The organism is Comamonas odontotermitis (assembly GCF_040396735.1).
Taxonomy (GTDB): Bacteria; Pseudomonadota; Gammaproteobacteria; order Burkholderiales; family Burkholderiaceae_C; genus Comamonas; species Comamonas odontotermitis_C.
Genome location: NZ_JBEBNZ010000028.1, coordinates 1 through 47178 on the forward strand (window position 1 = coordinate 1; position 47178 = coordinate 47178).

Annotated in this window: 39 protein-coding genes, 2 tRNA genes and 3 pseudogenes; 25 read left to right on the forward strand and 19 right to left on the reverse strand. The window is 56.3% G+C overall.

The window, feature by feature from the left end; genetic code table 11:
- Positions 1–1140: IPTL-CTERM sorting domain-containing protein (locus tag ACH2DG_RS17930; RefSeq protein WP_395027777.1), on the forward strand; the 1140-nt coding region annotated here is incomplete at its 5' end.
- Positions 1141–1416: 276 nt separating this feature from the next.
- Here the strand turns inward: ACH2DG_RS17930 and ACH2DG_RS17935 are convergent.
- Positions 1417–1650: a hypothetical protein gene (locus tag ACH2DG_RS17935; protein ID WP_395027779.1), complete on the reverse strand. Its 234-nt coding sequence runs from the start codon at positions 1648–1650 to the stop codon at positions 1417–1419.
- 176 nt (positions 1651–1826) lie between these two features.
- Here ACH2DG_RS17935 and ACH2DG_RS17940 point away from each other — a divergent pair, with 176 nt between their 5' ends.
- Positions 1827–3209, forward strand: coding sequence for a PLP-dependent aminotransferase family protein (locus ACH2DG_RS17940; protein WP_395027829.1), 1383 nt, complete (start codon positions 1827–1829; stop codon positions 3207–3209).
- Positions 3210–4390: 1181 nt separating this feature from the next.
- Here the strand turns inward: ACH2DG_RS17940 and infA are convergent.
- Both infA and ACH2DG_RS17950 read right to left on the reverse strand, forming a co-directional pair.
- Positions 4391–4657 carry a translation initiation factor IF-1 gene (gene infA, locus ACH2DG_RS17945; protein WP_395027781.1) on the reverse strand — a complete coding sequence of 89 codons (267 nt, stop codon included), beginning with the start codon at positions 4655–4657 and terminating at the stop codon, positions 4391–4393.
- 28 nt (positions 4658–4685) lie between these two features.
- Entirely contained in the window at positions 4686–4910 is a 225-nt protein-coding gene (locus ACH2DG_RS17950) for a hypothetical protein (RefSeq protein WP_395027782.1), read from the reverse strand.
- A gap of 348 nt (positions 4911–5258) precedes the next feature.
- On the opposite strand from ACH2DG_RS17950, the gene ACH2DG_RS17955 reads away from it, so the two are divergent.
- From ACH2DG_RS17955 to ACH2DG_RS17980, 6 genes are all read left to right on the forward strand, one after another.
- Positions 5259–5582: an ArsR/SmtB family transcription factor gene (locus tag ACH2DG_RS17955; RefSeq protein WP_395027783.1), complete on the forward strand. Its 324-nt coding sequence runs from the start codon at positions 5259–5261 to the stop codon at positions 5580–5582.
- A gap of 11 nt (positions 5583–5593) precedes the next feature.
- Positions 5594–6094, forward strand: coding sequence for an ArsI/CadI family heavy metal resistance metalloenzyme (locus ACH2DG_RS17960; RefSeq protein ID WP_395027784.1), 501 nt, complete (start codon positions 5594–5596; stop codon positions 6092–6094).
- Positions 6095–6100: 6 nt separating this feature from the next.
- The gene (locus tag ACH2DG_RS17965) at positions 6101–6607 is read left to right on the forward strand and encodes an arsenate reductase ArsC (protein WP_395027785.1); all 507 of its coding nucleotides are present in this window, start codon (positions 6101–6103) and stop codon (positions 6605–6607) included.
- A gap of 5 nt (positions 6608–6612) precedes the next feature.
- Complete coding sequence (gene arsB, locus ACH2DG_RS17970; protein WP_395027787.1) at positions 6613–7677, forward strand: ACR3 family arsenite efflux transporter; 1065 nt, start codon at positions 6613–6615, stop codon at positions 7675–7677.
- 540 nt (positions 7678–8217) lie between these two features.
- A tRNA-Ser gene (locus ACH2DG_RS17975) sits at positions 8218–8307 on the forward strand.
- 159 nt (positions 8308–8466) lie between these two features.
- A tRNA-Arg gene (locus ACH2DG_RS17980) sits at positions 8467–8543 on the forward strand.
- A gap of 383 nt (positions 8544–8926) precedes the next feature.
- Here ACH2DG_RS17980 and ACH2DG_RS17985 read toward each other — a convergent pair.
- Complete coding sequence (locus tag ACH2DG_RS17985; RefSeq protein WP_395027830.1) at positions 8927–9427, reverse strand: Ig domain-containing protein; 501 nt, start codon at positions 9425–9427, stop codon at positions 8927–8929.
- A 264-nt stretch (positions 9428–9691) separates the two neighbouring features.
- Positions 9692–11146: pseudogene (locus ACH2DG_RS17990) on the reverse strand (putative Ig domain-containing protein); the annotation flags it as partial.
- A gap of 435 nt (positions 11147–11581) precedes the next feature.
- On the opposite strand from ACH2DG_RS17990, the gene ACH2DG_RS17995 reads away from it, so the two are divergent.
- On the forward strand, positions 11582–12004 hold the full coding sequence (locus ACH2DG_RS17995) for an SgcJ/EcaC family oxidoreductase (RefSeq protein ID WP_395027789.1): 423 nt from the start codon (positions 11582–11584) through the stop codon (positions 12002–12004).
- A 278-nt stretch (positions 12005–12282) separates the two neighbouring features.
- On the opposite strand, the gene ACH2DG_RS18000 is transcribed toward ACH2DG_RS17995, so the two are convergent.
- Positions 12283–12825, reverse strand: a complete 543-nt coding sequence (locus ACH2DG_RS18000; RefSeq protein WP_395027791.1) for a GNAT family N-acetyltransferase — start codon at positions 12823–12825, stop codon at positions 12283–12285.
- A gap of 304 nt (positions 12826–13129) precedes the next feature.
- On the opposite strand from ACH2DG_RS18000, the pseudogene ACH2DG_RS18005 reads away from it, so the two are divergent.
- Both ACH2DG_RS18005 and ACH2DG_RS18010 read left to right on the forward strand, forming a co-directional pair.
- Positions 13130–13336, forward strand: a pseudogene (locus tag ACH2DG_RS18005) (hypothetical protein); the annotation flags it as partial.
- Positions 13337–13480: 144 nt separating this feature from the next.
- Positions 13481–16291 (forward strand): beta strand repeat-containing protein, encoded by a 2811-nt coding sequence (locus ACH2DG_RS18010; protein ID WP_395027793.1) that lies wholly within the window; start codon positions 13481–13483, stop codon positions 16289–16291.
- Between the two features lie 134 nt (positions 16292–16425).
- Here the strand turns inward: ACH2DG_RS18010 and ACH2DG_RS18015 are convergent.
- Together ACH2DG_RS18015 and ACH2DG_RS18020 are read right to left on the reverse strand one after the other, a co-directional pair.
- Positions 16426–16668, reverse strand: a pseudogene (locus ACH2DG_RS18015) (IS5/IS1182 family transposase); the annotation flags it as partial.
- A gap of 235 nt (positions 16669–16903) precedes the next feature.
- Positions 16904–17317, reverse strand: a complete 414-nt coding sequence (locus ACH2DG_RS18020) for a VOC family protein (RefSeq protein ID WP_395027794.1) — start codon at positions 17315–17317, stop codon at positions 16904–16906.
- A gap of 209 nt (positions 17318–17526) precedes the next feature.
- Between ACH2DG_RS18020 and ACH2DG_RS18025 the strand changes: the two genes are divergently transcribed.
- The gene (locus ACH2DG_RS18025) at positions 17527–18318 is read left to right on the forward strand and encodes a class I SAM-dependent methyltransferase (RefSeq protein ID WP_395027796.1); all 792 of its coding nucleotides are present in this window, start codon (positions 17527–17529) and stop codon (positions 18316–18318) included.
- A gap of 2129 nt (positions 18319–20447) precedes the next feature.
- Here ACH2DG_RS18025 and ACH2DG_RS18030 read toward each other — a convergent pair.
- From ACH2DG_RS18030 to ACH2DG_RS18065, 8 genes are all read right to left on the reverse strand, one after another.
- Entirely contained in the window at positions 20448–21590 is a 1143-nt protein-coding gene (locus tag ACH2DG_RS18030) for an acyl-CoA dehydrogenase family protein (protein WP_395027797.1), read from the reverse strand.
- A 41-nt stretch (positions 21591–21631) separates the two neighbouring features.
- Positions 21632–23134, reverse strand: a complete 1503-nt coding sequence (locus tag ACH2DG_RS18035) for a class I adenylate-forming enzyme family protein (RefSeq protein ID WP_395027798.1) — start codon at positions 23132–23134, stop codon at positions 21632–21634.
- A 358-nt stretch (positions 23135–23492) separates the two neighbouring features.
- Positions 23493–24089, reverse strand: coding sequence for a TetR/AcrR family transcriptional regulator C-terminal domain-containing protein (locus ACH2DG_RS18040; RefSeq protein WP_395027799.1), 597 nt, complete (start codon positions 24087–24089; stop codon positions 23493–23495).
- A gap of 122 nt (positions 24090–24211) precedes the next feature.
- On the reverse strand, positions 24212–25009 hold the full coding sequence (locus tag ACH2DG_RS18045; protein ID WP_395027801.1) for an enoyl-CoA hydratase-related protein: 798 nt from the start codon (positions 25007–25009) through the stop codon (positions 24212–24214).
- Positions 25010–25230: 221 nt separating this feature from the next.
- Positions 25231–26184, reverse strand: coding sequence for a hydroxymethylglutaryl-CoA lyase (locus ACH2DG_RS18050; RefSeq protein ID WP_395027802.1), 954 nt, complete (start codon positions 26182–26184; stop codon positions 25231–25233).
- A gap of 10 nt (positions 26185–26194) precedes the next feature.
- Complete coding sequence (locus ACH2DG_RS18055; protein ID WP_395027804.1) at positions 26195–28222, reverse strand: biotin carboxylase N-terminal domain-containing protein; 2028 nt, start codon at positions 28220–28222, stop codon at positions 26195–26197.
- On the reverse strand, positions 28203–29783 hold the full coding sequence (locus tag ACH2DG_RS18060) for an acyl-CoA carboxylase subunit beta (protein WP_395027805.1): 1581 nt from the start codon (positions 29781–29783) through the stop codon (positions 28203–28205). Before ACH2DG_RS18060 ends, ACH2DG_RS18055 begins: the two co-directional genes overlap by 20 nt.
- A complete protein-coding gene (locus tag ACH2DG_RS18065) occupies positions 29783–31165 on the reverse strand; it encodes a phenylacetate--CoA ligase family protein (RefSeq protein WP_395027806.1) in 1383 nt (460 codons plus the stop codon). The genes ACH2DG_RS18060 and ACH2DG_RS18065 overlap by 1 nt, the downstream gene beginning before the upstream one ends.
- Positions 31166–31264: 99 nt before the next feature.
- Here ACH2DG_RS18065 and ACH2DG_RS18070 point away from each other — a divergent pair, with 99 nt between their 5' ends.
- From ACH2DG_RS18070 to ACH2DG_RS18080, 3 genes are all read left to right on the forward strand, one after another.
- Entirely contained in the window at positions 31265–32050 is a 786-nt protein-coding gene (locus ACH2DG_RS18070) for an enoyl-CoA hydratase/isomerase family protein (protein ID WP_395027807.1), read from the forward strand.
- Between the two features lie 82 nt (positions 32051–32132).
- On the forward strand, positions 32133–33350 hold the full coding sequence (locus ACH2DG_RS18075; RefSeq protein WP_395027808.1) for an ABC transporter substrate-binding protein: 1218 nt from the start codon (positions 32133–32135) through the stop codon (positions 33348–33350).
- 25 nt (positions 33351–33375) lie between these two features.
- The gene (locus ACH2DG_RS18080; protein ID WP_395027810.1) at positions 33376–33855 is read left to right on the forward strand and encodes a hypothetical protein; all 480 of its coding nucleotides are present in this window, start codon (positions 33376–33378) and stop codon (positions 33853–33855) included.
- A 49-nt stretch (positions 33856–33904) separates the two neighbouring features.
- Here the strand turns inward: ACH2DG_RS18080 and ACH2DG_RS18085 are convergent, their stop codons facing one another.
- Positions 33905–34432: a hypothetical protein gene (locus ACH2DG_RS18085; RefSeq protein WP_395027811.1), complete on the reverse strand. Its 528-nt coding sequence runs from the start codon at positions 34430–34432 to the stop codon at positions 33905–33907.
- Positions 34433–34692: 260 nt separating this feature from the next.
- Between ACH2DG_RS18085 and ACH2DG_RS18090 the strand changes: the two genes are divergently transcribed.
- Positions 34693–36132, forward strand: a complete 1440-nt coding sequence (locus tag ACH2DG_RS18090; protein ID WP_395027813.1) for a hypothetical protein — start codon at positions 34693–34695, stop codon at positions 36130–36132.
- A gap of 296 nt (positions 36133–36428) precedes the next feature.
- Here ACH2DG_RS18090 and ACH2DG_RS18095 read toward each other — a convergent pair whose 3' ends face one another.
- Both ACH2DG_RS18095 and ACH2DG_RS18100 read right to left on the reverse strand, forming a co-directional pair.
- Positions 36429–37118, reverse strand: coding sequence for an IPTL-CTERM sorting domain-containing protein (locus ACH2DG_RS18095; protein WP_395027814.1), 690 nt, complete (start codon positions 37116–37118; stop codon positions 36429–36431).
- Between the two features lie 955 nt (positions 37119–38073).
- On the reverse strand, positions 38074–38499 hold the full coding sequence (locus ACH2DG_RS18100) for a type II toxin-antitoxin system HicB family antitoxin (RefSeq protein WP_395027816.1): 426 nt from the start codon (positions 38497–38499) through the stop codon (positions 38074–38076).
- 218 nt (positions 38500–38717) lie between these two features.
- Here ACH2DG_RS18100 and ACH2DG_RS18105 point away from each other — a divergent pair, with 218 nt between their 5' ends.
- The 9 genes from ACH2DG_RS18105 to ACH2DG_RS18145 form a co-directional block, all read left to right on the forward strand.
- Positions 38718–41282 (forward strand): IPTL-CTERM sorting domain-containing protein, encoded by a 2565-nt coding sequence (locus tag ACH2DG_RS18105; RefSeq protein WP_395027818.1) that lies wholly within the window; start codon positions 38718–38720, stop codon positions 41280–41282.
- Between the two features lie 118 nt (positions 41283–41400).
- Positions 41401–41751: a hypothetical protein gene (locus tag ACH2DG_RS18110; RefSeq protein ID WP_395027819.1), complete on the forward strand. Its 351-nt coding sequence runs from the start codon at positions 41401–41403 to the stop codon at positions 41749–41751.
- Between the two features lie 339 nt (positions 41752–42090).
- Complete coding sequence (locus tag ACH2DG_RS18115; RefSeq protein ID WP_395027820.1) at positions 42091–42366, forward strand: hypothetical protein; 276 nt, start codon at positions 42091–42093, stop codon at positions 42364–42366.
- A gap of 225 nt (positions 42367–42591) precedes the next feature.
- Complete coding sequence (locus ACH2DG_RS18120) at positions 42592–43104, forward strand: hypothetical protein (protein WP_395027822.1); 513 nt, start codon at positions 42592–42594, stop codon at positions 43102–43104.
- Between the two features lie 36 nt (positions 43105–43140).
- The gene (locus tag ACH2DG_RS18125; protein ID WP_395027823.1) at positions 43141–43698 is read left to right on the forward strand and encodes a hypothetical protein; all 558 of its coding nucleotides are present in this window, start codon (positions 43141–43143) and stop codon (positions 43696–43698) included.
- 85 nt (positions 43699–43783) lie between these two features.
- Complete coding sequence (locus ACH2DG_RS18130; protein WP_395027824.1) at positions 43784–44335, forward strand: hypothetical protein; 552 nt, start codon at positions 43784–43786, stop codon at positions 44333–44335.
- A 140-nt stretch (positions 44336–44475) separates the two neighbouring features.
- The gene (locus ACH2DG_RS18135; RefSeq protein ID WP_395027825.1) at positions 44476–44913 is read left to right on the forward strand and encodes a hypothetical protein; all 438 of its coding nucleotides are present in this window, start codon (positions 44476–44478) and stop codon (positions 44911–44913) included.
- A 336-nt stretch (positions 44914–45249) separates the two neighbouring features.
- Positions 45250–45381, forward strand: a complete 132-nt coding sequence (locus ACH2DG_RS18140) for an integrase core domain-containing protein (protein WP_395027826.1) — start codon at positions 45250–45252, stop codon at positions 45379–45381.
- A gap of 905 nt (positions 45382–46286) precedes the next feature.
- A partial coding sequence (locus tag ACH2DG_RS18145; protein WP_395027827.1) for a hypothetical protein occupies positions 46287–47178 on the forward strand: 892 nt, incomplete at its 3' end.

The window sequence follows — 47178 nt, forward strand, 5'->3', positions numbered from 1 at the left end:
ATCAATGTGACCAATACACTGCAAGCCACTACGAGTACGCTGACTGTGGTGAAGAAAGTCAGCGGTGGGCCAGCGGCTGGCTTGCCAGCAGCGATGACCTTCACCGGCGTAATCACCTGCGGTGCGCAGGCGCCGCAGAACTGGTCCGTCACCGTGGCCGCAGGAGCTACCACCGGAACCGCCCCTGCACTGCGGTTCATCGATGGTGATACCTGCAGCATCACCGAAAATACGCCGCCCACTGCGCCGGCCGGGTATACATGGTCTGGTGCGCCAAGCATCAGTCCCAACCCGACCACGGCCATCGGTCCTTCGGCGGCGCTCACCATCAATGTGACCAACACACTGCAAGCCACTACGAGTACGCTGACTGTGGTGAAGAAAGTCAGCGGTGGGCCAGCGGCTGGCTTGCCAGCAGCAATGACCTTCACCGGCGTGATCACCTGCGGTGCGCAGGCGCCGCAGAACTGGTCCGTCACCGTGGCCGCAGGAGCTACCACCGGAACCGCCCCTGCACTGCGGTTCATCGATGGTGATACCTGCAGCATCACCGAAAATACGCCGCCCACTGCGCCGGCCGGGTATACATGGTCTGGTGCGCCAAGCATCAGTCCCAACCCGACCACGGCCATCGGTCCTTCGGCGGCGCTCACCATCAATGTGACCAATACACTGCAAGCCACTACGAGTACGCTGACTGTGGTGAAGACAGTCAGCGGCGGGCCAGCGGCTGGCTTGCCAGCAGCGATGACCTTCACCGGCGTAATCACCTGCGGTGCGCAGGCGCCGCAGAACTGGTCCGTCACCGTGGCCGCAGGAGCTACCACCGGAACCGCCCCTGCACTGCGGTTCATCGATGGTGATACCTGCAGCATCACCGAAAATACGCCGCCCACTGCGCCGGCCGGGTATACATGGTCTGGTGCGCCAAGCATCAGTCCCAACCCGACCACGGCCATCGGTCCTTCGGCGGCGCTCACCATCAATGTGACCAACACACTGGTACAGCAGGATACTGGGGGGAATCCAGGTGCGCCTGCACCCGTTCCAACATTGAATCAGTGGGCGTTGATACTGTTGTCCATTGTCCTGGTGGGATTCGCGGGAGCTGATTTCCGCCGAGCCCATAAGGCCCGCTAAGCTGGAATGGGTTGGCTCGCTGCGAACAGCCAAGGAGCTGTTTGCAGATTTGAGCTCGACTCTGGATGCGATTGGGCCAATGTTGCTGCGGGACCTGGGCCAGTTGTAATGAGCCGTCAGCCGTGCAAAGCTGGCGGCTTGCCGGTGGACAGCCCCACCGTAATGCCCGATGTTGATTGCCAATGGCGATCTCGGCCTTGTCTGCTGATGCAGTTCAACAGCCGTATCGGGGAATGGCGGGCCCGTCACTGGATATCGGGCAGCCATTCTGAGCCATCATGGGAAGCTCAAGTCCAAACCGAGCATCCTCATCAGGGTGAACGTGACGAGCCCCAGGCCGAGGAGTGATAACGCGAAGACTGCTACCACCATGCTGCCTGCGCGCAGCACGGCGCGCTTGTCCTTTCCTTTTGTACCTTGGTCGTAGTGCCACTTGATGGCAAAGAACATGCATGTGCCGAACATGAGGACCTTGAAGGTGACGAAGACTATAGGGATCCAATCGATCATTTTGAGTATTTCCGGCCTGTGATCTGACACTATCTATCGTGAAGAGCACTGCTTCCCAGGTGAAAGCGGTGAAACGCCAACGACCGCCATGCAAGGATGGGGCTGCCGCACGTTCTGAGGCATATTACTTAAAAGCAATTTCCATACATGGAGACAAATTGTCCCAGCCGAAAACCATGCGAGATGAAAATTTGCCAGTCTGGTTGCCGCGATTGACCGTGCACGGCGGGCCACGTTTTTTGCAGATTGCGGATGCGCTGCAGGCGGCGCTGGTAGAGGGAACGCTGAAGCCGGGTGACCGGCTGCCTCCGCAGCGCCAGTTGGCGGCACTTCTGGAAGTGGATTTGACGACGGTCACACGCGCATACGACGAAGCCAGGCGCCGCAACCTGTTGGAGGGCCGCGGCGCTCGGGGGACCTATGTCGCGGCGCCGAAAGTCGAATTGACCTCAATCGTCGACTTGAGCATGAATACTCCACCTCCGCCAGATGGCGTAGATTTCGACGACATGTTGAAGCAAGGGTTGTCGCAAGTATTGATGCGGGCAGATACTGACTTGCTGATGACTTACCACTTGGGCGGGGGAAGCGACTCCGACCGCAAGGCTGGAGCCAAATGGCTTGAACCAATGTTGGGGCCTCTGGATTTTGGGCAGCTTGTCGTCAGCCCGGGTGCGCAAGCGGCGATCGCTGCATTGATCCTTGCCCTGACAGAACCTGGCGATGCGATCCTGGCAGAAGCTGTGAGTTATCCGGGCTTGCGGGCCGCAGTGGCTCAATTCGGCCGGCGAATCATTGCAGTGGAGGCGGATGAGCGCGGGATGATTCCCGAAATGTTGGAGCAAGCGTGCCGCCTGCACAAGCCTGGGCTGATCTACCTCAATCCGACATTGCAGAACCCGACAGCCGTTACTATTCCTGAACACCGGCGCAGGGAAATCGCCAGCATCGCAAAGCGCTGCCAGGTGCGCATCGTCGAGGACGATCCCTACTGGCTCCTTGCCGATGTTCCGCCGCCGCCCATTGCCGCCTTTGCCCCGGAGCAGGTGTACTACATCTCGACCCTGTCGAAATGCCTGACGCCCGGCTTGCGTGTGGCCTTCGTGCTGATACCTGACCTGCTCGAGCGTGAACGCTTCCTGGTCGCACTGAGGTCATTTGCGCTGATGGACGCTCCTCTGATGGCCGCACTGGCCACTCAGTGGATTCTTGATGGTTCGGCTGACAGCTTGATGGAGGGCGTGCGCAAAGAAGCGCGCCTGCGCCACCGGATGGCGCGGGATATTCTGGCAGGTCGGTACGATGGTGCCGGAGACGGCCTGCATGTATGGCTGGAGTTGCCGGGCTATTGGAGCTCAGCTCAGCTTGCACGCGTGGCTGGCAGCGAAGGTATCGCAGTCACGCCGGCGGAGGCATTCGCAATGGGGAGCGGATCCGTGAATGCAATTCGGATCTCCTTGGGTTGCATCAAGGACCGGGGACGCTTGCAGGCGGGCCTTCAACGGCTGTCTCATCTGCTTGCACGGCGGCCCGAGTCGTTCGATGCTGCCATGGTTTGACGGCGATGTTGCATTGCTCCTGCGTGCCCGTGCGGAATGCTCGGTGCATGCGCAAATCGGACAGGCGCAGGCGGGGCACTGCCGCACCACGAACCCATACGTATACAGCACTGCATTGACGGCGATCTGGCATCGGTGCAGCGCAATCAGGTGGTTAAGACGCGGAGGCGATTAGGTTGTGCCAACTGGAACGGTTGGATCGGTTACCTCCGAAGATCACTGGTGCGGATCCTCTGCATTGCTTCCAACGATCGGGTGAGACACGGGCTTGGCCGAACGCAGCTTGGTGCGTGGTCTCAACCGAATATTCGCAATTTGCTGGATTGCGTCAGTGGCTCTTGGCTAACAGTTCATAACGGATCATGAGGCTCTCGATAGCGTCAAGATGCTCTTGCTCACCTTTCCTCGGTAAGCAAGCTCACTACCTTCATATTCAGGTCGCTCTTTCCAGGTTTGGCGAGTGGGGGGCGTTTCGTTGGAGTAAGAGATTCGCTCACTGTCCAATCGTGATTTCTGGGTAACGGTTCCGGGCAGTCCCGAAGACTTAGGTTTGAGATTGGGTCTCATTTTTTGCACTCCCCAATTTGGTATTTAGCGTATTTAGATTTCTGCTCATTGCCTCTTGTGGGTTAGCAAGCAATTTGCTGCAATCTGGGCTCAATTTCAAAAAACCTGACCAATATATCTGCAGGGGTCGGAAATGCCACTGAATTTTCCTGGCGGCAGGCGAAAAGGTGCGTCGATATGGGATGGAGATGAACTGGGCCGGTGCTGAACGATTTTGGCTGTCACCGAGAGATGGGCCCCTGGCCTTGCTCCTGATCCTGCTTCTCCTTGTCTGCGAGTCGCTTTTTGTCTTGCTCTTGGGAGAAAGGGGGCGCCGACATCTTGAGCATCATTTTGGTCTTGTCCCGAAAGGAAGCAGGAGGATAGGCTGAGAATTTGAACATGTAGACCTCCGGTCTATTGCGGCGAATCAGGATGGATTGCCTGCCCCCACGGTACTCTTTTTAATAGCCTTAAACCGGATTGCACAAAGACTTACGCTTTGGGCGATTGCTGGGGGCCCGGCGCGGCGTTTTTAGTTGGGCAAGGCCATCAAGCGACAACCTATCAGGGGTATGTCCGATGCACTTGGGAATATGCAAAAAAACGCCCTCCAAGGGAGGGCGCTTGCATGTTTACCGTTTACGGAAATTCTTCGACCCGGTGGCAGGGCCTGATCGAGGTGCCAGGTGCCGGAAGGTGATCCGCCCTTTGGTTAAATCATAGGGGGACATTTCAACGGTTACATTGTCTCCGGCAATGATCTTGATGCGGTGTTTTCTCATCTTGCCGCCCGTGTAGGCAACCAGCGAATGGCCGTTGTCAAGGTTCACTCGATACCTTGCATCAGGAAGGATTTCTTCGATCTTCCCCTGCATTTCAATTAGGTCTTCTTTGCTCAATGGATATCCTTAATGATGGCCTGGGGCCTTATTTCATGAGGGCAAGATGAATGCCTTCATGCCTGGCGTGGTCGACCGCCTCCTGAGCTGTCTCAAATAGCATGGAGAAGGTGTACACGGTGTCTTGAGCGAGTGAGCCTTGGCCGGATTTCAGTGATACGGCAGACTTGAATTTGCCATCGGCTTGCTTGCAAACTCCCGGCGAGACGAAATAGCGAGATATTTTTTTGGTGTCTTTGATAAATTTAAACATGGATGCGCGCTCCACATACATCTCAGTGGAGTTCTGTGCGCCAGAAATAAAAACAGAAATACGGAAAAGCCGAACCTAGGAATTTATTATGGCTTGTAGCTTGCCTAGGACAGTGCGCGAGGAGGGTGTGAGAAACCCAGCACCGAAGGGGATCGAATCAGGGGGCAAGCATGCCCGGATCCGGAATGCAGTCTATCACAGATGTCAAATTTATGCTTTTGGAGTGCCGTTGGTCAGCGGCAGACCAATACGACTGGGTGCTCGCACACCAACCACAGGGAGTCTTGAAAGGGCTTGCAATACTTCAAGCCTTGCTCAATAATTCAATAAAAGTTGAAATATTGAACCATGAAAGAAACTGCGGTCATCCGTTCTCTTGCAGCCCTGGCCCAGGAGGCCCGCTTGCGCACCTTTCGTGCGTTGGTCGTCGCGGGTCCTGAAGGCTTGACACCCAGCGTACTGGCTGAGCAACTGGGCATTGCCGCCAACACCTTGTCGTTCCATCTCAAGGAGTTGACCAATGCCGAGCTGATTTCCCAGGAGCGCCAGGGGCGCAATCTGGTGTATCGCGCCTCGTTCGAGGCCATGAATTCCCTGCTCGGCTACCTCACAGAAAACTGCTGCCAGGGCACTGTCTGCAGCCCAGCCTCTGCCGCTTCGTGCCATTGCTGACGGACAACACGATGAAGCGCTTTCACGTTCACATGCACGTCGATGATCTGCTCCAGAATATTGCTTTCTATTCCCGACTCTTTGGTGCCGGGCCTACCCGCGTGGAAAGCGACTATGGAAGGTGGATGCTGGAAGACCCACGCGTCAATTTCGCCATCTCCACCTGTGGCCATGCCGGGGCTGGGCTCGATCACCTGGGCTTCCAGGTCGATGATGCAGCCGAACGGGATGCACTCAAGGCCCGGGCAGAAGCGGCCGACATGGCAATGCTCGAGGAAGGCGTAACCACCTGCTGTTATGCCCGCAGTGAAAAGCACTGGATCACTGATCCACAAGGCGTGGCATGGGCGCACTTCCACTCGCTGGGTAACATCCCTTTGTTCAATGAATCGGCTGCCCCCGCAGCTCCTGCAGCGGCCGCCTGCTGTTCACCTGCAATTGCCACCCCAGCCGCAGCATCCAGTTGCTGCGGGCCTCGCGCCACGGCCCACACCGCCAAGACTTGCAGCTGAACCAACATGACAAATACCGTCACTCCCCTGAATGTGCTGTTCCTCTGCACCCACAATTCGGCGCGCAGCATCCTGGCCGAGGCTTTGCTCAATGACCTGGGGCAAGGTCGCTTCAAGGCCTATTCGGCGGGCAGCAGCCCTCGCGAGAACCAGCAGCCCAACCCCCTGGCCCTGGAAGTGCTGCGGCGCGCAGGTATTGCCGTGGAGGGCCTGCGCAGCAAGAGCTGGGATGAATTCACCGGACCCGATGCGCCTCAGATGGACTTGGTGATTACCGTGTGCGACAACGCCAAGGGCGAGATGTGTCCCGTATGGCCTGGCCATCCGGCCACGGCCCATTGGGGATACGCCGATCCATCCGAAGTCGATGCGCCGCCTGAGGTAAAGAGAGAGTCCTTCCGGCAAACCATGCTCCTGATGCGAAAGCGTCTGGGGTTATTGGTGAACCTACCCGCTGAAAAGCTCCACCAGGCTGCCTTGCAGAACACGGCACGCGAACTCTCCGCACAATGAACGCCATGAACCGAACCTGTGACGCTGCCTCCCTGCAAGCGGGCAGCTCTTCGATGGGCATCTTCGAACGCTACCTCACGCTCTGGGTGTTCCTGTGCATCGTTGCCGGCGTTGCCTTGGGTCATCTGTTTCCTGGCCTGTTCCGGGGCATCGGCGCCATGGAAGTGGCGCAGGTCAATTTGCCGGTGGGTCTGCTGATCTGGGTGATGATCATCCCCATGTTGGTCAAGGTGGATTTTGGCGCACTGGACGAGGTGCGCCACCACATGAAGGGCATCGGCGTCACCCTGTTCGTGAACTGGCTGGTCAAACCATTCTCCATGGCCGTGCTGGGCTGGGTATTCATTCGCCATGTGTTTGCGCCGTGGCTTCCTCCGGAGCAGATCGACAGTTACATCGCCGGGCTGATCCTGCTGGCTGCTGCCCCATGCACGGCCATGGTATTTGTCTGGAGCCGCCTCACCGGGGGCGATCCGCTTTTCACGCTGTCACAGGTAGCCCTTAACGACGCGATCATGATCGTCGCGTTCGCGCCTCTGGTGGGTTTGCTGTTGGGCCTGTCGGCCATCATGGTGCCCTGGGCAACACTGCTGGTATCGGTGCTGCTCTACATCGTGGTGCCTGTGGTGCTTGCGCAGTGGCTGCGTTGCAGGCTGTTGGTCAAAGGTCAGGCGGCCTTTGACCGTGCGCTGGCGGCCATCAGCCCCTGGTCGATGGTGGCGCTGCTGGCCACCCTGGTGCTGCTGTTCGCCTTCCAGGGCAATGCCATCCTGCAGCAGCCGCTGGTCATTGCGCTGCTGGCCGTGCCGATCCTGATTCAGGTGTTCTTCAATTCGGCCTTGGCCTACTGGCTCAATCGCGCGGTGGGCGAAAAGCACAGCATTGCCTGCCCATCGGCCTTGATCGGTGCATCCAATTTCTTTGAGCTTGCGGTGGCCGCAGCCATCAGCCTGTTCGGTTTGCAATCGGGTGCAGCTTTGGCCACCGTTGTAGGCGTGCTCATTGAAGTTCCGGTCATGCTGCTGGTCGTGCGCGTAGTGAATCAAACACGCGGCTGGTACGAAGCATAGGTAGTGCTGGGCTCATTCTCGGGGCTTTCCGTGCCAGCCATTGCGACGGAGCATGACGCTCGGCTTGAGGCGCCGGTCTACCCTTTCTGGGCTTCAGCGGTGTGACCCCGCAAGAGCTGGCACGGGTGCCGACGGGTATCAAACCCGCGGCGGTTTGGAATTGTGTGCCCAGGCAGGAGACAACGGTGCTGACCCATACCAATGCGCCGCTACGGTTTGTATTGGCAAGAGCGATGCGATGATTGATTGCGGTCTAGCGCTACGAAATTGTGCTCAGCCAACTCGCCTGCTGCCTCTTTATACGACTCCAGCGATCACCTTCATCCCAGTGGCGAAGGGTATGCAGCCATGGCCAGTGCAGTCGATTTGGCATCTTTGCGTTGAACCGGGCTAAGCTTTCTCTCTATCCATGACTGCAGCTCGCACAGCCATGGTCTCCAGGGCAGGGTGGTTGGACCATCAAGGACGCCATTTTTCAGAAATCTGCGTTTCTTCCTGAGAGGTGCAAATTGCCTGCTATAATTTCAGCTTCGGCGCTGCGGAGAGGTGGCAGAGTGGTCGAATGTACCTGACTCGAAATCAGGCGTACGTGCAAGCGTACCGAGGGTTCGAATCCCTCCCTCTCCGCCAAGTTCTGATTGAAATCAACGACTTGCAAAAGAATTTGATTTCTGTACCACTTAAAGTACCACAAAAAACAATCCTTGATTGTTGGATGTGGATAAGAGTGAAACAGTTTCAGATGTTGATAGTGAAGTCATCTGTTTGATAGATGATGGAGCAAGAATTGCGGCTGTAGCTCAGCTGGATAGAGTACTTGGCTACGAACCAAGGGGTCGTGGGTTCGATTCCTGCCAGCCGCACCAAACGTCAAGCCTCAGGGTAGAAATGCTCTGGGGCTTTTTCGTTTTGTCTTGCAAGAAAGCTCTTTGATGATGTTTTGTGAATTTCTTCATATAAATGTCGACTATGCAGCGGTTGCTGGCGATCGCTGCCACAAGCTGAACTCACAGTCCGGGCAGCATTGCAGTCATTGAGTAACCGAGACCGAAGCGGCAGGAATGACTGATGTGGAAGGTACTGCCGACATCGTCACTTTCGGTGCTCAGTTCACTCCGTTTCGGCCGGTCTAATGACGGCTCCTCAAGACTTCGAGCTCACGCAAACGACCCAAAGCGGAAGTTCGCGTTTTGGCAAAGCAGTCATTCGCCAACTCGCGCCGTAAGCAAACAAGCCGCCCGAAGGTGGCCTAGTGATGTTTTGGTGTGCTATCCGTTAAGCCTGCAGACCTTCTTCTCCAACGCAGACCCAGTGCACCCAGCGCTGCAGCCATGAGATTCAGAAGCACCACAGCCCAAGCGCCCAGTGACGGCACCGGAGTTGCTGTGGGAGTTGCAACTGCCGCAGCCACCGTGCCAGAGAACACTTGGCTGACCGCATTTGCAGCCTTAGTGGTCATGAGCATTTGCTGGGATGTTCCGCCGCTGTCTGTCACAGTCACCGAGCTGGTGTAGGCGCCTGCTGTGGTGGGCGTTCCCGTGAGCAAGCCAGATGCAGACAGACTCAAGCCCGCAGGCAATGGTTGGGTCGCATCAGCCGCAGACCAGGTGTAGCTACCGCTTCCACCAGCGGCACTCAACTGCACGCCCGACAGGTCATGCCCCACTTGTAAATTGCCGAAACCTGCCGTCGAGATGGACAAGCCCGAAACACAACTCACAGCCACGTCGCTCACGTTGCTGGCTCCCATGGTTCCACTACCTTGGGTTACGGTGCAGGTCTGGTCTGCAGGCTGGGTCAGCACGGTCACTGCATAGCCACTCCCATTCGCAACTGGTGCAGAGAAAGCAAACGAACCGCTAGCCGACACAGACAGGTTGTCCCCGCCATTATTTTGCAAGACCACCGATTTGCCAGCTGCCAGGCCAGACACATTGCCGCCCACGCTATGGACGCTTGGGGCAATGACAAGGCTATAGGCAGTGGGAGGGCTGCTGTAGGGGCCGGTGCCTGTCGAGGCATCAGTTACAGTCACCTCAATTGGGAACGTGCCATAAGCGGTAGGCGTGCCAGATAGCACGCCGGCAGGTGACAGCGTTATGCCATTGGGCAAAGCCCCGTTAGTCACAGCAAAACTATACGGTGCAGTACCCCCTAAGGTCGTGAGCGTTTGCGAATAGCTAGCACCTTCTGTACCCGCAGGTAGTGCAGCGGGGCTCGGCGCTGCAATAGTCGCCGGGTCAACTACTAAGGCGTATTGATAACTACCCTTGAATGGGCCCGGTGATGCAGCAGAGTCAGTTGCAGTGACTGTAAAGTTAAAGCTGCCGCCAGCCGTTGGTGTGCCAGAGAGCTCACCAGCAGAAGATAGTGTCAGCCCTGTAGGTAGGCTGCCCGAAGTGATGGCATAGGCAATGTTGCCAGTTCCTCCGGTGGCTGTAATAGTCTGGGCATAGGCGAAGCCTACGGAGCCGCTATTCAAGGACGAAAAAGCCCAAGACGTGAAATTCAGCCAGATGGAGCCATTTTGGCCTGCAGTACTCCAGCCGCCTCCAGCCCCCGGTCCCGAACTGACCGTAACGAATGCGATGCCAGGCCCATAGCTGCTTCCCGAGCCGCCGCCGGTAGTGGAAAAAGCAGATGGGCTACCTTCACTACCAGCCCCACCTCCACCACCGTAACCACCGCCACCACCACCACCACCAGGCCCAAAATTACTACTGGCGGCGCCGCCACCACCGAAGGCACCCACACTAGAGATGGATATACCATTGAATCCTGTGCCCCCATTCCCCGGGCCTTGAATACTTACGCCGCCACCACCTCCACCTCCTGTCGCAATGCCTGTAGCATTTCCTCCCTGAGCAGCAGCGAGACTGCGTCCACCTGTTCCCCCATTCCCCCCCGAGCCTCCCGTACCCATGCCACCAAGTCCACCGGTGCCATCGTTGTAACCCCCGATTCCGCCTAACGGTCCACTAGAGCCGCCCCCTGCACCTGCGCCTGCGCCTGCAGAGCCGCCTGCCCAGCCACCGCCACCGCCGCCGGATACAACCAAAATGGTGCTGGTAGTACGGTTGATAATGCTGCTGCTTCCACCACCACCGTTTGAATGCCCCCCAGCTCCTGTACTGAGCAGAAGCGCATCATTAGGAGACACTGTGATGTAGCCTGTGCCCGCGGCTGCATGACTGGCCCAAGCAAAGTTATCTGTCTTGCCGTTACCACCACCACCACCACCAATCACGGTGACGGCCATCGACGTAACCCCTTGCGGCACGGTACAGTCCACCGACTGGCCGGTATAGGCATAAGCAACTCCGCTCACACAATCTACGGCTTGGGCTCCTTGACTACCAAGTAGAGCAAGCGCCAAAGCGCTGAGTGTGGGGGAAAGCCTCAAATGCCTATTTGCACGTCCCTCAGACGCCGAATGCAGGCACCGGGCAACTAATTTGTTCAATTTCATCAATAGCCCTCTTGCATCAGCGATGAAGAAGTGGCCCGATGAAGTAAAGAAACGCAGGCCACCGTTGCAGTGACCTAATTACACGCAGAAACATTTGTACTATGCAATAGTACAAATGTACTAAGGATGTTTATACAGTGGTTTGGCTAGAAAGGTCTGCTTTGAGGAAGGGGGGAATGGCTGGTTGTGGCCGATAGTGACTGTACCAGTTCGATCCTAAGGAGACATTCTCTTATCAACCGCAAAGCGGTCTGACACGCATCGAATCCAAGGTGTCAAGCAAGAAACCATTCAGTCCGTAGCTAACGGATTAAGCCTCCCTGTCAATCAGCCACGATGGCAAAGGCGTTCATTGCGAGATCGAGTAACTTCGGCCTCAGATCGATCCCTTACACTCGCAGTCTTGCGCCAATACACGGGGCAATACGGAGTCCCATGATCAGTATGAAGACACCTGAAGACGTGGTCGCTGCGTTTCAAGCAGCCTGGAATGATCACGACATGGACGCTTTCGGCCGCTTGTTTTGTCAAGATGCCACGTTTGTCAATCGCTTTGGCCACTATGTCCGAGGCATTGAACAGATAGTGGCGCTTCATGCCCCCATCCATGAGACGATCTATCGCGATTCGACGTTGCGGAACGAGCTAATAGATATTGCCTGCGTTGCGGAGGGCGTTGCTGTTATACATTTCTGGAGCCGTCTAACTGCAGGCGCAAGCCATCCGGTCGGGCCACACGTAATAGATACGGTGATCCAAGCAGTGCTCACAAGACAGGATGCGGCATGGCGCATACAAGCGCTGGAGAATACAACTCTTACCAACCCTCGGACGGGTGAGATGGTCCTGCGCGACTAAAAGACGGGGCCCTTATCTGTTTTCCAGCACCAAAGGTCATCTGAACCATATAGGTCAAGCCTTGAAGGTCTGTTCTCGACAGAGAGATGTGGCAACTTCTGGCCGACTGACAACGGCCCGTACCCGTTGGCGGCCTGTCCTCAACCGGACTCTCAAGGTGCAGCCCCGAAAGTCAGCTTTGCGGTGTTGCGCCCACTGGTAGCTAGGCCCGGCTTCGGCCAGGAGCGGTCCCAGGAGAGCTGCCTTCAGACAGATGCCTCCCTGTGCCGGGCCTGTGACTAGAGGATCTTTTTCATCGACGGTGCAGGATGAAGCACGAAATCTCGACGCTCATAGAACGCGACGGCTTCTGGTCTCGCGTCGAGAAATACGGCACTCATTTCGCGCGCGCACGCGTCCGCTTCGGCAAACTCCATCAGGGCATGCCCTGCACCGCTTCCCCGTGCCTCCGCCGCGACCACCAAATCATCGACATGCAGATACGCCCCGCGTGCCAAGGTGTGGACTGGTCGCATTCCCAAGACGCCGATAAGTTCGCTGCCCCTGAAGGCTCCGACCAATTCATACCCGGAATGGGATTGTCTGAGGGTTCGTCGGAGAAACTCGGCTTCGTCAAGCTGGCGCAATTCCGAGATAACAGGGAAGGCCTGAGGCCATTCAGTTGAGGAAAGCGTCGAATGACGATAGCGGCGCTGGCGCTCGTATTCATGGATCAGTCGAGTTTGAATAGAGACGTAATTCTTACATACACATAGTTGAATATTTTCTCTCCTGTCAGATGTTCGGCTTTGAGTGACGTCAGGTGGCCCATGAGTCGACATAAACCTGTTGCTGCGCGCGGAAGCAGTTGACTTATGCAGCCCAACCCGTCTGGCGCGAAATGCAAGCCTTTCTTCCCCAGAAGTTCCATATCGAACCGGGTCATGAGCCCGTGGAGGAATGGTGGCAGTGGCGAGGTCATCACGTCCACCTTGACACTTACCGAAACCCTCACGCGAGCGTCAAAGTGATTCTGTTCCATGGGGTAGGAACCAACGGACGCCAGATGTCCATGGTGCTTGGCGCGCCTCTGGCGAAACGTGGATACTCTGCAGTGCCTGTGGCCAGCGCTTGCGACACTCCTTTGGCAAACACCGCTGGGTTGTCGAGCGCATCCACGCGTGGCTTGCTGGATTCGGAAAGCTGCGGATCCGATTCGAAAGGAGGCTCAACATTCATCAAACCTTGCTCACGTTGAGCCGCTGCAATCATCTATCCGTTCTCGGTTCATGGATCGGTCGTTTTAGCCAGTCTTACCAACGCGGCCGAACTCCACGGCCTCTGCGCCAGTGAACTCTGCCCCTGTGATCACTACCGATGTACCGTCCGCCACCGGGCCACGGCTCCACGGGTTCGCCCTGTCGCCCAAAATGTGGATATGACAGATTGCAAACAAATGTATAAACTTATCGGCATCTGTATCCAGCAAATTTCAAAATGAGAGCTGCCACCGCAAGATCTGCCTGGGGTCATGGTCAAAAATACCTGCTCCGCCTGTGGTGGCTGGGCTGCGCCTTTGCCTGGCTGCTGACCAGCCCTGGCGTATTTGCGGCCGGGCCTGCCGCGGGGACTTTGCCTGCTGGCAACTCCATCATTACAGGAACCGCCACGGTCAATACAGTGGGAACCACGCTGACCATCAATCAAAGCAGCGCGCAAGTCGCAATCAATTTCACCTCATTCGACATTGCCTCGAATGCAACCGTCAACATCGTCCAGCCTGGCGCCAACTCCATTGCCTTGATCCGTATTGGTATCGGTTCAAGTTCGCCAACAGCCAGCCAGATTTTTGGCGCTCTCTCCTCTAACGGCCATGTGTTCCTGGTTAATCCCGCAGGCATTGTGTTTGGCCAAGGAGGTCAGGTGATTGCTGGCGGCCTGCTGGCCAGTACGCTCGATATGGATCCCACCACGCTGGGCGGCGGTGCGCAGAGTTTTCACTTTGATAATCTGTCTGCAACGGCTAGCTCCGTCATCAATCAGGGCACCATCCAAGCCGCCGCCGGTGGGACAGTGGGCTTGCTCGGGGGGAGCATCAGTAATTCCGGCACCATCGGTGCTGGCACGGGGCGCATGTTTCTGAAAGGCGCAGGGCACGCAATAGTCGACTTTGACGGCAGCAATGTGACCAATGTCTCGATCACCGGCGGCATCACCTCGGGCAGTGGCACTGCCGTGACCAATACGGGCACTCTGCTGGCAGATGCTGGCACTGTGGTGCTGGAGGCCAGTGCAACGTCGGGCCTGTTTACGCAGATGGTCAACAACAGCGGTGTCATTCAAGCCGATAAAATAAATGGAACGAGCGGTGTGGTAAGGCTTGCCGGGATGGGTGGCGACGTTGTTACTACCAATTCTGTTTCTGCCAGCAGCGGCACCGTGCAAATGGCCAGCGACCAGCGCCTCAGCTTGGCGGGCATCGTGGCCGCAGCCGGGTCTGGTGGACAGGTGGTGCTGGACTCGGGCGCAGATATTGTTGTGGGCAGCGGCAATCCGCTGTCGCTGCTGCCTGCGGGCGACGCTTCGTCGCTGATTCAAACTGGCTCTTTGCAGCTGAACGGCGTGCTGGCCACGGGCACGCAGAACCAGATCAATGTGCCCAGTGGCGGGCTGTTGTCTGGCACGGGTAAGGCCATCGATGTTGCACTGGCCAGCGGCGGCGCGATTGCTCCTGGTGCCCCTGGCGGCAGCGTGGGCACACTGCGCGCTAGCTCGCTTGCCTGGGCGGCAGGTGGCGCGATCAACATGCAGCTAGGCGCCACACCCGCTGCATCAGACTTGCTGGCGCTGACGGGCGCGTTAACGAAGTCTGGCAGCGGCAGCTTCACGTTTCACCTGAGCGATGGGGCCACGCCAGCCTCCACGTGCGGCGTGTCGTATCCGTTGATTTCTGCTGGCAGCATTGCCGGGTTCCAAGCGGCTGATTTCAGTTTTGACTACACGGGCGCGAACCCTGGGCTGATGGGCACCATTGCGATCAACGGCAATAGCGTGGTGTTTTCTACACCATCGTGCCCGCAGACGATCACCGGTTTTGCGGCAACGCCTGCCAGTCCGGTATTTGCACCGGGTGGCCAGTTCACCGTATCGGCCACGGGCGGTGCATCGTCCAATCCGGTCACGTTCTCGGTGGCACTAGCGAGCGCAAGCATCTGCAGCGCAGGTGGCGCCAATGGCTCAGCGATCAGCATGCAGGGTGCGGGTATCTGCATCGTGCTGGCCGACCAGGCGGCAGGCGGTATCTACGCGGCGGCACAGCAGCAATCGCTGGCTGTCACCATCAGCAAAGCAGCCAGCAGCACAGCGGTGTCCATCAGCCCAGCCGCCCCAGCCTATGGCCAGACGGTAACGTTGACGGCGGCGCTGACTGCGGGTGCGGGCGGCACGGTGACTTTCTATGATGGCGCCGCGCCGCTGGCAGGCTGCACGGCACTGCCCGTGGCCGCACAGCAAGCGCAGTGCACGCTGCCCAGCTTGGGCGTAGGCCCGCATTCGATCATGGCGACCTATTCGGGCGACAACAATACCAGTGGTTCCGCCAGCGGCATGCAGACGGTCACGGTGGGCAAGGCTGCGGCAGCCGTCACTCTTACGGCACCTGCTGCGCCCGTGCACGGCCAGCCGGTGGTGCTGACGGCAATGTTGACGGCGGGTACCGCAGGCACGGTCACGTTCAACGATGGCACCGCACCTCTGGCAGGCTGCACCGCGCTGCCCGTGGCCGCGCAGCAAGCGCAGTGCACGGTGCCCGGCCTGGGCGTGGGAACGCATTCGATCACAGCGGTCTATACCGGCGATACTAATACCAACGGCGCGACCAGCAACGCACAGACGGTGACAGTAGGCAAGGCCTCGACGACGGTCAGCATTACGGCACCCACATCGGTAGCGCTGGGCGGCACGGCCTCTGTCCAGGTCAAGGTGGCGGTGGTGGCGCCCGGCACGGGCACACCCGCAGGCACGGTGACGATGACCGTGGCTGGCGGGGCCAAGGCTGCGCTGGTGGCCAATCTGGATGCCACTGGCAGTGCAACCTTGACCACCGATGTACTGCCCCCGGGCGCGCAGACGCTGACGGTGAACTACAGCGGCAGCGGCGACTATGCGGCCGCCAGCGCGCAGGTAACGCTGAATGCGCCCGACGCGGCGGCGGTGCCTGCGCTCAATGCCTGGGCGCTGGCACTGCTGGGCTTGCTGGTGGCGGGGATAGGTATGCGGCGGCCACGCTTGGCACAGCGTCGCGGTTAATCAGTCCGCCCTGAATAATTCCGCTCTCAGACGCAATCGTGTCGGCTATCACCGGAAGCGACGACTAGTGCTTCCGGTGATAGCCTGCATCAACAACCTGAAGCGGGTGCATAGAAGCCGCAGCACGGCAAAGACTATACGCAGGTCGTGCCCGCACCGCACGTCACCGTGCGCAGGGCATCGCCCATCGCACCCTTGAGCGGATATTGCGGCCCAGCCGCCCATCCATCTTCATGTGCCCGATGGCAGGCTCGATGGCCCTCGCCGCTGGAACATTGCTTAGGCGTCCCGGTGATGCCCCGCCACTGGCCTGACATCAAGATGCGTACGCCCTCAATCTCCATATCGCGATAGCCCCTCACGATGGCCGTGGCGGGCATTCCGAGTATAGGCTTAGACCCGAAAGTGTAGGCCAGTTCGCCCATCTCGCGCGATCCGTATACATATCCACGAAGTGCTGCTGAAACTGGCAGCAGCAACCATCTGCGCACGCTTTGTGAACTGGTGGTGCTAGTCACTCTAAGGAGTAGCCGTCACTTCGGGAGCGGGGAAATTTTGCGGTTCTGAGCGGTTAGCGAGGCGCCGGGCTGAGCGCTCCCCAGCTTCTTGTCGTCACGCATCGGTCCATGCGTTGTAGGAGCCAAAAACCCAGACATAGCCCTCGAGATCCTTACAGGAGTAGCCGCGGCCACCGTACGGCTTGTCTTCAATGGGTATCACTACCTCCACTCCGGCATCCACCGCGTGCCGGTAGTGCGTGTCGGGATCGGGAACGTAGACGATGATTTCGACACTGCCTGCTCCACCCAGTTCGCGCGGAGACTTACACAGGTTGGGAAACGGGTAGTCCTCCGCAGAGCTAAGCATGACGCCGCCGTTGCCCAGAGTGAGATGCGCGTGCAAGATAGTGTCACCATCCCCCGGAATCACAGTGCGCTTTTGGAATCCGAACGTGTGACAAAGCCATTCAATTGCTGCAGGCGCATCGTGGTAGAGAAGCCCCGGTGTAACGGTGGGAGTTGACATATAGGCCTTTGCAATCTGGCGTCGAGGCACCAGTTCCAGCCAATAGGCTGGATCATTGTGGATAAATCAATGCGAGTTACTGTGTAAATGACAAATCGGAGCAGTCAGCGGTGCATACCGCACCATGCGCTTGTTAGAGCTGCTCAATGGCATGAGATTCCTTGCGTATCCGTAGAATGAATTTTTAAAGCAAGTGAGAGCTCAATGCAATGCCTACATCCTCAAAGCCAACTCACGATGTCCATCAAGCAGCTTCTGATGGCTACGCGATCGCCTCGAAAGCCTATGCGCGCGGCAGGCCCGACTACCCCCAGGAAATTTCCGCTTGGCTAGCCAGCTCGCTTGGTCTCAGGGACGGTAAAACGGTCATTGACCTGGGGGCCGGTACCGGCAAATTCACTCGGCGACTCATTGCTACCGGTGCAACCGTCATCGCCGTTGAGCCGGTGGCCCAAATGTTAGAAAAGCTTCGTACTGAGCTCCCTTCCGCACAGGCCCTGGAGGGCAGCGCAACGCGCATTCCTGTACCTGATAACTCTGTGGACGCCGTTGTCTGCGCCCAGTCATTTCACTGGTTCGCTACCACTCAAGCGCTTGATGAGATCCACCGTGTGCTCAAACCTGGTGGCCAACTGGGACTGGTGTGGAATCTGCGGGATGACAGGGAGGCATGGGTTCGACAACTCAATGCCATCGTAGACCAGGTGGAGGGAGATGCTCCGCGATACGCCACAGGCGCATGGCGCCGGGTCTTTCCCGCCCAAGGCTTCGGCCCGCTTCAGGAGCAGTATTTTTCGAACATGCACCGAGGGTCGGCGGAGGACGTCATACTGAACAGAGTGCGCTCAACGAGCTTTATTGCGGCTCTTCCCGAACCGATACGCAAACACATTGAAAGCCAAGTCAAGGCCTTGATCGCCACTGAACCAGCGCTGCGGGAAAAAGAAATAGTAGCGATGCCATATACAACAGCTGCCTACAACACCATGAAATCCACGTAAAAGTGCTGTGTAGCCTCGGAGTATGGGGAAGGCTCACACAGGATCGCCTGCCGGAACCTGCATCCATCAATCAGCCAAATCCATACCGCATTTGCACGCGGATCAGGAATAGTTTTTCACTCACCAATAACAAAACAATGTTTCGTTACAACGATGACTATGCGCCGGCAGGCCTGTGTCACGACTACGCCCTAACACGGAGTTGAGTCCCCAAATTGGGCAACACACAGCCGACAGGAGCATAGAAAAAGAGGCTGAAAGATGCATGTATCAACCTGGTTGATGTTCTTGGGCGTGTCACTGTTCATGGCGTTTTCGCCCGGGCCAGCCGTGCTTCTCGCAATCTCCAACTCGCTCACACTGGGGCCGCGTCGTGTTCAGCTCGCTGGGCAATGCGACAGGTATCTTCATGGTCTCCGGCGTCACCATGATGGAGCTGGGTGTGCTGCTGGTGGCTTCGGAAACGGCCTTTATGCTGCTCAAAATTGCATCGGCCCTAACACTGCGTCCTCCAAATGGGCGAGTGGCCACCAAATGCCAGGATCACCGTTTTCGTAGGAACTCAGCGTAATCTTCACGCCGCGGTAGATTTTTGTTGCCATACAGGCTCCTTAAAAAGCCTCATCGTGTGCGTCACGACGACCGCGCGACAACAAAAACGGGTGAAAAATATTCCAAAAATTATTCCGACTGGAAGGGGGTGTCAGTTTGGCGATCCCCCTGCAACTTGCGAAATTTCGCATTTTGGAAATTTCCCACTGTCGAGCCCCACTCGACGCCTCCATGATGATTTTCCCGCCTGCACTGGTGGTCAAGTAAAGCAACATCGGGCAGCTTCCGGCCAGAAGCAGACTGTCATCTTCTAGGACTCAGTTCATCAAAACCCATTGCTTAAATGGCGTAGCCTACAGCTAGCCGACTCCAGGAGTAAGTCTTTGTGTAATCAGGATTTAGGGGATTAAAGAGAGTACTGTGGGTCTAGGCAATCCATCTCGATTCGCCGCAATAGACCGGAGGTCTACATGTTCAAATTCTCAGCCTACCCTCCTGCATCCTTTTGGGACAACACCAAGATGATGCTCAAGATGACTGGCATCCCATCCCCTCAGGAGCAGGACAAAAAACCGCCCTCAGACAAGGACAAGCAGGATCAGGAGCAAGGCCAACAAGCCTCACCCTCCTTGGCATTCAAGCTTGCTTAGAGAAAGCTATCCGTTTTTAAAGCAGCCAAGTCTCAACTTGTCGAAGAGTGGATCAAGAGAGGTGGCCAGAATGAAAAATTCCCTCAGCCATCTGTCCCCACGCATCGTCAAACTCCTAGCAGCGCACGGCGCCACGACCATTGAGCAAGTGGCAGAACTGTATCCCCATAAGCTTCTAGGAATGCGGAGATTTGGCTTCAAGTCACTACGGAAAGTGGAGGCGCTGTTGCCAGACAACCCTTACTTCCCTCAGAGGGCGCCAAAAGGGCCCTCTGTATGCCAATGTCCTTACTGCCAGGATTCAAAATAGCTTCCCAACACAACCGCCTCCAGGCGGTTTTTTGTTGCCACGGTCACCAGGCAAAAGAAAACCTGCTGAGATAGACAAAGTTTGAACGGCAGCAACGGGTCGTTCTGCGACAGTCGCAGAACGCTGCACAGCGGGCATCAGCTGACGAGGCACGGATGACAACAATGGGTCGATAGCTCCAGTTCGGCAAACGCCAAAGCAGTAACTGGGTGGTTGTCACACGCCCTTGACAGCTCTGAGATGCAGAGCAGACCTTCTCGATAGTCTTGGTGTAATGACTGCGCTGAGCAATAGCAGTCATTCGAATTTCTGGGATGAACGACAGCAACCAGCCCGAAGCCGATTTCACGGTGACTGCCCCAGCCATTCGAACACTGTAGTAGATTTGTTGCATATGTTCACAAACATATATGCTGCTGTAGCAATTGAACCTTTAATCAATCTTGATAAAGCTGGTCGATTCAGCAACTGTTAACAACAAGCTATCCCAGGTCTCTTAACAGGTGCCGGTGAAGGTTGAGCATTAGCAAAGCATAAAAGCAGAGCTTGATGCTCTGCTTTTCAAGAGTTTGCAGGGTATATGGGGCCTGAAGAATCGAAATGGTCTGGGAAAGGGATTAGGCGCGAAGCAATTCGCGCCCGATAAGCATTCTGCGAATCTCGGAAGTGCCCGCGCCGATCTCATACAGCTTGGCGTCGCGCAGCAGGCGGCCGGCGTCGTAATCGTTCATGTAGCCGTTGCCGCCAAGGCACTGGATTGCGTCCAGCGCGGATTGGGTTGCCGATTCTGCCGCGATGAGGATAACGCTGGCGGCCTCTTTGCGCAGGGGAATGCCGCGGTCGGCCTTTTCCGCCATGGTGTGCAGGTAGGCGCGGCAACTGTTCAGACGCGTGAACATGTCGGCCAGCTTGGCCTGCACAAGTTGGAACTCCCCGATGGGTTGGCCGAACTGCTGCCGCTGGGCCACATACGGCAATACCAGATCCATCGCCGCCTGCATGAGGCCGACGCACGCGGATGCCGCGATCAGGCGCTCATAGTCCAGCCCCCGCATCAGCACCCTAACGCCTTCATTGGGCGCATCGAGAATATTTTCTGCCGGCACGGGCGTGTCTTCGAACACCAGCTCGCAGGTGCCAGATCCGCGCATACCTAGCTTGTCCATATGCTGGCGCACACTGAAACCGGGACTGTTGCGCTCCACTATAAAAGCCGTGATGCCATTTTTGCCTGCCGTGGGTTCGGTCTTGGCATACACAACATAGGTGTCTGCGTGCCAGCCGTTGGTGGTCCATAGCTTGCTGCCGCGCAGTTTGTAGACGCCGTCTTCCAGGCGGGCTTGCAGCTTCATTGAAACTACGTCGGAGCCAGCTCCGGCTTCGCTCATCGCGAGCGCCCCGACATGCTTGCCGCTGAGCAAGTCTGGCAGATACTTGCGCTTTTGCGCCGCATTGCCGTGGAGCTGGATCTGGTTGACACACAGATTGGAATGCGCAATGTAGGAAATGCCGACGGAGCCGGAAGCGCGAGAGATCTCTTCAGAAATGATGGTGTGGGCCAGATAGCCCAGGCCCAGCCCCCCATCCTCTTGCGAGACTGTGGGCCCGAGTATGCCCAGGGCGCCCAGCTTGGGCCACAGATCGCTGGCGAACGTGTCTTCACGATCAATCCGCTGCGCGAGTGGGACGATTTCCTTGCTCGCAAAGCGGTATACGGAGTCCTTCAAATCTTCGAACATGGAGTCATTGTCAATACGCATATCTGCATTCCTGTCTTAACTAACGGCTGCCGTATGGTGGGCTATCCAACGACCATGGCGTTGAGCTTGGCGCGCAGTTCGCGCTTGAGTGTTTTTCCCAGATAGTTTTTGGGAACTTCAGCCACCGGCATAAAGATAACTTCCTTAGGCACTTGGTAGCCGGCCAAGCGTTGGCGACAGTGGTCAAGAATGGTTTCTTCGGAAACATCGCCGTTAGTCTTGAGGCTGACAACCGCGACGACACGCTCGCCCCACTTGGGGTCTGTGACGCCGACAACGCTGACCTCGGAGACCTCGGGGTGCGCGCCGATCGCAGTTTCGATTTCCTGGCTGAACACGTTCAGGCCGCCGCTTTTGATCATGTCCTTGCCGCGGTCATGGAAGGTCAGGCAGCCATGCTCGTCCATGGCAACCAAGTCGCCCGTTTTGAGCCAACCGTCTTGGAGAACCAGGGCGGTTGCTTCTGGCTGGCCCATATAGCCGGGCATCACGTTGGGCCCTTGCACGAGCAGTTCGCCAATTTCACCCGAGGGCAGTTCACGGCCATCGTCTGCCAAGATCTTCACCTTGACATGGCGCACCGGGCGTCCCATCGACGATGGGCTCAGTTCAAACTCTTCCTGGCTTTGGCAGGTCACAATCGGCCCCGCTTCGGTCAGTCCATACTGGTAGTAGATGTTGAGCCCTGGCCGGAGGGCCTGCATTTCCTTGCGATCGCTGCTGGAAAGCAATCCCGCACCGGAAAACCATTTGTCAAAGCTGCTCCAGTCATCGCCGGGGCGCGCTGCATCCAGAATTTGGCGAATCATGGTGGGTGGGGTAAAGGTGTTGGTTACCTTGAATTTCTGCATCAGCTCGATCCAGCGGCGAGGCTCAAAATCACCCATGAAAGTGGCCGACGCACCCAGGTACAGATGCGGTAAAAGCCATGTATTCAGGGCGGCCGAGTGGTGCAGCGCCGTCGCGACCAGTGTGTTGTCGTTGGGACCTAGATGACCTGCGGCGATCTCATTGAAAATATTCCACATCAAATTTTCATGCGTCAGCACGACTGCTTTGGATGCGCCCGTTGTGCCGCCGGTGAAAAGAATGACGCCAATGGACGAGGCATCATGGGGGCGCTGCACGAGTGCCGCGAAGTCGGGCGATGTGTGCAGCACCTCTTCCAAGGGCATGAGCGGCAATTGCGTGGAGGTGGCATGGGTCTGACGTGCCTTGTCATGCAATACCAGGCGCGCATTGGCCGACTGGCATTGGTCCGAGATGCACTGCGGTGTCTCCCGATAGTTCAGCCCCGCGGGGGCAGCGCCGAGCCGTGCGATGGCCAAAAATGCCACGGCCCACTCTAGCGTTGGAGCCCCCAGCAAGCCGACAGAATCTCCCGGTTTGACACCTTGCGCCGCCAGCTTGGATGCCAGGCGGCCAATCAAGCTGTTGACCTGCTCGTAGCTCAACGTGACCCGGTTATCTTGCAATGCGACTTTGTGCGGTTGGCGGCGTGCATGCAATGCGATCCACTCGTCACTCGCAATATTGGGGGTCATAGGGGTCTCCTGGAGCAATGGGTATTGAGGTGGGCGAAAGAGTCGGCCGTTGGCCCGCGATTTCAATAAATTATGCGTACGACCGTACGATTATTAAGACAGAGTGAGGTCCAATTGTCAATGGGGTGATTCTGGGCTGCTTGCTAGTGATGGCTGTAGCGGTTGAAGGCTTTCTCAGGCCATGCACTTTATGCAAACGAGGGGAAGGTGCGCAGCCACCGGTCAGGGCGAAACCATGCCTGCTTGACCCGAACCATGGACTTTTGAAGGTGAAAGGCAGCGGGTGGCGGAACGCGCCAGATGCCAGGTGCGTGAAGGCGCAATTACCGGTGGCAGGTATGGATGTCTCTGACTATTCCTACTTTTCGGCCAGGAGCATTCGGTTGACCATGGCTTGGTACATTTTGGTGAGTCGCTCGCGCGACAATTTTCCGTCAGCGTGGTACCAGTTACTGACCCCGGTCAGCAGTGCAAGCAAGGCTTTGGTGGTCACATCGGCGTTTTCCACACTCCAGCCGTCCTGCACTTTTCCTTGCTCCAGAATGTCCTTCAGGTGCTGTTCATAGCGTTTGCGTTTGGCCGATACGCGCTGGTGCTGCTCCGGGGAGAGGCTGCGCAGCTCCATGTTGCCGATGAATACTTCCTCCTTGCGTTCGGTATGCCATTCGATGTGAAAACCTACAAACCGCTGGAGCGCCTCGCTCGGCGTGGTCACGCCTTGCATATGCTCCTCGAAATCCAGCAGCAACTCCGCCATGATCTCATCGAGCAAATTAGCCAGAAACTCCTGTTTCTGCGGGATGTAGTTGTGCAGAGATCCGCCGCGCAGGCCGACATCGGCTGCCAACACTCTGAGGCTCATGGCCTCGTAACCATGTTGATAGATGCGTTTGATTGCGGCGGAGCGAATAGCGCGCATGGTCTCTGCGCCGTTGGAGCCGATGGGCCTTGCCATATCTACCTATCCCTCATTGCTGGTCAGCCCCCGGCAGCTCGGTATTGCTCGCACCGGGGTGGTCATCAGAAGGCCTTGAATATATCCAATTCCTGAAACGCGCCAACTATTGCGGGTAGGGGCTACTCCATGCCGACGGCAGGTGTCCAGGAGGGCTGGCGTTTGGACAGAAACGCATTCAGACCCTCCGTGGCCTGCGGCTGGCTCCACGCTTGCACCAGTGCGTCTACTGATTGTTGTATGCATGTGGATGAAGGAGCGCCAGCGCTCAGGGCGCGAAACAGCGCCTTCGTCTGGTATTGTGCGTCTGGTGCACATTGCAGCAGCTCTTGCAACACTACGGCGACGGCTTCGTTCAACTTCCCGGTTTGGACAATGTGGGTCACCACCCCCCATTCTTGCGCCTGCCGGGCGTCTACTGCGGCGCCGACGAGGGCAATTCGGTTGGCGACGCGGGCGCCAGTTGCTGCGACGACATAGGGTGAGATGGCTGCAGGCACAATTCCGAGCCGAGGCTCCGTCATGCCTAGTTTTGCGGTGTTTTCCGCGACCACAAAATCAGCGCAGCACGCGAGCCCAAAGCCTCCACCGATTGCAGCGCCTTGCACCGCGACGACCAACGGTTGAGGAAGGGCATAGACGGTTGTGTACATGTTGGCAATGGCCTGGGCCTGTATCCTTTTTTCCGCAGGGGTGGTGGCGAGGATGTTGCGCATCCATTCCATATCGCCGCCTGCGCAAAAGTGAGAGCCTGTGCCCTCAAGCAGTACAACACGGGTGTAGGGGTCGTGGGCGGCAGCGTGCATTTCATGCATGATCGCCTGCGTCAGCTCCGCATTGAATGCGTTGCGCATGTGGGGCCTGTTTAGTGTCAGGCGGCGGACGCCATTGGACAAGCGCTGAACTTCAAGACTGGGCATAGATCACTTTCAGTTTGAATGAAATACGTAAAAGCAGTTTTGGCCCTGCATTCTTGGTCATGGTGCCTGGAGGTGGGTGTGTTCAGAAAACGGTACATCGGTACCGACGAGCCCCGTGAAGGGGCGGGCCGCTGCAGGAGAAGCACAAACCGGATTGCCGCAAGTTGACGTGACGTGAGTAGTCAGTGGTGCCTTCGGCACCACTGGCATGGAGCAATGCCTTACGCTTGGACGCAGAGTAAGCCGCTGTGCATGCTGTGCCCCTCCAGGCGCCGGCCGATGATTTGCTCTGCCAGCCGAGCGGCATCAATCAACAATTTCAGGTCGATTCCGGTTTCTATGCCCAGTTCGTGGCAGAGAAATACCAGGTCCTCACTGCAGATATTGCCCGCTGCACCGCCGGCTGAGTGGCCACTGAAGGGGCAGCCTCCCAGCCCGGCAACCGAGGCGTCAAACAGGTCAACGCCGGCTTGCAAGCCCGCCAGTGCATTGGCCATGCCGATGCCTCGGGTGTCATGCAAATGCAAGCCTACGCGGATGCCTGGAAACAGCTCGCGCACCAAGTCCACACGCTCGGTAACGGAGCGGGGGTTGGCCCAGCCTACCGTGTCAGCCAGGTACAGCTCTTGCAGGTGTATGCCAGCTTCCGCCTGTAAATCCACAATGCCCTGCAGCACGACGCGCAACTGCTGCAGAGAGATCGCCCCCTCGAAATTGCAGCCAAATGCAGTCATTACATAGCACTTGTGGACCGCGATGTCATGCGCGGCGTAGCGTTGCACCCAGTTCTTTTGGGCTGCGGTGTAGCTGGTGGATGAAACGCCGTTATTGCGCTGGCAGAATGTATCCGATGCGTAGAAATACAGCACGCCTTCCAGGTCGACCTCGGCGACGCTGCAGGCACGCTCAAACCCTTTTTCATTCAGCCACAGGCCGGTATAGCGCACGCCCTTGCGTTTGCGGATGGCGCGAAACAACTCCGGCGCATCGGCCATCTGCGGTACGCGTGTCGGGTTGACGAAGGACGCCACCTGGATCTGCGGCATGCCAGCCTGGGCCAGCGCCTCGACCAATGAAGCACGCTGCGAAATGCTGAACCCCGGTCGCTCGATCTGAAAGCCCTCGCGTGGTCCTTCCTCGTGGATTTCGACGCGTTGGGGTAGTGTGGTGCGCATGTCTACCTCCTTATGCAGCGGCTTCGGCGATGTGGAAAAGTTCCTGGTTGCGCTCCACTTTTTCTCCGGGGTTGCAACCCACCCACTTCACCGTGCCCGCTACCGCACTGGTAATGGCCATCTCCATCTTCATGGACTCCAGGGTGGCGAGACGGTCTCCCACCGCGACGGTTTGCCCGTTCGCCACATTCACAGCGACGATGAGGCCCATCATGGGTGCAACTGCCCTTCCTGACTGGTCTGCGCCACCGGCTCCTGAGCGGGCATACAGAGGTTGGATATCGATGGCGATCTGGGTGTCGCCAATTTCGCTCCATGCACGATCACCCGTGCAGGCTGCGGACACGTGCAAGGAGACTGAATCCAGTTGTACCAGCCAGTCCTGGCCGCTCGGCGCGAGCCGAACTAGGTAGAGCCGATCGTCCACCAATACCGGCCAGCGTCCATCGGCGCTTGTCTGGCCAAAACCCACACGCCATTTGCCATGGGCAGATGCCACCTGATAACGATACAAAATGGCATCGGTTTGCGGCTTGGCGCTGCGTTGGATGCGCCAACCATCTAGCGCAGCATCGCCCCAGGCGGCTACGCTGGGATTGCTCGGACGCTGGCTGCGCCGCCATACCGCCATGATGGCGGCAATATGGCGCGGGTTATCGACCGCATCGCCGTGGCTTTTGAGCCAATGGTCAATCGTTTCCGTATTGACCTGATTGTCGACGACTTGAGGCACAGCCAAAAGGCCCATCAAAAAGCTGCGATTGCTGACAACGCCGAGTACCGATGTGTGGAGCAGGGCATTACGCAGTGCGGCAATCGCTTGCATGCGCGTTGAGCGATGTGCAATGAGCTTGGCCAACATGGGGTCGTAGTGCGGGCTGATGTCACTACCGGCCTCAACGCCGCTGTCCACCCGTACGCCATTGCCCACATGAAATGCGCGGATCGTGCCAGTAGAGGGCATAAAGCCCTGCGCCGCATCTTCTGCGTACAGCCGGACTTGCATTGCTTGCCCACTGGGCAAAGGAATGTCCTGCTGCTGAATGGCCAGGGCCTTGTCGGCAACGGTGCTTACCTGCAGTTGAACCAGATCGAGTCCCAGAATGCCTTCAGTCACTGGGTGCTCTACCTGTAGGCGAGGGTTCACTTCTAGAAAAATCACCGCGTCGTCAGTGACTGCAAATTCCACCGTGCCCAAGCCTAGGTAATTGACCGCTGCGCCTAATGCGACAGCATGCTGCCAGAGCTGCTCGCGCAGTGAAAGGCTGATGCTGGAGACCGGGGCTTCTTCCACGACCTTCTGGTGCCTGCGCTGCAGGGAGCATTCGCGGTCGTACAAATGGACCATGTTGCCTGTGCCGTCTCCCAGAATTTGAACCTCGATATGCCGAGGCGCGCTCAGGTATTGCTCGACAATGACACGACCGTCGCCAAAAGACGAACGCCCTTCGCGAATGGCTGCTTCGATTTCCTCGCGGGCGCTTTCCTGCTTGCGGATCACACGCATCCCCTTGCCGCCGCCGCCGGCCACTGCCTTGACGATGCAGGGAAGCGGAATGGTTTGCAATGCGTCGAGCACGGCCTGTACATTGTCCGTTCCCTCCAGCATGCCGCGAGCGATAGGTATGCCCAGTTGATGGGCCATGGCCTTGGCGGCTGCCTTGTTGCCGAACAGCTCCAGGGTTTGTGCAGAGGGGCCGATGAAGGAAATGCCTTCTTGCGTACAGCGCCGCGCAAACTCCGGGTTTTCTGAGAGAAAGCCAAATCCGGGGTGGATGGCGTCGGCGCCCACCTGGCGGGCCGCAGCCAATACTGCATCGATATGGAGATAACTTTCGCGCGCCGGGCCCTCTCCAATGCAGATGGACTCCCCGATCTCCCGCACGTGAAGGGCGTTGGCGTCGGCGCTGGAATGCACGGTAGCCACGGCGATATTCATGGCCTGGAGGGTGCGAGCGATGCGGCACGCAATCTCTCCACGATTTGCAATCAGTACTTTTTTAAACATAGATAGAGTCCTACATCCGGAAAACGCCAAATTGCGTGGGCTCCGTGGGAACACGGGCTGCGAGATCGAGCAGAAGCGTCATGGTTTCGCGCGTTTCAGCGGGATCCAGAATGCCGTCTACCCATAGATGGCTTGCAAAATTGCGGGCCGCTGCAAAGCGCTCGTATTGCTGGCGTATCGGCGTTTTGAATGCTTCTTCCTCTTCAGGGCTCCATGTGATGGACTTGGCTTCTAGGTTCTGCCGTTTGACCATGGCCAGCGTGGTGGCGGCCTGCTCGGGCCCCATGATGGCTGCGCGCCCGTTAGGCCACATAAACATGGCGTTAGGCTTGAATGCACGCCCACACATGGCCAGATACCCCGCGCCATAAGACCCGCCGGTAATGATGGTGAACTTGGGAACCTTGGCCGAACTCATGGCCGTGATAAAGCGGGCGCCCGCCTTGGCAATGCCCGCTTGTTCGGCCTCCAGACCGACCATGAACCCCGCTACATCTGCCAGAAAGAGCAAAGGCACATTGCGCTTGCAGCACATGTCGATGAAGTGGCTGGCCTTGTTGGCGCTTTCGGCAAAAAGCACGCCTTCATTGGCCAGAATGCCTACCTGCCAACCACCGATACGCGCGAAGCCGGTGATGAGGGTGTGACCGAACTCACATTTGAATTCTGCGAGCTGTCCATCGTCCAACAAGCATCGGAGGACTTCGCGCGTAGGCGTAGGGATCCTGGGGTTGGCGCTGATGAGTCCGTAGATATCGTGTTCCGGCCTGGCAGGTGCACGGACCTGCATGCGGTCGCGCAGTGGTGCAGGCATTGGAGGAAGCTCTCCCACCAGTTGACGTGCGAGCACGAGTGCGTGGCCGTCGTTGTCGGCAACGTGGTCCGTCACGCCGCTGACACGGCTATGCATTTCGGCTCCGCCCAGCAGCTCCGCTTCCACCACTTCGCCGGTGGCCGCCTGCACCAACTGCGGGCCACCGAGGAACATGAAGCCCTTGCCTCGTACGATGATGATCTCGTCGCAAAGTGCAGGGATATAGGCACCGCCAGCAGTGCAGGCACCTAGTACGACTGCAATCTGCGCGATGCCTTGGGAGGACATCTCCACCTGATTTTTGAAGATACTCCCGAAGAGACCCTCATCGGGGAAAATGTTGGCTTGGTCCGGCAAAAACGCCCCGCCACTGTCCACCAAGGTAACGCAGGGGAGGCGGTGTTGGATGGCAAATTGCTGGGCACGCACATGCTTTTTGCATGTCATGCCAAAGTAGGTACCGCCTTTGACAGTCGGGTCGTTGGCAATGACCATGCAGGCGCGTTCATTGATCAACCCCACGCCCGTCACAATGCCTGCGCCGGGCGCAACGCCTTCGTACATCCCTTCGCCTGCCAACTCGCCAATCTCCAGGAAAGGTGAGCCCTCGTCCAGCAGCAGTTCAATGCGTTCTCTGACCAGCAGTCGCTGCCGGTTTTTGTGCTTTTGACGGGCGGCGTCATTGCCGCCTTGCCATGCCAGTTTGCGGGCGGCAAGCAGGCTCTCCAGCAACTCGTTGTAGGCCAGTACGTTCAATTCAGTTTGGTTGGTTTCCATTATCGATCTCCAGTTGCAGAGGCCGCTGTCAGGTCGGGCATCTTTCTGAGTGTCAGCGCCACCTTCTGCGCGCCAGGTGCCGCAAAAAATCCGTAGCTGACCATCCGCACATCCACCTTGACGGCCAGCGCATTGCGCACACGCGTTTCTACTTGTCGAGCCATTTGCGTATCCAGTTCCTCGCTTTGGCCGTTGGCGCGCTCTACCAAAAGCTTGAGATTGCTTTGTGTGGTGTGGCCTTCAAAATCGGCCACCACCCGAACCGCTCCGCCCACGGTGGGTACCATGGCGGAAACCACGTCCTGAATGGCCGAGGGGAAGATGTTCACGCCACGCACAATGAGCATGTCGTCGGTGCGTCCAAAGCAGCGGATGGCGGGTGTTGTGCGTCCCCCGGTGCCCCCCATGGCGGTGACTTGTACGTGATCGCCCGAGCGGAAGCGCAGCACCGGTGATGCCTGGCGCTGCAAGGATGTGTAGACAAGTTCGCCAGTCGCGCCCTCGCACCACGCAATTGGCTCCCCCGTCTCGGGGTCGATCAACTCCGCGATGATGTAGTCGGGCCCTACAAAGTACATGCCGCTCTGGTCGTCAGATTCGGCCCAATAGACACAGCCCAGGTCAGTGCCCCCCATGAACTCGCAGCACTTGGCGCCCCATGCGGTCTCCATGGCTTGGCGAATGGCCGGGTTGCCCCCACCGGGCTCGCCGCCAACGATGAGACGCTCGACACCGAGATCGGTCGCTGGCATGCCAATGATGTTTGGCGCGATCGAGGCCAGGTACAGCAGAAAGTTGGGTGTTCCAACGATGCAGCGAGGCCGGGCATCGCGTGCTGCAATGAGCAGTCGATCAGCGCCGCCGTCAGCGCCGATGGGGATGTCGATGGCCCCAAGATGCGCAACCCCTTGAAACATGGGAATGCCGCCTACAAACCCTTTGCTCATCGAAAACGCATGCAACACCAGATCGTGCGCGCGCACCCCACAGGCGTAGAGGCCCCGGGCAGTCATCTCGGACCAGGCCTGCCGGTCGGATCGGGTCAAACCGACATAAGCGGGACTGCCTGTTGTGCCAGAGGAGGCCTGAATTTGCACGATATCGCTTTGGCTGGCGGCCTGATGCAAACCCAGCAATGGGGCGGCGGCCAAGCTGGAGCGCAGTTCGTGCTTGTACGTGAAGGGGATTTGTGCCAAATCGCGAATGCGCTTGATGGCGGAGAGATCCACCTTGGCGTCCGCCAGCTTGGTCTTGTAGAACGCTGAATGGGCATTGAGGTACTGAAGCTGCTGTGCAAGCAAAGCTTCCTGTTTGCCCACGATGTCGTTCCAGGGTGCAATTTCTATGTCACTGAAAGAGGGTCTGCTGGGGTAAGCACTCATGGTATTTCTTTGTTCTCCTGTAAAATACGTACGACCGTACTGTTAATTGAAGCATAACGGCAAAACAGCCGTCATGGCAACAAAAGAAAGTGCCTCTTTATGGAAAACCCCATCAAGCTCAGCTATCCCGCCGCAGGCGTAGGTGTCCTGACCATTGCGCGTGCAGACAAGCTCAATGCCATTGACCCAGAAACAGATGCAGCCATGGCGAGGGCGCTGGGTGAGCTGGAATTGAACGATCAGGTTCGCTGCATTGTGATCACCGGGGAAGGTGGGCGTGCATTCTGCGCAGGCGCAGATATCCCGCATATGCTGCCTCACCTCAGAAGTAACATTGCACTTAACCAGGACGATCCGCAGTTTTGCGGCATCACGCATCGCCCCAGCACCGCAAAGCCCGTGCTTGCGGCGATCAATGGCGTGGCCTTTGGCGGTGGGTTGGAGGTGGCGCTGGCCTGTGATATGCGTATCGCCTCCAGCACGGCGCGGCTTGGGTTGCCCGAGGTCAAGGTAGGAGTGCTGGCGGGCGGGGGAGGCTGTACTAGGCTCCCACGCCACATGCCTACTGCGCTGGCGGCGCAGATGATTTTGACCGGTGAGCCAATCGATGCACAACGCGCGCTTCAAGCAGGATTGGTCAGCGAAGTTCTGGAACCGGAAAAATTGATGGCGCGTGCCATCGAGATCGCATCTCAAGTGGCGCAGCGCGCCCCGCTATCGATCAGCGCGTGCACTGCACTGCTGCGGCGCTTGCAGTATGAGGAGGTCGAAGCCGCCTTACGCGAAGAGCGCAAGGCCTTTGCCAAAGTGGTTCAGTCGCAGGATGCAACAGAAGGAATCGCAGCCTTTGCAGAGCGACGCGCACCAGCGTACCAAAACCGATAAATCAAAGCGCCCACCTGGCTCTTCTGTATCCCCAAGTCGTTGGAAGACCTGCATCCCTATTTCAATCACCAGGAGATCTCACATGCAAAAAATGCTTCAACTACTGGCCGCTGCTGCGTGCGCATTCGGACTGGTGCCTGCCTACGCGCAGGTGTCGGACGATACGGTTCGCATCGGCGTCATGAATGACCTCACAGGACCGTATTCGGAAATCTCTGGGCCCGGCTCTGTCACCGCTGCCAAGATGGCGGTGGAGGATTTTCAGAAAATGAAGCATCCAGCCTACAGGATTGAGGTAGTGGTGGCCAGCCACCAGAACAAGCCCGACGTGGGCTCAGTGGTAGCCCGCAAGTGGTATGACACCGATGGGGTTGACATGATTGTGGATGTGCCGGTGTCATCTGTGGCGCTGGCGGTGAACCAGGTTGCTAAAGAAAAGAAAAAGGTCTTTATCAATACCGGGGCTGGGAGCCCGGATCTGACGGGTACAGCGTGCACACCAACGACCGTGCACTGGTTGTTTGATACATGGATGCTGGCCAATAGCACGGGCCGCGCAGTGGTGCACAACGGTGGCGACACGTGGTTCTTTTTGACGGCCGACTATGCGTTTGGCCATGCGCTGGAGGCCGATACATCGAAAGTGGTGGTGAGCGCCGGTGGCAAGGTGTTGGGCTCGGTAAAGGTGCCCATGAACACCTCCGATTTTTCGTCCTACCTGGTGCGCGCAAAGGCCTCGGGCGCAAAGATCATCGGTTTGGCCAATGCAGGTAACGACACGACCAATGCGATCAAACAAGCTGCGGAATTTGGATTGGTACAGGGTGGACAAAAGCTTGCCGGATTGCTTGTGTTTTTGCCAGATGTGCAGGGCCTGGGCTTGAAGAAGGCGCAGGGGCTGAATATTACCGAAGCCTTCTATTGGGATTTGAACGATGAAACGCGCGCATGGTCGAAGCGCTTTGCAAAACTGCAGGGTGGCAAATACCCCAGTGCAGACCATGCTGGTGTGTATTCTGCCGTGCTGCATTACCTCAAGGCGGTCGACGCAGCGGGTACGGACGACGGCATCAAGGTGGTAGCCAAGATGAAAGAGCTGCCCACAGACGATCCCCTCTTTGGTAAGGGTGTGGTGCGTGCCGATGGTCGCAAAATTCACGCAGTGCATTTGTTCGAAGTCAAATCACCGGCAGAGTCGACGGGGCCTTATGATTTCTACAAGCGCATAGCTAGCATCGACGGCAATGAAGCCTTCCGTCCAATTAATCAAGGTGGCTGTAGTCTTCTTTCGCCCAAATAGATTACGTGCGCTTACCAAGCTGTAGTTGGATTTCGTCGTTATGGCGGGGATATCGGCCATTTTTGCGTTATCGGGCATCTGTGATGCAGGCCCAACGCCTTCTACATTTTTTGGCCGACTGCTCTCGGCCAATACCGGACATCCATCCCCCCTTGCCAAAATGCCACTACCAAACGAAATCGACTACACCGAACCGGGTGAGAGTTGCCAGCAAGCGATTACTGAGTTCAGGTCTTCGCCCTCGTCTGAGTGCAGGCTCGTTCACTATGTAGGGGTAGACAAGCCGAATGCCAAAGGCGTTGCCGCGAGTGAAGTCGAGGCAGAGGTTATTGGCTGTCGCGCGCAAGGGTTCTACGTCGACTGTCTATATAAGGACGGCCGACTGTTCATCCTAGTTCAAGAGCCGGGCTGCCCGATACCTTCTTGGCAACAGGTCATGAATGAAGAAGCCATTATGGACGTTGACTGCCTTCTGGAGGCTGCCCGTCGACGGGGCGAGCTTTGACTCGACTCGACCAGAAGCAGACTCAGCATGTGGTCCATTACCTTTGTCGCTAAATGGGTGGAAATTGAACTCCCTGCGCGATATGCAGAAGCGTGCTTGTTAGCTCAGACTTGCATTGCTCAAACGTGCCATAAGTCTTCGTGCTTGCTAGAGAAATTAAGTCGTCGATTGCGTTGAATTGAGCATACGTTTCATCGCCTAGCTCTGCATCTCGCGCAATGTACAACGCACGTTTTGCGGCTGCCTCCAGAGCATCTTCTGAATTGAGGTCTGACTTTCCAAGCAATCCGAGAAGCAATCTACCTGCAAGTTGTTTGTCCCGCTCCCCTGGTACAGCCAAAAGCGCCTCCATTGTGGAGGCTGGACTTCTACTCCAAGCGACTTCAATGATTCCATCTGCAGGTGGCGCAGCGACGGCAATTTCTGAATCCGCCCAAGCGATAGCATTCTCTGGCTGGATTAGGCCAGTTTGAATGCCTAGCCTAAAGTACTCGGCAATCGTAGCGACGGATGGGATGTGGGCCATGATGTCTAACAGCACATAGTGACTGTGCTTTTTGCTCCAAGCGATGTACATGCACTTTAACCTGCACGTTATGACAAGGATCCGCGAGTTTCTGCTTAGGGTCGAACGGCGACAGCCGCAACAGGCCCACAAGCAGTCATTCTAACGTTGGCATTCTGTGCTGATCACAACCTGTGATCATGAGCTTTGAGGCTTGCATAAAACTCAATGCAGTGCTTATTCACTAGCATTGCCCTGGCAAGAGTCTTCATCTCGAGCGACATCCGTGTATAGTTTGTCGCTAAGAGTGACGTAAATACTGCGGAGGCCTATTGAGAGAAAAGCAAATCGTGACTATTGGATGCGAACTAGCATCTGATAATGTCAATCTTGTATCGTTTCGATCGAAGTCTTCACTGCTTGACTTCGATATTGTGCTATTCAGGCCAGAAATTAGCGACTTCTTTAGCTATGGAACAGAGTATTTTCAAGGCAAGCCAAGCCTGAGCGATACGCAGTCCTTTCAATTGCGAGAATACTGTGAGCACTGGCGCCGAGAGCTCAAAGAGGCGGTCTTAGCGGGGAAGACTGCGTTCGTCTTTCTTCCGGAACTTACCTCGGTTTATATCGATACAGGTGAGAGAACCTATTCGGGAACCGGGAGAAATCAGAAGACGACTCGTCATGTCACGGAGTACAGCAACTACAGCTCAATTCCCGCAGATCTAAAACCCGTAGTCGCAAATGGCTCGGAAATGAAGTTGGCATCATCCGTAGCGCCACCACTTGCTGCATTCTGGAATGAGTTTCGTGAAATGTTCACATATCACGTCCTCCTTGCAATGGACAAGACGTCGACGGCAATTGTCACTAGAACGGGTGACAAACCTGTGGGGGGAATTCTTCGAAGCAAGGCTTCCGTAGGGAGTCTAGTGCTGCTCCCAGATATTGATTTCAGTCCTGATGATTTTTTTGCAGAGGAAAATGAAGAGCTGATATGGACAGAGAAGGCTGAAACCTTCGCCAGCCGTTTCGTCGCTGCAGTCATACAACTGGACAAAGAACTACGCGCTGAGAGTGACATCACGAACGAACCGGCATGGGCATCTAGCGACGCATACCTGATGGCGCCAGAGCGCGCCCTTCGTGCCGAGTTGATGGCGGCTGAGCTCGCTGTAGAAAGGGCTCAAAAGACAAAAGAGGAGCTCGCTGAGCAGTTGCGCGTCGAAGGCCGCCTCCGTAGCCTACTTTTCGAGAAAGGAAAGCCACTCGAGGAGGCGATTATTGAGGGACTACGGAAGCTCGGATTTACTGCGGAACCCTTTAAAGATGGCGGGTCTGAATTTGATGTTGTCTTCGAATCGCCTGAAGGTCGCTTGATCGGTGAAGCCGAGGGTAAGGACAACAAAGCGGTGAATGTGGACAAGCAGCGACAGCTACAGATGAACATACACGAGGATCTGCAGCGAGATTCAGTGGTCGCACCAGCAAAGCCAGTTCTATTTGGAAATGCGCATCGACTTTCGTCGCTGGACCAAAGAGGCGAACCGTTCACCGAAAAGTGCGTGACAGCGGCACTCACCATGAACACAGCGTTGGTGTTTACACCGGATCTTTTCCTTGCGGTGCAGAACCACGTCGAATGCCAAGATGACGATTTTGCGGCAGCCTGCCGACAAGCAATTTTGTCGACCATAGGGCGTGTTACTTTTCCTACGCCTGTTACTAGAGAGCCCACACAAACTACAGAGCGTGAGGCGAGTGACGCATAGCTAGTTGTCGAATCCAACGCCAGCAAGCAGCGCAGCTCAGCCAGTGCCTGTCTGCTTTGGGTCGATAGCCGCCTTCCCTTCACTTCAGCGGCCCGATCCAAAACGCAAGAAATCAGGCAAAAAACCCGGATAACGCAAGTCGGGTCTTTCGCGCAATGTGGCTTAGGCCAGCCAATACCGGCGAAGGGTAGGGATCTCGCCGGGGCGGAGCGGCAGTTACCTCGCATTGACGCTGTTCGAGAGTCCACATTACGAGAGTCAAAAAGAAAAAGCCACCCGAAGGTGGCTTGTGTGCTTTAGCTCTGACGCCTACGAAGTCGGCCAAAACCAAACATTGCGACTAGGGAGGTTAAGCCAATCAGCGCCCACTCATTGAGCGTCGGCACAGGAGTTGCAGAAGAACCGCCTCCGCCGCCTTGCACATTGAAGGTAAGTACGGCGTCATCGCATACCGTGCTGTTTGGAGCGGGCAGGCAGACGCGAACTGTCGCAGTATCTGTGCCAGTGTAATTTGCAGTTGGAGTGTAGGTGAATGCGCCAGTCGTTGGATCGATCGTCAACTGGCCATGTGCAGGTGGGGTCACTGTCTGGAAGGTTGAGCCGGGAGGCACTTGCCCGCCTGTGCTTGCACTGCCAGTAACTGGCGTGTTTACCTGAGTGGTAAAGCTTGCGTCGTTGATGACCGGAGGCGCTGGAGGGATAGCCGTTACGGTAATAGTTGCCGTAGCTTCCGCGCATTGAGGAACTGTTGTCTGGGTGCAGACTTGGTACTTGAACGTATCGGTGCCAGTGAAGTTTGCATTTGGCGTGTAGACGGCGTTACCTGATCCGTCAATTGTCACAGTGCCATTCGCTGGTTGGGTAGTGATAGTAGGAGTATTCAGGCTCACATATCCTGGCTGATTTGTGGTGTCGTTGGCGCGCAGATCAACTGTGACTGGCACTGAAGGAACTGTGGATCTTGTGTCGTTAACAGCAGTCACCATAGCTGCAGGAAGGCCAAAAAAGAAGAGCTCTCCGCCGCTATTGCTATTTGCGGTGCTTACGAGCCGAACAGAACATACATTGCTATCGCGGAGAATGATCCCAAACAATTCATTGGGAGAGTTGCTGTTTAGAACCGCGGTGGTTGCGCTCCAGCTAGCGCCGGGAGTAACAATAGGGTTGTTGCAGAAGGATTGGACACACGCAGCAGGTCAAAGCTGCTTGCATCGATTGCTTGACCAGAGCAGTTCAAGAATGAAACGTTCACCGATTCCTGAGCATCCAAATCCTGTACGAAGAAAGTGGTACCAACAGGAAGCGCTTGAGGGAATGTGTATTGTGTATTCCCCCTGCGAATGTTGACTGTGCTCACGCTCGTCGGAGCACTGACTCCCGCAGGCACCCCTCCTCCAAAATAGTTCCATGCCGGGCAGTTCTGCCATTGCTCAGGCACAGGAGACGCATCAGCTGTGAGCTGGAAGGTTCCTGCACCAAGCGTACCCCAAATGTGGTTGTTGCAGGAGTGTTTTCCGTTCCGCAGCCTGTACCAGGGGAGGTAGAGGTATTGAACTGCCACCCATTAAAGTAATTTGAATTCGCTGCAACTTGGATTGTTGCAGCTTGGGCCGCTAGCGTAGCACTACTAAGAACTGCGAAAGCGATACCTGTGCGAGCTAACCCTATGCAAAAAGACCCCATAATTACTCCCATTTAAAAATAGCTATGATTAATTACTGAAGAACTTTAGCGGTTTAATTGTTTGCTCTGTGAGGTTGCGAGTGCAATAAACTCTTGTTGACAGTTCATTATTGGGTCATTGGCGAATGTTAGCAATTGCAACAATTGACATGGCAAAAATGCAACATCTATTTCATTTAAGCATTATTTAAGACAAAAAGCAGGGAGCCTCCCCGGCGCCACTACGGCACTCGGGAGGCTCTTTTTTCGTTTGCGCAATCAGATTGCTGGAATCACAGCAATGGACAGCTCGGAATCCATGGCATGGAAAGCGGCGGCCAAGGTGTCAATCTTGGTCGCGTGGTGCAGATCGAGGATGCGCGTCACCTCCTGTGGCTTGATCCCCATGGCGCGCGCAATGTCTGCTGGCCGTGCATTCTTCTGGATCCGCAGATTGAGCAGTTGCACCTTTGCCCATACCGAAAGGGGGAGGGCAACAAGCTCCTCCTCGGCTTCGGGTGCAGATGGATCGGGTACAGCTCGCCCGTCCTCGAAATAGAGGTCCATAGCAGTCAGCAATGCATCTGCCGCCATCTCGCGCGCCTCCTCAAGAGTCTGGCCCTCGGTGATTGCTTCGGGGATGTCCCGGAACGTCACGGTATAGCCACCCCCTGGCGCTTCAGTAAAAAGTGCTGGGTATTTCATTCTGTCTCTCGGTAGGTGGTCGCAAAGCTCAGGAATTCTGGCAAGGCCCTTTCGGGCCTGCCTACTCTGCAATGCAACAACGGGGCGATAAGTGACTTTATTTCCCTCTGTGTTTCACCTAAGAATCGATGATTTGTTAATTATTGTCAAAAGAAAAGCAAAAGTGGTTTGAAAATGTATATTTATATCGGTTTCTACACCCACGATAAATAATCCATATGAATAAATTTCGATCCTACGAGGGGCTAAAGAGAAGATCGGTCGCCGTTCTGACTGCATTTTTAGCCTTCAGCGCTAGTCAAGTCATCGCCCAATCTGTTACCAAGACTGGCAGAGACTTAACGACCCAGAGCACCACCGATACCCAAGTCGGGCGCACAGTGCGCTATGCCGTCACACTTGGGCTACCCGCAGGGCAGACTGCTGCAACGGTGGATGTTTCTGACGCAATTCCATCAGGAATGGAATATGTGGCGGGATCGCTCAAATTGCCGTCCAATGCGGTGGGGACTTGGTCTATCAACAATGGTACGAGTTACGTTGGGGTTGAGCCGTCGCCTGCATCGGCGGTGACTGACCTTCGCGTCACCGGTAGCAATTACATGGCTGCTACTTCGGCAATGGGAACGTTGCCCACGCCGCCGGTGGCCAGTGCCAGTGGTGGCACTGGAGGAGATGGTTACCGTGCCATTCCTTATAACGGGAAGGTCTATTCGATCTATCACCATAACGGAGGTGATGCACTGTATTGTGGTGATCAAGCCACAGGCACGGCATGTCCAGGATTTCCAACTTCAGTGCCAGCAGCCTCGGGTAGTCCGTTCGTGCAAGTCGGTATGTACACTGGAAACTGGTATACGACCTTCAATGTCGTACATGATTATCTCGACCGAAATACAGGACGATTGTACTTTTATGCTGTCAACAATACAACTTCCAAGCCGGTTGTTGTCTGTGCGGACTTGGCTGCGCAAACGAGCTGTGGTTCTTATGAGTTTAGTAATGCCGCAGATTTAGGCTACTCGGGTAATTTCAGCAGCGGTGGGCAGCAAGGTAGCCGCTATTACACCAGCACAGATGATGGGCGCATGCTGTGTTTTGACACTGCGACTTTCGCACCTTGCGCGGGTACTGGTGCAGATGGAGCCTTTCCTGTTTCTGGGACGCGAACAGCCTTGGCAACGTATCAGAAAGTTGGTCAAGTGGGTTCTAAGCTATATTGGCCGCAGACTGATACATCTACTTGGCCGTATCCTCCCGGAGTACTCACTTGTTTTGACATGGCAATTAATGGCGACTGTGTGGGCTTTTCGGGAAACGCGACTAACAATCAAGTGGGGCAAATGGGCTTCTTGCCAACAGCCAACAGTGCGGGGGCGGCTGATGGTATGTGCTTCGAGGGCTATGACAGCGGCGGTATCAATCAAGCACAATGCTTTGACTTGAATGGCAATGATATTACTCCGAGTAAGGCTGCATTTACGACGAGTCTGAATTCACATGCTGCAGCCATGTATCAATACTCTTATGGACTCCTGCTGAATGGGCGTACCTACTGGCAAGATTCGTCAGCGCAATTATGCTGGGACTGGTCTTCCAACACTGCTTGTGCAGGGTATGACCCCAGCACTGGATTTTCTCCTTGGTGGTACGAAACCACTTATGATCCTGCCAATCCCACTTGCGTCTGGGCCCTTGGAGATGCTGGCAGGCTAACGGCTACAGACGCAATCAATGGAGGTCCTTGCACAGTTGAAGTTAAGGCTCAAGTGCAAGCCAGCCCTGCTGGCAACTATTGTGATGGAAAACCTCACTCGGTGACTTGGTCGCGCATTGACCTGGTGGGCCTTCAGGCAAGCGACTATGCTTCAGCGAAAGTTACTATTCGCGATGCCTCGAACAATATTCTTCCTGGCTGGAATGCTGCTACAGCCACGTTCCCTATAGATCTGAGTGCCTATCCAACCTCAGGTGCAACGGCGAGTCTCTCAGTTGAAGTAGAGCTATTGGGAATAACCAATGCTACGCCATTCAATGCTGATCCAAAACCATACATATCGGTACAGTGGAATGGCGATGCTCAGCAAATTTGTTATGACGCTAAGCTATCTTGCGGCGGTGCTCCTGTGTCGGCGCTAACCAATACCGTTTCTGGACTTATTGCTGGCACCGCAGTCACAGGCTCGCATACCTTTAGCAACATCGCTCAATCTTGCTGGGACCCCTCTGCGCCCCAGGAGATCACTGTGACGAAGACATCGAGCACACCTGGGCCTATAGCTGCCGGTGGTGCCGTGGACTATGTCGTAACAGTTACCAATGTGGGCACAATGGTTGCGCCGCAACTGCATCTCACTGATTTATTCCCATCAGGACTGCAGTCGGCTAGTTGGACATGCTCTGCCAGCGGTGGAACACCTGCCCAAACCTGCGCTATGCCTTCGGGAGCTGCGACTGTGCCCAACCCTATATTGGACCAGACCTTTGATTTGCAGCCAGGTGCGACTGTGACTTATCAAATTTCAGCTGTGGCAGGCAGTGCCGTTGTGACTAGCACCGCTAATACAGTCACTGCTACGGTGGCGGGTGGTGCAGCTTGCAGTAAAGGGGGCTTGCAACAAGCTTCGTGTAGCGCCACCACTCCTGCGGGGAAGCCAAGCAATGGAGGTGCTGCACCCGTACCGACGCTGAGCACCGGCGCGCTGGCAGCATTGTCTGCAGCCCTAGGCGCATTGGCAATTGCTGCACGCCGTCGCAAAGCGCAGGCGGCTGATCAGCGCTGAGAGAGTGCTCTGCCGCAATTGCCCGGGCCAGCCTTGTGCTGGCCTTTTTACTTTTCATGCTCCCGTGTAGACTTATTGCTGTCTAGGTGCTCTAAGCCCTGGCTTGGATGAAAGGGCTATGGAACCATTGGATTCGGCCTACACCCAGCAGCATCGCGGCGGAGAAAATAGGCACCATTCAATTCGTCCCCGAAGTGAAAAGATGATCCAGAGCCTGCACATTGAAAAAAGCGCGCCCGGTCAGTATCTGGCACGGGTCATGAATGAACACTCAGAAGCCCTGAGCTTCACATCCGGCACCATTGCTGGCTCGATCCGAGATGCAGCTCGCATGCTCCCCAAGGTGCGAGCGTTTCACATCTGGAATGAGCATGTGAGCATTGGAACAACCCCTGTCCTGCACATGCAGCACGACCCGGAGACGCTGGCCTCCAAGCTGAAGCTGCTGCATGGGCAGTTCTGGGGGTGAAGGTTGACAATACCCAGGCTAAGGTTGACGAAGTACAGCTGTTAGGTTGACAAAGCCACGTTTTAGGTTGACAAAACGCGGAACTTGCAAGATTCGTTGGTTGACAATTCGCGCTTTTAGCAAGGTTGGCCAAAACCGGCAGTTTGCACCGAATCGCAAACCGGCACTGTCGAGGACCACTCGACAGTGCATGTCGTTTTCCCGCCTAAACGGGTGGTCAAGTAAATCAACATCGGACAGCTTCCGGTCATTAGTTTTCAGGTGGGGCATTCATCTGCTTGATGTTGAGAAGTTCTCTTGTCATACAGTTGGCAAGAGCCACTGCGCAAAGGAGGCGTAATGAGCGCTGAACATGTAAGTATGAATCAGTCAACTGATCCACGTATCGGTGCGTGCGTCTACTTATTGCATGGATTGCTTCAGCGTCTTGAACGCCAACAGCCTGGACTACTCGCGGAAATGACCGAAGGTATACTCCGTGATCGTTCTGCAATGGATCCGGCGAGTTCATCTGCGGCAGCAGCGGGCTACCAAGTGGCCGATGAGGCGTTGCGTATGTTGCAACTCATGAATGCGCAGTTGATACAGGCCAGTACATCCAAGTCCACAGTCTGATGATTTTGCTGATATTTAAGCGTCCTCGTCAGACTGCTCAGTGACAGTAGCAGATCGGCCATATGCGGACATTCGGACCTTTGCACCCGAGCGAGATCAGAATTTTTAGGCCTATCTCAAAGTGGCGACTACAAATTTGCCTGTCGAACAGCAAGCTCATAAAGTAGTGCGAACTATGCATGCCTGTTGCATACCTTCCAAATCTAGTTAGGCCTCATCAACCACATGGCGCAGATCCGAGCACTCCTTAAACAAATCTTCGGAAGTGGAGCTGAGCAGGTCCCCCCTGAAGGCCCCCTCGACTACGAGAAAGTGGTTCATCTGGATGCTGAGAACTTGGCAGAACAAGGAATCAAAGCTGCCTATGACGACCTGCTCCAACAGTTGCAGCACTACGCACCAAATCCACTTGATGTGACCGAAGAGGTTAGTTCAGATGCAGGCTCGTACACGGTCATCGCAGCAGGCAATCGCTACGAAATATGGGGGCCGACTGTCGATTCAGACGATGACTGGGCAAGAGCAGCTGTAGCGTTCTTCCAGATCGTGAACGCAAACCTAGGCCAGTCATCACACAAGTTTTATGCCCTCTATGGAGGGAACGACCTTAGTGGCTTATTCCTCACTAACGAGCAATGCCTACTGGCTCAGAAAGCCATCAAAAATCCGTCCTCTAGGCCCTACATGCCAGTTATGGAGCCACCGCACTATGGCTTCCCAGCACAGGGTTCGACTTAACCTTCCATGGAGGGGACTCTCCCCGGAAAGCCGAATATGTCAGATGACAGCGAACTCTATTTTCTAGAACGCGAAACGTGTCCAGCCAGGGCGGAACTAGATGGCAACGGATCCCCATATCTGTTGTCTGAATGGCATCTTCCGATTGTTTGGCTAGCCTTGTTTCAGCCACAGGATGCACGTAAAGACCTCACTTCTATCCGAGACGGAGAGCGAGCCTACTTTGCGACATTAAGAAATGAGGCGCTTTCTAATCTAGAAAATAGAAAGGCGTGGATTCAAGCGGCGGTCCCCAATCTGGATGTGGAATGGTTAGATTCGTTTACCAAGTTCCTTACGACCTGCAAGCTTCCGTGGGTACATGTTCAGCCCCTCTCTTTTGATGAGGACGGCTCAGCTCCTAGCATCGAAGCGTTGAAAGATTTGCTGAAAATTTTTAGCTGTCCTCCAAATTCATTAGGTACAGCGTCAAGCGAAGGTTTGAACTTGTATAGCGCTCATTTCGCTAGTCAATTCGATCAAACAGAGAAAAATATCAAATTAATAAGCCTGGGATCCAGTGGTACAGAAGACCTCGCCGAATGGGATGACTAAATTGGCGAACTTCTGCTTTGGGTCGAACTGGTACAGTCACTATCGGCCAAGAACAGACATCCGAACAGTTCCCGGAAAGAGATAGATGAGCTTCATGCAGCATTCGAATCAACACAGCGCGTGGATGGTGGGTCCGGCATCATTTGAAATTGCAGCTTTCGGGTTTGATGGCGACCTACTAGGAACGGCAACGCGTTATGTCAGTACTCTTTCACAACGCTGGCTAACTGTCTGCAGCGAGCTCCTCGAAGAATGTGGCGAGGTATTTAGGCGTTCGATGGGGGCGCAGTTGAGTCACATCGAGATTCAGTTGACTTCCGCCAACGGGGCAGGTCTAGGCATGTTCTATGTGAACGGTGCGCTCGCCCTGTCCGTCGGGCTCTTTCGCAGCGACAGTGAGGAAACCGAATCGGCCGTTCTGAATGCTTTTGTGGATTCGTTGCGCAATAGCCGTGTGGTCCAGGCAGCCACGGATTCGCCTCGCCCATTCGACAATCTACTCCAACTCAAAAAAAGACCCCTGTTTGCACTGGTGGCTTGGCCACCAGACGAATTGAGTGAAACCGACGCGGACCTAGTTCGTGAGCTATCGACGCATTTCGCGGCTGCCTTCTTGTGCCGGCCTCCATCCGTCTAGCCTGGCGCCCGAGGTGACCAATTTCGAATATCCGCTTCTGGGTGGGAGTGTCTGACCGCTTCGGGTCGTACTGGTACAGTCACTATCGGCCAGAAGCTGTCCTTGACAGTTCCTCTGGCGATAATAACCAATCTACAAGCATGGATGGATTTGACCGTTCTTCTCCGGTGATGAAAACGCTGCTCTCAAATATCGATATTGGCCTTAAGCCTGGAGAAAACGCTCTTCTGGAAAGCCTTTCCATGCTGAGAAGTGAGCTGACGATCCTGCTGAAAGTCTATCCCGTTGGGTCAACTTGGAGAATTCACTTTGGCTCGGTCATTGGAGTGAAATTTCTTGACGAAAGGGATATGCCTGAGTATTGGCATGCCAATGTCGAGGTAACGCCCCCTGGCAACAGGTGCGCAGTGAGTCGAATCCTGCAAGGAGGATGGTCAGAGCAGTTGTGGAATGAGTCAAGCCGCGGTGAGCTCTTCTATGGCGAAGTGTTTGAAATTCTTGTGGGTGGAGCAGACTATTGCGCTGTCGTACTTGCTCAAGCAATGCCAAAAATTAGTGAGCTACCTAGTTCTATCTGAGTGACGGCTCCCGGTCGAAAGCGCCTGTTCATCGCTCTTGAAAGCGGTCCTTGGCCTGTGTCTGTTTGCAGCGGCGGCTCTAAGATGTAGTGCAGACCTTCAAGGATGACCCGCTGCAATGACTGCTCTGGGCGCCACCAGTCATCGAACTTGTTGAGTTGAAGGGCTGCAACCAGCCTGAAGCCGCCCCCAAGTAGCTAAGTCACCTTTGCAGCGGTTGCCGATCGTGAGCGTCGAGCATTCAATTGACTGTTTTGATGCCAAAGCTGTTATCTGCATGGCCAGCACGGCATTGTGAAATGCCTGCGCTGAAGTTGTCAGGGGGCGGCCGCGCCGGTGCACCGCTTCGAATCACTGGAGCATGCTAGTCGACTGATCGGAGACTGGATCCACTTCTACAACCACTGGCGCCCGCACCAGGTGCTGAACATGAGAACCCCCGCTGAAGCATTCGCACTAGCGGCCTGACCTGTGCACGTTCTGCTGGGTCAACCCTGACAGCTCCTTGTCGCCAGAATGCAAGCCTTATGTGGCTTGCGGAGCCCCATTCCCAGCATTGCACCAGTTGGTCAACGTGAAACTGAGAGTGTTTGCACGATGCGCCTGGGGTTAATGAGATCATGGAATTCGAAGCCATACGATGAGCTTCCATGCCGCGATGGCCGCCGACACGATGAGAACGAGGAGGGAGACAAACGTTATTATGAGCAGGATGTCTGCATAGCCGGCAAAGGGACTGTTGCACTGAAAGCCACCGAAGCCGAACGTGCAATGGCTCGTGTATATCGTGCTGGATGTAGCAAGAACGGCAGCCGAGATCACAGTCACCGCAATGCTCATTGTGGGGAATGACTTTCCACTCATCGGCGTGCGATGCAAGCGATTTTCTGTCGTCGGATCAAATTTTTCTCCCTTCGTGTATTCCCATGCCTGCGCAATGCCCGTGTTCCTCATTCACGGAAAAAGCCGAAGTCTACGACTGCAATCCGCTTCTGGAGTAACGACCGCATTGTGCGCGCGAATCGCTAGTCGCGCTCCTCAATAGCATGAATAGGCCCAGGCGGTCGCAGGGGGCGGCCCCGGAGGCAGCAGGAACGCGGAGACCAACATGCCAGCAGTGCCGGGCTAATAATACAGGGGCGCTTGACTGATCCTCAGCATCTCCGCAGCCCGGTGAATTCCTGTTTCCAGAATTGTGTCCGTTGCGTTGAGTGCTGTCAGCGGCCCGCGCTGGCATGCTGGACTTCCTGCATGGCACGATGGATGGATGGATGCGATGTTCAGTTAAGCCGAATATTGAATAGAAAACCGCCATCATCCTGTTCCAATCACGCGCATAAAACTATCCATAATGCAGGAAATAGGCCTCAACTATGACCGATTCCCTCGTCTATCTCGAATCCACCGCCCTGGGCGAATTCATCGAACTGCACGAACACGGCAACCGCCTACGCGTGCGCTGCGGCTTGGTCGGCCGGTCCTGCCTGGTGCTGCATGCCACGTTCACGACCCAGGGCAAGGCGCTAGCCAACCTGCAGAGGCTGCAGGGCGAGTGGCTGGCGCGCGGCTACCTGAACTGCGCGCCGACGGCCAAGGTGGTTGAAGGTAGCGTGGCCGATGAGCTGTTCTGCGACGAGCCCGCGTCGCACCCGTTGCTGGAGCCCTTCCTGCGCATCAGCGACGGCACTTGGCTGTCCCAGCGCGGCAAGCCCGAGCGGGTGGCACTGTTCCGCCACAGTCTGCGCTGGCAGGGCAACCTCGACCTTGAGCGCATTGCCGAGTTGGGCCTGTATGCGGGCGTGGTGGTCGACGGCGACGTCGAAGTCAGCGGCGTGTTCAGCCAGCTCACCCACACCCATCCGGGCTGTATTCTGGTGGCAGGCAACGTGCGCGCCGCCAGCTTCGGCCACGGCGACAGCCACATGCGCGTGCTGGGCGACGTGCGCGTGGACAACATCGTCTACGGCGAATACAACGACGGCAGCCTGCGCATCGGCGGCTCGGTGTACGGCCGCGCCTTCATCAGTTCTGATCATGATATGTACGCCGAGGGCAATTACCACATACTGGTGTGCAACTGGGACAGCATGGAGGACAGCTGGGTGGACTGCCTGCATCCGGACCTGTTTAAGCAGGATGACGATGTCAATGATGATAACGATGAGGATGAGGATGAGGATGAGGATGAGGATGAGGATGAGGACGAGGATGAGGATGAGGATGAGGATGAGGATGAGGATGAGGATGAGGATGAGGATGAGGATG

Excerpts from the sequence above, each read along its gene's own strand:
- ACH2DG_RS18135 (WP_395027825.1), top strand. The coding sequence starts at position 44,476 with ATGGATGGATTTGACCGTTCTTCTCCGGTGATGAAAACGCTGCTCTCA.
- ACH2DG_RS18025 (WP_395027796.1), top strand. The coding sequence starts at position 17,527 with ATGCCTACATCCTCAAAGCCAACTCACGATGTCCATCAAGCAGCTTCT.
- ACH2DG_RS18130 (WP_395027824.1), top strand. The coding sequence starts at position 43,784 with ATGAGCTTCATGCAGCATTCGAATCAACACAGCGCGTGGATGGTGGGT.
- ACH2DG_RS17985 (WP_395027830.1), bottom strand. The coding sequence starts at position 9,427 with ATGGGAGCCAGCAACGTGAGCGACGTGGCTGTGAGTTGTGTTTCGGGC.
- ACH2DG_RS18030 (WP_395027797.1), bottom strand. The coding sequence starts at position 21,590 with ATGCGTATTGACAATGACTCCATGTTCGAAGATTTGAAGGACTCCGTA.
- ACH2DG_RS18060 (WP_395027805.1), bottom strand. The coding sequence starts at position 29,783 with ATGGAAACCAACCAAACTGAATTGAACGTACTGGCCTACAACGAGTTG.
- ACH2DG_RS18065 (WP_395027806.1), bottom strand. The coding sequence starts at position 31,165 with ATGAGTGCTTACCCCAGCAGACCCTCTTTCAGTGACATAGAAATTGCA.
- ACH2DG_RS18115 (WP_395027820.1), top strand. The coding sequence starts at position 42,091 with ATGAGCGCTGAACATGTAAGTATGAATCAGTCAACTGATCCACGTATC.
- ACH2DG_RS17960 (WP_395027784.1), top strand. The coding sequence starts at position 5,594 with ATGAAGCGCTTTCACGTTCACATGCACGTCGATGATCTGCTCCAGAAT.
- ACH2DG_RS17950 (WP_395027782.1), bottom strand. The coding sequence starts at position 4,910 with ATGTTTAAATTTATCAAAGACACCAAAAAAATATCTCGCTATTTCGTC.
- ACH2DG_RS18075 (WP_395027808.1), top strand. The coding sequence starts at position 32,133 with ATGCAAAAAATGCTTCAACTACTGGCCGCTGCTGCGTGCGCATTCGGA.
- ACH2DG_RS17955 (WP_395027783.1), top strand. The coding sequence starts at position 5,259 with ATGAAAGAAACTGCGGTCATCCGTTCTCTTGCAGCCCTGGCCCAGGAG.
- ACH2DG_RS18085 (WP_395027811.1), bottom strand. The coding sequence starts at position 34,432 with ATGTACATCGCTTGGAGCAAAAAGCACAGTCACTATGTGCTGTTAGAC.
- ACH2DG_RS18035 (WP_395027798.1), bottom strand. The coding sequence starts at position 23,134 with ATGACCCCCAATATTGCGAGTGACGAGTGGATCGCATTGCATGCACGC.
- ACH2DG_RS17940 (WP_395027829.1), top strand. The coding sequence starts at position 1,827 with ATGCGAGATGAAAATTTGCCAGTCTGGTTGCCGCGATTGACCGTGCAC.
- ACH2DG_RS18100 (WP_395027816.1), bottom strand. The coding sequence starts at position 38,499 with ATGAAATACCCAGCACTTTTTACTGAAGCGCCAGGGGGTGGCTATACC.
- ACH2DG_RS17995 (WP_395027789.1), top strand. The coding sequence starts at position 11,582 with ATGATCAGTATGAAGACACCTGAAGACGTGGTCGCTGCGTTTCAAGCA.
- ACH2DG_RS17935 (WP_395027779.1), bottom strand. The coding sequence starts at position 1,650 with ATGATCGATTGGATCCCTATAGTCTTCGTCACCTTCAAGGTCCTCATG.
- ACH2DG_RS18000 (WP_395027791.1), bottom strand. The coding sequence starts at position 12,825 with ATGTCGACTCATGGGCCACCTGACGTCACTCAAAGCCGAACATCTGAC.
- ACH2DG_RS18110 (WP_395027819.1), top strand. The coding sequence starts at position 41,401 with ATGGAACCATTGGATTCGGCCTACACCCAGCAGCATCGCGGCGGAGAA.
- ACH2DG_RS18095 (WP_395027814.1), bottom strand. The coding sequence starts at position 37,118 with ATGGTGACTGCTGTTAACGACACAAGATCCACAGTTCCTTCAGTGCCA.
- ACH2DG_RS18020 (WP_395027794.1), bottom strand. The coding sequence starts at position 17,317 with ATGTCAACTCCCACCGTTACACCGGGGCTTCTCTACCACGATGCGCCT.
- ACH2DG_RS18105 (WP_395027818.1), top strand. The coding sequence starts at position 38,718 with ATGAATAAATTTCGATCCTACGAGGGGCTAAAGAGAAGATCGGTCGCC.
- ACH2DG_RS18045 (WP_395027801.1), bottom strand. The coding sequence starts at position 25,009 with ATGCCCAGTCTTGAAGTTCAGCGCTTGTCCAATGGCGTCCGCCGCCTG.
- ACH2DG_RS18120 (WP_395027822.1), top strand. The coding sequence starts at position 42,592 with ATGGCGCAGATCCGAGCACTCCTTAAACAAATCTTCGGAAGTGGAGCT.
- ACH2DG_RS18040 (WP_395027799.1), bottom strand. The coding sequence starts at position 24,089 with ATGGCAAGGCCCATCGGCTCCAACGGCGCAGAGACCATGCGCGCTATT.
- arsB (WP_395027787.1), top strand. The coding sequence starts at position 6,613 with ATGAACCGAACCTGTGACGCTGCCTCCCTGCAAGCGGGCAGCTCTTCG.
- ACH2DG_RS18010 (WP_395027793.1), top strand. The coding sequence starts at position 13,481 with ATGAGAGCTGCCACCGCAAGATCTGCCTGGGGTCATGGTCAAAAATAC.
- ACH2DG_RS18125 (WP_395027823.1), top strand. The coding sequence starts at position 43,141 with ATGTCAGATGACAGCGAACTCTATTTTCTAGAACGCGAAACGTGTCCA.
- ACH2DG_RS18070 (WP_395027807.1), top strand. The coding sequence starts at position 31,265 with ATGGAAAACCCCATCAAGCTCAGCTATCCCGCCGCAGGCGTAGGTGTC.
- ACH2DG_RS17965 (WP_395027785.1), top strand. The coding sequence starts at position 6,101 with ATGACAAATACCGTCACTCCCCTGAATGTGCTGTTCCTCTGCACCCAC.
- ACH2DG_RS18050 (WP_395027802.1), bottom strand. The coding sequence starts at position 26,184 with ATGCGCACCACACTACCCCAACGCGTCGAAATCCACGAGGAAGGACCA.